The 57,671-nt window shown below is 70.4% G+C and carries 53 protein-coding genes (1 of these 53 cut by a window edge); 47 read left to right on the top strand and 6 right to left on the bottom strand.

Translation table 11 applies throughout. The features are described from left to right. On the top strand, window positions 1–321 hold the 3' portion of the coding sequence (locus QIT00_RS16985) for an HIT family protein (protein WP_282536121.1). It extends 240 nt beyond the left edge of the window; 321 of the gene's 561 nt are visible here — the last part of the coding sequence; its start codon lies beyond the left edge, outside the window; it ends in the stop codon at window positions 319–321. 155 nt (window positions 322–476) lie between these two features. On the opposite strand, the gene QIT00_RS16980 is transcribed toward QIT00_RS16985, so the two are convergent. Both QIT00_RS16980 and QIT00_RS16975 read right to left on the bottom strand, forming a co-directional pair. Next, window positions 477–2,141, bottom strand: coding sequence for a hypothetical protein (locus tag QIT00_RS16980; protein WP_282536120.1), 1,665 nt, complete (start codon window positions 2,139–2,141; stop codon window positions 477–479). A gap of 254 nt (window positions 2,142–2,395) precedes the next feature. After that, complete coding sequence (locus QIT00_RS16975; protein WP_282536119.1) at window positions 2,396–4,600, bottom strand: elongation factor G-like protein EF-G2; 2,205 nt, start codon at window positions 4,598–4,600, stop codon at window positions 2,396–2,398. A gap of 288 nt (window positions 4,601–4,888) precedes the next feature. Between QIT00_RS16975 and pgsA the strand changes: the two genes are divergently transcribed. The 15 genes from pgsA to QIT00_RS16900 all read left to right on the top strand — a co-directional run bounded on the left by pgsA (window position 4,889) and on the right by QIT00_RS16900 (window position 20,856). Then, the gene (gene pgsA / locus QIT00_RS16970; protein ID WP_282536118.1) at window positions 4,889–5,677 is read left to right on the top strand and encodes a phosphatidylinositol phosphate synthase; all 789 of its coding nucleotides are present in this window, start codon (window positions 4,889–4,891) and stop codon (window positions 5,675–5,677) included. Further along, the gene (locus QIT00_RS16965) at window positions 5,674–6,609 is read left to right on the top strand and encodes a phosphatidylinositol mannoside acyltransferase (RefSeq protein WP_282536117.1); all 936 of its coding nucleotides are present in this window, start codon (window positions 5,674–5,676) and stop codon (window positions 6,607–6,609) included. Before pgsA ends, QIT00_RS16965 begins: the two co-directional genes overlap by 4 nt. Continuing rightward, window positions 6,606–7,766 carry a glycosyltransferase family 4 protein gene (locus QIT00_RS16960; protein ID WP_282536116.1) on the top strand — a complete coding sequence of 387 codons (1,161 nt, stop codon included), beginning with the start codon at window positions 6,606–6,608 and terminating at the stop codon, window positions 7,764–7,766. The genes QIT00_RS16965 and QIT00_RS16960 overlap by 4 nt, the downstream gene beginning before the upstream one ends. A 482-nt stretch (window positions 7,767–8,248) precedes the next feature. Further along, entirely contained in the window at window positions 8,249–8,794 is a 546-nt protein-coding gene (locus tag QIT00_RS16955) for a LemA family protein (protein WP_282536115.1), read from the top strand. 172 nt (window positions 8,795–8,966) lie between these two features. Continuing rightward, window positions 8,967–9,893 carry a pyridoxal 5'-phosphate synthase lyase subunit PdxS gene (gene pdxS / locus QIT00_RS16950; protein WP_282536114.1) on the top strand — a complete coding sequence of 309 codons (927 nt, stop codon included), beginning with the start codon at window positions 8,967–8,969 and terminating at the stop codon, window positions 9,891–9,893. Between the two features lie 5 nt (window positions 9,894–9,898). After that, on the top strand, window positions 9,899–10,498 hold the full coding sequence (gene pdxT, locus QIT00_RS16945) for a pyridoxal 5'-phosphate synthase glutaminase subunit PdxT (protein ID WP_282536113.1): 600 nt from the start codon (window positions 9,899–9,901) through the stop codon (window positions 10,496–10,498). A 48-nt stretch (window positions 10,499–10,546) separates the two neighbouring features. Then, a complete protein-coding gene (locus QIT00_RS16940; RefSeq protein ID WP_282536112.1) occupies window positions 10,547–11,299 on the top strand; it encodes a YebC/PmpR family DNA-binding transcriptional regulator in 753 nt (250 codons plus the stop codon). Window positions 11,300–11,439: 140 nt separating this feature from the next. Further along, a complete protein-coding gene (gene ruvC / locus QIT00_RS16935; protein ID WP_282536111.1) occupies window positions 11,440–11,982 on the top strand; it encodes a crossover junction endodeoxyribonuclease RuvC in 543 nt (180 codons plus the stop codon). Further along, entirely contained in the window at window positions 11,979–12,590 is a 612-nt protein-coding gene (gene ruvA, locus QIT00_RS16930; RefSeq protein WP_282536110.1) for a Holliday junction branch migration protein RuvA, read from the top strand. The genes ruvC and ruvA overlap by 4 nt, the downstream gene beginning before the upstream one ends. A gap of 139 nt (window positions 12,591–12,729) precedes the next feature. Continuing rightward, window positions 12,730–13,806: a Holliday junction branch migration DNA helicase RuvB gene (gene ruvB / locus QIT00_RS16925; RefSeq protein WP_282536109.1), complete on the top strand. Its 1,077-nt coding sequence runs from the start codon at window positions 12,730–12,732 to the stop codon at window positions 13,804–13,806. Between the two features lie 165 nt (window positions 13,807–13,971). After that, a complete protein-coding gene (gene yajC / locus QIT00_RS16920) occupies window positions 13,972–14,481 on the top strand; it encodes a preprotein translocase subunit YajC (RefSeq protein WP_282536108.1) in 510 nt (169 codons plus the stop codon). A gap of 144 nt (window positions 14,482–14,625) precedes the next feature. Continuing rightward, on the top strand, window positions 14,626–16,404 hold the full coding sequence (secD, locus tag QIT00_RS16915; protein ID WP_282536107.1) for a protein translocase subunit SecD: 1,779 nt from the start codon (window positions 14,626–14,628) through the stop codon (window positions 16,402–16,404). A gap of 1 nt (window position 16,405) precedes the next feature. Then, the gene (gene secF / locus QIT00_RS16910; RefSeq protein ID WP_282536106.1) at window positions 16,406–17,539 is read left to right on the top strand and encodes a protein translocase subunit SecF; all 1,134 of its coding nucleotides are present in this window, start codon (window positions 16,406–16,408) and stop codon (window positions 17,537–17,539) included. Continuing rightward, a complete protein-coding gene (locus tag QIT00_RS16905) occupies window positions 17,536–18,075 on the top strand; it encodes an adenine phosphoribosyltransferase (protein ID WP_282536105.1) in 540 nt (179 codons plus the stop codon). The genes secF and QIT00_RS16905 overlap by 4 nt, the downstream gene beginning before the upstream one ends. Before the next feature lie 249 nt (window positions 18,076–18,324). Beyond that, entirely contained in the window at window positions 18,325–20,856 is a 2,532-nt protein-coding gene (locus QIT00_RS16900) for a RelA/SpoT family protein (RefSeq protein ID WP_282536104.1), read from the top strand. A gap of 92 nt (window positions 20,857–20,948) precedes the next feature. Here QIT00_RS16900 and QIT00_RS16895 read toward each other — a convergent pair whose 3' ends face one another. Continuing rightward, window positions 20,949–22,181, bottom strand: coding sequence for a DUF349 domain-containing protein (locus QIT00_RS16895; RefSeq protein ID WP_282536103.1), 1,233 nt, complete (start codon window positions 22,179–22,181; stop codon window positions 20,949–20,951). Between the two features lie 154 nt (window positions 22,182–22,335). After that, a complete protein-coding gene (locus QIT00_RS16890) occupies window positions 22,336–23,178 on the bottom strand; it encodes a peptidylprolyl isomerase (RefSeq protein ID WP_282536102.1) in 843 nt (280 codons plus the stop codon). 181 nt (window positions 23,179–23,359) lie between these two features. On the opposite strand from QIT00_RS16890, the gene QIT00_RS16885 reads away from it, so the two are divergent. The 5 genes from QIT00_RS16885 (at window position 23,360) to QIT00_RS16865 (ending at window position 28,677) form a co-directional block, all read left to right on the top strand. After that, complete coding sequence (locus QIT00_RS16885) at window positions 23,360–24,070, top strand: MBL fold metallo-hydrolase (protein ID WP_282536101.1); 711 nt, start codon at window positions 23,360–23,362, stop codon at window positions 24,068–24,070. Window positions 24,071–24,083: 13 nt separating this feature from the next. Next, window positions 24,084–25,346 (top strand): histidine--tRNA ligase, encoded by a 1,263-nt coding sequence (gene hisS / locus QIT00_RS16880; RefSeq protein WP_282536100.1) that lies wholly within the window; start codon window positions 24,084–24,086, stop codon window positions 25,344–25,346. A 340-nt stretch (window positions 25,347–25,686) separates the two neighbouring features. Further along, on the top strand, window positions 25,687–26,316 hold the full coding sequence (locus QIT00_RS16875) for a vitamin K epoxide reductase family protein (protein ID WP_282536099.1): 630 nt from the start codon (window positions 25,687–25,689) through the stop codon (window positions 26,314–26,316). 79 nt (window positions 26,317–26,395) lie between these two features. Continuing rightward, on the top strand, window positions 26,396–27,877 hold the full coding sequence (locus QIT00_RS16870) for a replication-associated recombination protein A (RefSeq protein ID WP_282536098.1): 1,482 nt from the start codon (window positions 26,396–26,398) through the stop codon (window positions 27,875–27,877). A gap of 26 nt (window positions 27,878–27,903) precedes the next feature. Beyond that, window positions 27,904–28,677 carry an HNH endonuclease family protein gene (locus QIT00_RS16865; protein WP_282536097.1) on the top strand — a complete coding sequence of 258 codons (774 nt, stop codon included), beginning with the start codon at window positions 27,904–27,906 and terminating at the stop codon, window positions 28,675–28,677. A gap of 88 nt (window positions 28,678–28,765) precedes the next feature. Here the strand turns inward: QIT00_RS16865 and QIT00_RS16860 are convergent, their stop codons facing one another. Continuing rightward, window positions 28,766–29,455 (bottom strand): DUF2470 domain-containing protein, encoded by a 690-nt coding sequence (locus tag QIT00_RS16860; protein WP_282536096.1) that lies wholly within the window; start codon window positions 29,453–29,455, stop codon window positions 28,766–28,768. Between the two features lie 191 nt (window positions 29,456–29,646). Here QIT00_RS16860 and rpsD point away from each other — a divergent pair, with 191 nt between their 5' ends. The 14 genes from rpsD (at window position 29,647) to nusB (ending at window position 43,647) form a co-directional block, all read left to right on the top strand. Continuing rightward, window positions 29,647–30,261 carry a 30S ribosomal protein S4 gene (gene rpsD / locus QIT00_RS16855; RefSeq protein WP_282536095.1) on the top strand — a complete coding sequence of 205 codons (615 nt, stop codon included), beginning with the start codon at window positions 29,647–29,649 and terminating at the stop codon, window positions 30,259–30,261. Window positions 30,262–30,551: 290 nt separating this feature from the next. After that, window positions 30,552–31,016 (top strand): DUF948 domain-containing protein, encoded by a 465-nt coding sequence (locus QIT00_RS16850; RefSeq protein ID WP_282536094.1) that lies wholly within the window; start codon window positions 30,552–30,554, stop codon window positions 31,014–31,016. Window positions 31,017–31,024: 8 nt separating this feature from the next. Next, entirely contained in the window at window positions 31,025–31,345 is a 321-nt protein-coding gene (locus tag QIT00_RS16845; protein WP_282536093.1) for a DUF6167 family protein, read from the top strand. Next, window positions 31,345–34,014 (top strand): alanine--tRNA ligase, encoded by a 2,670-nt coding sequence (gene alaS / locus QIT00_RS16840; RefSeq protein ID WP_282536092.1) that lies wholly within the window; start codon window positions 31,345–31,347, stop codon window positions 34,012–34,014. Before QIT00_RS16845 ends, alaS begins: the two co-directional genes overlap by 1 nt. Further along, window positions 34,014–34,490 carry a Holliday junction resolvase RuvX gene (gene ruvX / locus QIT00_RS16835; RefSeq protein ID WP_282536091.1) on the top strand — a complete coding sequence of 159 codons (477 nt, stop codon included), beginning with the start codon at window positions 34,014–34,016 and terminating at the stop codon, window positions 34,488–34,490. Before alaS ends, ruvX begins: the two co-directional genes overlap by 1 nt. Window positions 34,491–34,609: 119 nt before the next feature. Next, window positions 34,610–36,253, top strand: a complete 1,644-nt coding sequence (mltG, locus tag QIT00_RS16830; protein WP_282536090.1) for an endolytic transglycosylase MltG — start codon at window positions 34,610–34,612, stop codon at window positions 36,251–36,253. Next, a complete protein-coding gene (locus QIT00_RS16825; protein ID WP_282536089.1) occupies window positions 36,234–37,076 on the top strand; it encodes a shikimate dehydrogenase in 843 nt (280 codons plus the stop codon). Before mltG ends, QIT00_RS16825 begins: the two co-directional genes overlap by 20 nt. Before the next feature lie 382 nt (window positions 37,077–37,458). Further along, entirely contained in the window at window positions 37,459–38,643 is a 1,185-nt protein-coding gene (gene aroC, locus QIT00_RS16820) for a chorismate synthase (protein WP_282536088.1), read from the top strand. After that, on the top strand, window positions 38,640–39,155 hold the full coding sequence (locus QIT00_RS16815) for a shikimate kinase (protein WP_282536087.1): 516 nt from the start codon (window positions 38,640–38,642) through the stop codon (window positions 39,153–39,155). Before aroC ends, QIT00_RS16815 begins: the two co-directional genes overlap by 4 nt. Beyond that, complete coding sequence (gene aroB, locus QIT00_RS16810; RefSeq protein WP_282536086.1) at window positions 39,152–40,237, top strand: 3-dehydroquinate synthase; 1,086 nt, start codon at window positions 39,152–39,154, stop codon at window positions 40,235–40,237. The genes QIT00_RS16815 and aroB overlap by 4 nt, the downstream gene beginning before the upstream one ends. 242 nt (window positions 40,238–40,479) lie before the next feature. Continuing rightward, window positions 40,480–41,415 carry a Pro-rich N-terminal domain-containing protein gene (locus QIT00_RS16805; protein WP_282536085.1) on the top strand — a complete coding sequence of 312 codons (936 nt, stop codon included), beginning with the start codon at window positions 40,480–40,482 and terminating at the stop codon, window positions 41,413–41,415. A gap of 72 nt (window positions 41,416–41,487) precedes the next feature. Beyond that, a complete protein-coding gene (locus QIT00_RS16800; RefSeq protein WP_282536084.1) occupies window positions 41,488–42,594 on the top strand; it encodes an aminopeptidase P family protein in 1,107 nt (368 codons plus the stop codon). Window positions 42,595–42,643: 49 nt separating this feature from the next. Next, on the top strand, window positions 42,644–43,210 hold the full coding sequence (gene efp / locus QIT00_RS16795) for an elongation factor P (RefSeq protein WP_282536083.1): 567 nt from the start codon (window positions 42,644–42,646) through the stop codon (window positions 43,208–43,210). Window positions 43,211–43,212: 2 nt separating this feature from the next. Next, entirely contained in the window at window positions 43,213–43,647 is a 435-nt protein-coding gene (nusB, locus tag QIT00_RS16790; RefSeq protein WP_282536082.1) for a transcription antitermination factor NusB, read from the top strand. Window positions 43,648–43,824: 177 nt separating this feature from the next. Here nusB and bldD read toward each other — a convergent pair whose 3' ends face one another. After that, entirely contained in the window at window positions 43,825–44,325 is a 501-nt protein-coding gene (gene bldD / locus QIT00_RS16785) for a transcriptional regulator BldD (protein ID WP_282512924.1), read from the bottom strand. Window positions 44,326–44,541: 216 nt separating this feature from the next. On the opposite strand from bldD, the gene pyrR reads away from it, so the two are divergent. From pyrR to coaBC, 12 genes are all read left to right on the top strand, one after another. Then, a complete protein-coding gene (gene pyrR, locus QIT00_RS16780; protein ID WP_282536081.1) occupies window positions 44,542–45,120 on the top strand; it encodes a bifunctional pyr operon transcriptional regulator/uracil phosphoribosyltransferase PyrR in 579 nt (192 codons plus the stop codon). Between the two features lie 93 nt (window positions 45,121–45,213). Then, window positions 45,214–46,197, top strand: a complete 984-nt coding sequence (locus tag QIT00_RS16775) for an aspartate carbamoyltransferase catalytic subunit (protein WP_282536080.1) — start codon at window positions 45,214–45,216, stop codon at window positions 46,195–46,197. Window positions 46,198–46,199: 2 nt separating this feature from the next. Next, a complete protein-coding gene (locus tag QIT00_RS16770; RefSeq protein ID WP_282536079.1) occupies window positions 46,200–47,486 on the top strand; it encodes a dihydroorotase in 1,287 nt (428 codons plus the stop codon). Then, on the top strand, window positions 47,483–48,058 hold the full coding sequence (locus QIT00_RS16765; protein ID WP_282536078.1) for a PH-like domain-containing protein: 576 nt from the start codon (window positions 47,483–47,485) through the stop codon (window positions 48,056–48,058). The genes QIT00_RS16770 and QIT00_RS16765 overlap by 4 nt, the downstream gene beginning before the upstream one ends. Further along, entirely contained in the window at window positions 48,055–49,221 is a 1,167-nt protein-coding gene (carA, locus tag QIT00_RS16760) for a glutamine-hydrolyzing carbamoyl-phosphate synthase small subunit (RefSeq protein WP_282536077.1), read from the top strand. The genes QIT00_RS16765 and carA overlap by 4 nt, the downstream gene beginning before the upstream one ends. After that, the gene (gene carB, locus QIT00_RS16755) at window positions 49,214–52,522 is read left to right on the top strand and encodes a carbamoyl-phosphate synthase large subunit (RefSeq protein ID WP_282536076.1); all 3,309 of its coding nucleotides are present in this window, start codon (window positions 49,214–49,216) and stop codon (window positions 52,520–52,522) included. Before carA ends, carB begins: the two co-directional genes overlap by 8 nt. 83 nt (window positions 52,523–52,605) lie before the next feature. Then, window positions 52,606–53,706, top strand: coding sequence for a quinone-dependent dihydroorotate dehydrogenase (locus tag QIT00_RS16750; RefSeq protein WP_282536075.1), 1,101 nt, complete (start codon window positions 52,606–52,608; stop codon window positions 53,704–53,706). Beyond that, on the top strand, window positions 53,703–54,542 hold the full coding sequence (pyrF, locus tag QIT00_RS16745) for an orotidine-5'-phosphate decarboxylase (protein ID WP_282536074.1): 840 nt from the start codon (window positions 53,703–53,705) through the stop codon (window positions 54,540–54,542). Before QIT00_RS16750 ends, pyrF begins: the two co-directional genes overlap by 4 nt. Before the next feature lie 314 nt (window positions 54,543–54,856). Then, a complete protein-coding gene (locus tag QIT00_RS16740) occupies window positions 54,857–55,180 on the top strand; it encodes an integration host factor (protein WP_031515413.1) in 324 nt (107 codons plus the stop codon). A 38-nt stretch (window positions 55,181–55,218) separates the two neighbouring features. Continuing rightward, window positions 55,219–55,812 (top strand): guanylate kinase, encoded by a 594-nt coding sequence (gmk, locus tag QIT00_RS16735; RefSeq protein ID WP_282536073.1) that lies wholly within the window; start codon window positions 55,219–55,221, stop codon window positions 55,810–55,812. A gap of 43 nt (window positions 55,813–55,855) precedes the next feature. Continuing rightward, window positions 55,856–56,128, top strand: coding sequence for a DNA-directed RNA polymerase subunit omega (gene rpoZ, locus QIT00_RS16730; RefSeq protein ID WP_005319902.1), 273 nt, complete (start codon window positions 55,856–55,858; stop codon window positions 56,126–56,128). A 123-nt stretch (window positions 56,129–56,251) separates the two neighbouring features. Next, on the top strand, window positions 56,252–57,469 hold the full coding sequence (coaBC, locus tag QIT00_RS16725) for a bifunctional phosphopantothenoylcysteine decarboxylase/phosphopantothenate--cysteine ligase CoaBC (protein ID WP_282536072.1): 1,218 nt from the start codon (window positions 56,252–56,254) through the stop codon (window positions 57,467–57,469). The last annotated feature ends 202 nt before the right edge of the window (window positions 57,470–57,671 follow it).

Raw genomic sequence — 57,671 nt, 5'->3', positions numbered from 1 at the left:
GGCGGGCACCTGATGGTCGTGCCCTACCGGCACGTCGCGGACTACACCGAGCTCTCGGTCGCCGAGACCGTGGAGCTGGGTGAGCTCACCAAGCAGGCGATGGTCGCGCTGCGCACCGCCTCCGGCGCGCACGGCTTCAACATCGGCATGAACCAGGGCACCGTCGCCGGTGCCGGGATCGCCGCGCATCTGCACCAGCACATCGTGCCCCGCTGGGGCGGCGACACGAACTTCATGCCGGTCGTCGGTCACACCAAGGTGCTGCCCCAACTCCTGGGCGACACCCGCAAGATGCTGGCGGACGCCTGGCCTCGGGTCTGATCCTTTCCGCCTCGCGGTCGCCCGCCTCGACCGCCGCCCGGCCCGCCTCGTGGCGCTCACGTTCTGTCGTACGTGAGCGCCCTCGCGCGTTTTCGGAGCAGGCGGAGCGGCCGAGCAGGCGGAGCGGGCCGCCCGAACGCGGCGGGGCGCGAGCCCTACGCGTCGTACACGTCCGCCTTCGTGGGGGCCGCGTCCTGGACGAGGTTGCTGAGGAAGAGCGAGCGGGTGCCGAAGCGCTCCGTGTCCACGCCGTTCTCCTCCAGGACGCGCATCGCCGAGGCGTGCACGACGCGCAGCACCGGGGTGGCCGCGCGCAGCGCGTCGTCCGCCATGAAGCGGTGCCGCCAGGGCTTGTCCGCCCAGGCGTGCCGCAGTCCGAACGGCTCCGGCAGGGCAAGCTTGCCGCCGAGGAAGTCCAGGATCGGCGGGAACCAGGTGAACGGTGCGCGGGCCGCGAGCCGCACCACGTCATCGGCCTCTATCAGCGGCAGCTTCACCTCGCGCGTCTCCCAGAACTTCACCGTCTTGGAGACTTCCTTGGTCTTCGCCTTGGGCTTCGTCGTGAACAGGGAGTGCACCGGGCCCAGCGCGTGACCCGTGACCTCGATGCGCAGCGTCTCGTGCAGCACGGTGACCGTGATCAGCATCGTGATCACCAACTGGCCGTCCCAGAGCCGGAACTGCACACCGAGATAGTGCCGGTCGCCGCTGCCGAACTGCTGCTCGTTGCAGATCCGCTGTATCTCGTGCGGCTTGACCTGGAAGGCGTCCACGTCCGTGCCGGTGGGGCGCGCGACCTCCGTCGCACCCTCGGCGACCGGGGAGACGATCCAGTGGCGTATCGACGGGGTCGGGAAACCGCCGGTGTGCAGCGGGCCGCGCTCCAGCATGCGCAGCTGGTCGTGGATCGCGCGCACCACGTCCCAGCTGCGGAACGGGTGGATCTCCGACGTGCCCGCGCGCGGGACCAGCTCCTCCGCCAGCTGCCAGCTGCCCCAGCGGGTGCCCATGCCGAGGATGCCCTTGGGGCCCGCGTAGAACACGGAGTTGGACTGCTGCTCGGCGGTGAGCCGGGCCAGGCCCTGGCGCAGCCGCTCCGCCGCCGTCTCACCCGGCGAACCCGGCACCGCCTCAGGGATCTTGGCGCCGATGCCGCCACCCGCGAGCAGGCTCTCCCAGCGGCCGCGCAGGTCCTTCGCCGTCCGCTCACAGATCTGCTTGGCGAGCAGCCAGCCGATCACCGGGGCGATCACCATCGCCCGCAGATACATCCCCAGGAGACCGGTGAACGGCAGCTTGATCAGGAAGAGGACGGCCAGCGCGCAGACGGCGACCAGCACGGCCGTACCGAGCGCGGTCTTCTTCTTGTCCTTGCCCTCGCCGAGGCTCTTCCTGAGCTGGAAGATCAGCAGCCACAGCAGCAGGCCGGGCAGGAACAGCACTCCGAACAGGGCGGTTACCGCGGTGAGTCGGGTGTCCCGCTCCTTGCGGATGCGGGTGGCCGCCAGGCAGTGCTCGACCACGGCCTGCGGCTCTGTGCCGAAGGACTGGATCAGCGGCTTGCGGGCGCCGCCGAGCATCCGGACCTGCACGGCGCGCGCGAAGGCCTCGCCGAGGTCCGGCTTGAAGAGCGACAACTTGCCCTTCTTCACCTCGGACTTGTGCCACTCGCTGTTCGCCTTGAGTATGTCGTCGACATCGCTGTCCCGGTACGCCGCCGAGGCCAGGGCGTGCGTCGCCGCCGTCTCGCCCTCGGCACCGGAGAGCGGCACCTGCGCCCCCGGCCTGAAATCGAAGGCCGAATCGAAGCCGTCCGCCACTGCAAGCCCCCTCGCCGCACCGCCGCTGCTCTGCGGCCCTTCCCGACTTCCTTACCCCGCACGGCCGTTGACCGCACCGCCGAGCAGATCATCAATGTATCGGGGCGCACTGACATCCGTCATCGGGCGGCCGAATGCCGCCCGTCCCAGCACGGGCGGGGACGGGCGGCAGGCCCAACGGCACCCCCTCGCGGCGCGCCGGCGCACCGCCGCCGTGCCCTGCCGGATCGCGGCGGCGGACGGGGCCGGGGCGGTCAGGTGTCCTGGTCGGCCGCCTCGCGCAGCTTCGCCGCCAGCTGGGCCGGCATCGGTTCGTGCCGGACGTAACTACGGCTGAATCGGCCCGTTCCGTGGGCGAGCGAGCGCAGATCCACCGCGTACCGGCCGATCTCGATCTCCGGAACCTCGGCCCGTACGAGCGTGCGACCGCCGGGCGACTGCTCGGTGCCGACGACTCGGCCGCGCCGCCCCGACAGATCGCTCATCACGGAGCCGACGTACCCGTCGCCGACCAGCACCTGCACCTCCGCGACGGGTTCGAGGACATGGATCGGGGCGTCCGCCGCGGCCTCGCGCAGGGCGAGCGCGCCGGCCGTCTGGAACGCGGCGTCGGACGAGTCGACGGAGTGCGCCTTGCCGTCCAGGAGCGTGACGCGTACGTCGACCAGCGGGTTCCCGCCGATGCCGCGCGCCGCCTGGGCACGTACACCCTTCTCGACGGACGGGATGAACTGGCGTGGCACGGCGCCGCCCACGACCTTGTCGACGAACTCCACGCCGCTGCCGACGGGCAGCGGCTCCACCTCGATCTCGCAGATCGCGTACTGCCCGTGCCCGCCGGACTGCTTCACATGGCGGCCGCGGCCGGAGGCGTTCGCGCCGAAGGTCTCGCGCAGGGCGACGCGGTGCGGCACCACGTCGACCTGGACGCCGTAGCGGCTGCGGAGCCGTTCGAGGGCCACGTCCGCGTGCGCCTCACCCAGGCACCACAGGACCACCTGGTGGGTGTCCTGGTTCTGCTCGAGACGCATGGTCGGATCCTCGGCGACCAGACGGGCCAGGCCCTGCGAGAGCTTGTCCTCGTCCGGTTTGCTGTGCGCCCTGATCGCCAGCGGAAGCAGCGGGTCCGGCATGCTCCACGGCTCCATGAGCAGCGGATCGTCCTTGGCCGACAGCGTGTCCCCGGTCTCCGCGCGGTTCAGCTTCGCCACGCACGCCAGGTCGCCCGCGACGCACTGCGACAACGTGCGCTGGTGCTTGCCGAACGGCGAGGTGAGCGCGCCGACGCGCTCGTCCACGTCGTGGTCCTCGTGGCCGCGGTCGGCCAGGCCGTGCCCCGAGACGTGCACCGTTTCGTCCGGGCGCAGAGTGCCGGAGAAGACCCGCACCAGCGAGATCCGCCCCACGTACGGGTCGGACGAGGTCTTCACGACCTCGGCGGCCAGTGGGCCCCGCGGGTCGCAGGAAAGCGTGGCACGCGCGGTGCCGTCCGGCGTCGTGACGGCCGGTGTCTCGCGCTCCAGGGGAGTCGGGAAACCGCCCGTGATCAGCTCCAGGAGCTCGACCGTGCCGAGGCCCTGCCGCGCGCCGTCGACGGCCGGAGCCGCCGCGAGCACCGGGTGGAAGACGCCGCGTGCCACCGCGCGCTCCAGGTCCTCCACCAAGGTCTTGTAGTCGACGGTTTCGCCGCCCAGATAGCGGTCCATGAGGGTCTCGTCCTCGCTCTCCGCGATGATCCCCTCGATGAGCCGGTTGCGGGCCTCCTCGATCCGCGCCCCCTGCTCGCCGTCCGGTTCCAGCTCCTTGCGTTCGCCCGACGCGTAGTCGAAGACCCGCTGCGAGAGCAGCCCGACCAGGCCCGTCACCGGAGCGTGCCCGTCCGGGCCCTCGTCCCCGTACTGCGGCAGGTACAGCGGAATCACCGCGTCCGGGTCGTCCCCGCCGAAGGTCTCCGCGCAGCCGCCGGTCATCGCGTCGAAGTCGGCGCGGGCCGCCTCCAGGTGAGTGACGACGATCGCCCGCGGCATGCCCACCGCCGCGCACTCGTCCCACACCACGCGGGTCGCGCCGGTGATGCCCTCCGTGCCCTCGGCGGCCGAGACGACGAAAAGGGCCGCGTCCGCGGCGCGCAGACCGGCCCTCAACTCGCCGACGAAATCGGCGTATCCGGGGGTGTCGAGCAGATTGATCTTGATGCCGCCCCATTCCAGCGGAACCAGGGACAGCTGGATCGAGCGTTGCTGCCGGTGCTCGATCTCGTCGTAGTCGGAGACGGTGCCGCCGTCCTCCACGCGGCCCGCCCGGTTCACCACCCCCGCGGTCAGCGCGAGGGCCTCCACCAGAGTCGTCTTGCCGGAACCGCTGTGGCCAACCAGCACCACGTTCCGTACGGAACGGGGGTGGTCGGCCGTGGGTGCCCTGCCGGCGGCCCCGGAATGTGCAGCTGCTTTGTCGCCCATGCTGTGCCTCCCGAAGGCTCACGATTTCTTGCACGGTGAGGGGAGAGGGCGCGGACACGCGTGGGACCGCGTCTGCCGGCGGCTCCGACGACGCCCGCGGTGTCTTCGAGCTTTCCACTCCCGTCACGGGGCGTCCATACGTCGTACGAGATCGCGCGCGCCGGGAGACGCGCACGGGGACCGAAGGGGCTCACGAGGTCGAGCGACAGGCTCCGTGGCTACGATGGGGCGGCCGGTGGCCGCAGGGGCCGCGCGGCCCGCCACTCCCCTTGGGAAGGCTTCAAGGCCATGCTGAACAAGTACGCGCGTGCCTTCTTCACGCGTGTCCTCACACCGTTCGCCGCGTTTCTGCTCCGCCGGGGAGTCAGCCCGGACGCGGTCACGCTGATCGGCACCGCCGGTGTCGTGGCGGGTGCGCTGGTCTTCTTCCCCCGGGGCGAGTTCTTCTGGGGCACGATCGTCATCACGCTGTTCGTGTTCTCCGACCTGGTCGACGGGAACATGGCCCGGCAGGCGGGCGTCTCCAGCCGCTGGGGCGCCTTCCTGGACTCCACGCTCGACCGGGTCGCCGACGGCGCGATCTTCGGTGGTTTCGCGCTCTGGTACGCGGGCCGGGGCGACAGCGACATGATGTGCGCGGTGTCCATCTTCTGCCTGGCCAGCGGCCAGGTCGTCTCGTACACGAAGGCGCGCGGTGAGTCGATCGGCCTGCCCGTCGCGGTGAACGGCCTGATCGAGCGGGCCGAGCGGCTCGTGATCTCGCTGGTCGCGGCCGGGCTCGCCGGACTGCACGCCTTCGGGGTGCCCGGTATCGACGTCCTGCTGCCGATCGCCCTGTGGATCGTCGCCGTCGGCAGCGCCGTGACCCTCGGGCAGCGTGTCGTGACCGTACGACGGGAATCCGCGGAGGCGGACGCGGCGGACGCGGCCCCGGCTCCTGGTGGGTCCCCTGCCGAGGAGACGAAAAGCCGCACAGGCGAAACTGGCACCAGCGGGACGAAAACCGCCACAGAAGAAGTAGGGCCGAGCGGCAGCCGAGGCGGCAGCGAGGCACGGGGGAGCGAGGCCACGTCATGAGCAAGGCACAGGAGAGACTCACCGACGCCCTGTACGGGCTCGGCTGGTCCGCGGTCAAGAAACTCCCCGAGCCCGTCGCCGTCCGCCTCGGGCGCAGCATCGCCGACCGCGTGTGGAAGCGCCGCGGCAAGGGCGTCCAGCGGCTGGAGGCCAACTACGCGCGCGTGGTGCCCGACGCGAGCCAGGAGCGGCTCGCCGCCCTGTCCAAGGCGGGCATGCGCTCGTACATGCGCTACTGGATGGAGTCCTTCCGGCTGCCCGCCTGGAGCAAGGACCGCATAAGGAACGGCTTCGTCCCCATGGACGTGCACTATCTGACGGACGGCCTCGCCTCCGACAAGGGCGTGATCCTCGCCCTTCCGCACCTCGCCAACTGGGACCTCGCGGGTGCCTGGGTCACCACCAAGCTGGAGACCCCGTTCACCACCGTCCAGGAGCGGCTCAAGCCCGAGACGCTCTACGACCGCTTCGTGGCCTACCGCCGCAGCCTCGGCATGGAGGTCCTGCCGCACACGGGCGGCTCCGCGTTCGGCACGCTCGCCCGCAGGCTCCGCGCGGGCGGTCTGGTCTGCCTCGTCGCCGACCGGGACCTGTCCGCATCCGGCGTCGAGGTCAAGTTCTTCGGCGAGACCACGCGCATGCCGGCCGGTCCCGCGATGCTCGCCCAGCAGACCGGCGCACTGCTGCTCCCCGTCACCCTCTGGTATGACGAGAGCACCGTCATGCAGGGCCGGGTCCACCCACCCATCGACGTACCGGAGACAGGTACACGGGACGAGAAGACGTCTGTCATGACACAGGCGCTGGCCGATGCCTTCGCCACCGGTATCGCCGAACACCCGGAGGACTGGCACATGCTGCAACGGCTGTGGCTCGCCGACCTGGACCCCGCCAAGGCACCGAACGGGTCCGCGTCCGAGGTGACCGAGTGAAGATCGGCATCGTCTGCCCGTACTCCTGGGACGTGCCCGGCGGCGTCCAGTTCCACATCCGCGATCTCGCCGAGCACCTCATCCGCTGGGGCCACGAGGTCTCCGTCCTGGCACCCGCCGACGACGACACTCCGCTTCCGCCGTACGTGGTCTCCGCGGGGCGTGCGGTTCCGGTCCCGTACAACGGCTCCGTGGCGCGCCTGAACTTCGGCTTCCTGTCGGCCGCGCGCGTGCGGCGCTGGCTGCACGACGGCACCTTCGACGTCATCCACATCCACGAACCGGCCTCGCCCTCGCTCGGCCTGCTCACCTGCTGGGCCGCGCAGGGGCCGATCGTCGCGACGTTCCACACCTCCAACCCCCGCTCGCGCGCGATGATCGCCGCGTACCCGATCCTCCAGCCCGCCCTGGAGAAGATCAGCGCGCGGATCGCGGTCAGCGAGTACGCGCGCCGGACCCTGGTCGAGCACCTGGGTGGCGACGCGGTCGTGATCCCGAACGGTGTCGAGGTCGACTTCTTCGCGAAGGCCGAGCCGAAGCCCGAGTGGCAGGGCGACACCATCGGGTTCATCGGGCGCATCGACGAGCCGCGCAAGGGCCTGCCGGTGCTCATGAAGGCGCTGCCCCGGATCCTCGCGGAGCGCCCGCAGACCCGTCTGCTCGTCGCCGGCCGCGGTGACGAGGAGGAGGCCGTCGCGACGCTGCCGGTCGACATGCGCTCGCGCGTGGAGTTCCTCGGCATGGTCAGCGACGAGGACAAGGCCCGCCTGCTGCGCAGCGTCGACGTGTACGTGGCGCCCAACACCGGCGGCGAGAGCTTCGGCATCATCCTCGTCGAGGCGCTCTCCGCGGGCGCGCCCGTGCTCGCCTCCGACCTCGACGCGTTCGCCCAGGTACTCGACCAGGGCGCGGCCGGCGAGCTGTTCGCCAACGAGGACGCCGACGCGCTCGCGGACGCCGCCCTGCGCCTCCTCGGCGACCCCGCGCGCCGCGAGGGCCTGCGCGAGCGCGGCAGCGCCCACGTCCGCCGCTTCGACTGGTCGACGGTCGGGTCCGACATCCTCGCGGTGTACGAGACGGTGACGGACGGCGCGGCATCGGTCGCCGCCGACGAACGCACCGGACTGCGGGCGCGGTTCGGGCTCGCCCGGGACTGATCCCCGGCCGCCGGACCGGCGTTGTCAGTGGCCCGTCCTAGCCTTCAGGCATGCAGCTGATCCACGGCGGACCGACCGCCTCCGACTCCGCGGTGCCGCGCACCGGCGGCGTCCCGCTCGTGCCGGAGGGCTTCGTCCGGCCCGTGTGCGGGGGAGCGCGCCGGAGCGATGCAGTTCCTGGCCCAACTCCCGTTCCAGGACGGCGTGACAGCGGCGTTCGGGCGAGACGCCCGCCTGCCCCTCCTGGCACGCCCCCATGACGTTCTCGGCATCGCTAGAAGAGGGCCACGACCACCGGACCGCGGCCAATCTCGGTGGCGGCGGCCGGAGTTATGCCTTCGGCTGCGTGCCGTGCGGAGAGGCGCCCTTCCGGTGGCAGCGCAGACGGCAGCGCAGACGGCAGTGCTCGCGGCAGTGCTCGCGGCAGTGCTGACCGCCGCCGCGCAGTGGGGCCGAGCCATGCACGGGTAGCCTTTCCGCCCGTGACCTCCACTTTGATCTGGATCGCGGTGGCCCTCTTCGCGATCGGCCTCTACCTGAGCTGGACGGCGGGCCGTCTCGACCGGCTGCACGCGCGCATCGACGCCGCCCGCGCCGCCCTCGACGCACAGCTGCTGCGCCGGGCGTCGGTCGCGCAGGAGCTGGCCACCTCGGGCGTGCTCGACCCGGCGGCGTCGATCGTGCTCTACGAAGCGGCGCACGCGGCCCGGCAGGCGGAGGAGGAACACCGCGAGGTCGCCGAGAGCGAACTCAGCCAGGCCCTGCGGGCGATCTTCGCGGAGCCCGGCCAGATGGACGTCGTACGGGAGGCTCCCGGGGGCGAGGACGCCGCGAGCGAACTCGCCCAGGCCGTCCGCAGGGTGCCGATGGCCCGCCGCTTCCACAACGACGCCGTACGCGCGGCCCGCGCCCTGCGCAGGCACCGCAAGGTGAGGTGGTTCCGGCTCGCGGGACACGCGCCGTTCCCGATGGCCTTCGAGATGGACGACGAACCGCCGACGGCCCTCGCGGACCGGCCCAACTCGTAAGGACCCCGCGAAGCGGTACGCGGTACAGGCCCCTGGCCTGCGGCTCTGTCCCCTCGCGGGAAAACTCGCGGGGAAAATGAGCCACTGCCTCACCATTGGCCCTTGTAGTGGCCTGAAGCGGACGGTTGGCTGCGGAGCAGCAAGTTTTCCCTTCCCTCCAGTGAGGTCACCCGTGTCCAGCACGCCCACCACCAGCACCCAGCAGGCCACCGACACCCCCGCGACCGGCACCGCGCGCGTGAAGCGCGGCATGGCCGAGCAGCTCAAGGGTGGCGTGATCATGGACGTGGTCACCCCGGAGCAGGCGAAGATCGCCGAGGACGCGGGCGCCGTCGCCGTCATGGCCCTGGAGCGGGTGCCCGCCGACATCCGCAAGGACGGCGGCGTGGCCCGGATGTCCGACCCGGACATGATCGAGGGCATCATCGAGGCCGTCTCCATCCCGGTCATGGCCAAGTCCCGCATCGGCCACTTCGTCGAGGCGCAGATCCTGCAGTCGCTCGGCGTCGACTACATCGACGAGTCCGAGGTCCTGACCCCGGCCGACGAGGTCAACCACAGCGACAAGTTCGCGTTCACGACCCCCTTCGTCTGCGGCGCCACCAACCTGGGCGAGGCCCTGCGCCGCATCGCCGAGGGCGCGGCCATGATCCGCTCGAAGGGTGAGGCCGGCACCGGCAACGTCGTCGAGGCCGTCCGCCACATGCGCCAGATCAAGAACGAGATCGCCCGCCTGCGCGGCTACGACAACAACGAGCTGTACGCCGCCGCCAAGGAGCTGCGCGCCCCGTACGAGCTGGTCAAGGAGGTCTCGGAGCTCGGCAAGCTGCCGGTCGTGCTGTTCTCCGCCGGTGGCGTCGCCACCCCCGCCGACGCCGCCCTGATGCGTCAGCTCGGCGCCGAGGGTGTCTTCGTCGGCTCCGGAATCTTCAAGTCCGGCGACCCGGCCAAGCGCGCCGCCGCCATCGTGAAGGCCACCACTTTCTACGACGACCCGAAGATCATCGCCGACGCGTCCCGCAACCTGGGCGAGGCCATGGTCGGCATCAACTGCGACGAGCTCCCCGAGACCGAGCGTTACGCGAAGCGCGGCTGGTAACACCCATGAACACCCCTGTGATCGGCGTCCTGGCACTCCAGGGCGACGTACGGGAGCACCTCATCGCCCTGGCCGCGGCGGACGCCGTGGCCAGGCCGGTGCGGCGCCCCGAAGAGCTCGCCGAGGTCGACGGACTCGTCATCCCCGGCGGCGAGTCCACCACGATCTCCAAGCTGGCCGACCTCTTCGGCCTCGCGGAGCCGCTGCGCGAGCGGATCAGGAACGGCATGCCGGTCTACGGCAGCTGCGCCGGACTGATCATGCTCGCCGACAAGATCCTCGATCCGCGCTCCGGCCAGGAGACCTTCGGCGGCATCGACATGATCGTGCGCCGTAACGCCTTCGGGCGGCAGAACGAGTCGTTCGAGGCGACCGTCGAGGTGGCCGGCATCGGCGGCGTGGAGGGCGTCTTCATCCGCGCCCCCTGGGTCGAGTCGGTCGGCGCCGCCGCCGAGGTGCTCGCCGAGCACGACGGCCACATCGTCGCCGTGCGCCAGGGCAGCGCCCTCGCCACGTCGTTCCACCCGGAGCTCACCGGTGACCACCGCGTCCACGAGCTGTTCGTGGAGATGGTGCGGGAGAAGCACCCGGCAGGGTCCCGGTAGGATCTCTGTCGTTCGTACGGAGATTGGTTACGCGAAGGAGACAGGCAGATGTCCGGCCACTCTAAATGGGCCACGACTAAGCACAAGAAGGCCGTGATCGATGCCAAGCGCGGCAAGCTCTTCGCGAAGCTGATCAAGAACATCGAGGTCGCTGCGCGCATGGGCGGTGTCGACATCGAGGGCAACCCGACCCTCTTCGACGCCATTCAGAAGGCCAAGAAGCAGTCGGTCCCGAACAAGAACATCGACTCCGCGGTCAAGCGCGGCGGCGGCCTGGAAGCCGGCGGCGCCGACTACGAGACGATCATGTACGAGGGCTACGGGCCCAACGGCGTGGCCGTCTACATCGAGTGCCTCACCGACAACCGCAACCGCGCGGCGTCCGACGTCCGCGTCGCGATGACCCGCAACGGCGGCTCGATGGGCGACCCGGGCTCGGTCGCGTACCTCTTCAACCGCAAGGGCGTCGTGATCGTCAACAAGGGCGAGCTCGACGAGGACGACGTCCTCGTCGCCGTCCTGGAAGCGGGCGCGGAGGAGGTCCACGACCTCGGCGAGAAGTTCGAGGTCGTCAGCGAGGCCACCGACCTGGTCGCGGTCCGCTCCGCCCTGGTCGACGCCGGCATCGACTACGACTCGGCCGAGGCCAGCTTCCTGCCCACCATGCAGATCGAGCTGGACGAGGAGGGCGCGCGCAAGATGTTCAAGCTCATCGACGCCCTCGAGGACAGCGACGACGTCCAGAACGTCTTCGCCAACTTCGACGTCTCCGACGAGATCATGGCGAAGGTCGACGCCTGATCGCGCACTGTGCGCCGCACGGCGAACTCCACTTCACGGCAAGGGCCGACGGGACACACGCCCCGTCGGCCCTTCCCTCTGCACCCGTTGTCAGTGGCAGCCGATAGCCTGCACAAACAGATGAGCGAAGGAGGGGTGGCGTGCGTGTGCTCGGTGTGGACCCAGGTCTGACCCGCTGCGGCGTGGGAGTCGTCGAGGGCGTCGCGGGCAGACCCCTCACGATGCGCGCCGTCGGAGTCGTCCGCACGTCCGCCGACGCCGAGTTGGGACACCGCCTCGTCGCCATCGAGCAGGGCATCGAGCATTGGCTCGACGAGCACCGGCCCGAATTCGTCGCGGTGGAGCGGGTGTTCAGCCAGGACAACGTCCGTACGGTCATGGGCACCGCTCAAGCCAGCGCCGTCGCCATGCTCTGCGCCTCGCGCCGCGGTATCCCCGTCGCCCTGCACACGCCCAGCGAGGTCAAGGCCGCCGTCACCGGCAGCGGCCGCGCGGACAAGGCTCAGGTCGGCGCCATGGTCACCAGACTGCTTCGGCTCGCGGCGCCGCCCAGACCCGCCGACGCGGCGGACGCCCTGGCCCTCGCCATCTGCCACATCTGGCGCGCCCCCGCGCAGAACCGACTCCAGCAGGCCGTTCAGCAACAGGCAGCCCTGCAAGCATCGAAAGGCCGTACGCCATGATCGCCTTCGTCAGCGGACCCGTCGCCGCTCTCGCCCCTGATTCAGCGGTGGTCGAGGTCGGCGGAATCGGCATGGCCGTCCAGTGCACGCCCACCACGCTGTCCGGCCTGCGCATGGGCCAACAGGCGAAACTGGCCACGTCGTTGGTGGTGCGCGAGGACTCCCTCACGCTGTACGGCTTCGCCGACGACGACGAGCGCCAGACCTTCGAGCTGCTGCAGACCGCGAGCGGTGTCGGCCCGCGCCTGGCCCAGGCCATGCTCGCCGTGCACAGCCCGGACGCGCTGCGGATGGCGGTCACCACCGGTGACGAGAAGGCGCTCACCGCTGTCCCCGGCATCGGCAAGAAGGGCGCCCAGAAGCTCCTCCTGGAGCTGAAGGACCGCCTCGGCGAACCCCTCGGCACCGCGGGCCCCGCGATCGGCACGGCCGTCACCGCCGGCTGGCGCGACCAGCTGCACGCGGCCCTGATCGGCCTCGGATACGCCACCCGCGAGGCCGACGAGGCGGTCGCCGCCGTCGCCCCGCAGGCCGAGGCCGCCGAGGGCACCCCGCAGGTCGGCCAGCTCCTGAAGGCCGCCCTGCAGACCCTCAACCGGGCTCGCTGACCGGGCCGGGGGCCACCTGATCCGGTCATCCCCGGCGACCCCGGCCGCGTACCCGCAGACGCACACGCAGACGCACACGCAGACGCACACGCACACGCACACCTCATACGAACGCACCCACAACCCCGAGGCCTCCACCGTGAACTGGGACTCCACACCGACCGACACCGCCGCCGACGGCCGCCTCGTCGGGGCCGCCGCGGACGGCGAGGACCAGGCCGTCGAGGCGGCCCTGCGGCCCAAGTCCCTGGCCGAGTTCGTCGGCCAGGAGCGGGTGCGCGAGCAGCTCGACCTCGTCCTCAAGGCCGCGCGTCAACGCGGCGCCACGGCCGACCACGTCCTGCTCTCGGGCGCCCCCGGCCTCGGCAAGACCACACTCTCCATGATCATCGCGTCCGAGATGGAAGCCCCGATCCGCATCACCAGCGGCCCGGCGATCCAGCACGCGGGCGACCTGGCCGCGATCCTCTCCTCGCTGCAGGAGGGCGAGGTCCTCTTCCTCGACGAGATCCACCGCATGTCCCGCCCCGCCGAAGAGATGCTCTACATGGCGATGGAGGACTTCCGGGTGGACGTCATCGTCGGCAAGGGCCCCGGCGCCACCGCCATCCCCCTCGAACTGCCGCCCTTCACCCTGGTCGGCGCCACCACGCGCGCCGGACTCCTGCCACCGCCCCTGCGCGACCGTTTCGGCTTCACGGCGCACATGGAGTTCTACGGCCCCGCCGAGCTGGAGCGCGTCATCAGCCGCTCCGCCGAGCTGCTCGACGTGACGATCGAGGCCGACGGCGCCGGCGAGATCGCGGGCCGCTCCCGCGGTACGCCCCGTATCGCCAACCGCCTGCTGCGCCGCGTGCGGGACTACGCCCAGGTCAAGGCGGACGGCATCGTCACCCGAGAGATCGCCGCCGCCGCCCTGAAGGTGTACGAAGTGGACGGCCGCGGACTCGACCGCCTGGACCGCGCGGTCCTCGAAGCCCTGCTCAAGCTCTTCGGCGGCGGCCCCGTCGGTCTGTCCACCCTCGCTGTCGCGGTGGGGGAGGAGCGTGAGACCGTGGAAGAGGTCGCCGAGCCCTTCCTCGTAAGAGAGGGACTTCTCGCCCGTACGCCCAGGGGGCGCGTCGCCACCCCCGCGGCCTGGGCCCACCTGGGGCTCACGCCCCCACAGGGCGGAGGAACGGGAGGAACGGGGCAAGGGGACCTGTTCAGCACCTGACGGCGCGGATGGTCGCGGGGCCAGGAACCCCAGTGCCATGCTGAGCGTTGTTCCTTAGGCGCGGGCTCGCTTAGACTCCGCCGATGCCGCCCCTCCCGGGCGGCGTGCCCACCCCCAATACACAGGCCGCTCAACGCGCGGTCGCGCGAAGGAAAATTACGTCCCGTGGATATCGTGACCTTCCTCCCGTTCATCGTGCTCATCGGGGCCATGTTCCTGATGACGCGCTCCGCCAAGAAGAAGCAGCAGGCGGCCGCGAAGATGCGCAATGAGATGCAGCCCGGCACCGGCGTCCGCACGATCGGTGGCATGTACGCCGTCGTCAAGGAGGTCAACGACGACACGGCCACCCTCGAGGTGGCGCCCGGTGTCCACGCGATCTACGCCAAGAACGCGATCGGCGCGGTCCTCGACGACGAGGAGTACAACCGCATCGTCCACGGCGCCGAGCAGGACTTGAAGTCGGACACCCCCGTCGTGCCGGACGACGCCTCCTCCCTGACCCAGGACGGCGAGCCCGCCGCCTCCGACGACGCCCCCGTGGACCTCGGCAAGAAGGACGCCGGTGCCGAGACGGACACCGACGCCGAGAAGGCCGTCGAGGCCGACGCGGACGCGCCGAAGAAGGACGAGGACGCGCCGAAGAAGACCGACGGCGAGGCCGACGCGAAGTAGTCACGGCCGAGGACCGCGGAGCGCCCCGAGCGTCCCGCGGTCCTTCGGGCGTGCTGGCTTCGTCCGGTTTCACCCCCCACCACTTCATGGCCGCCCACGGCGCGTGTTCGGGTTCCGGGCGGTTGGACAGGGAGAAACGACAAGGTGGCAGCACCGAAGAAGGGCCGGAGGCCGAGCGGCCAGGGCAAGCCGGGCAGGGCCCTCGCGCTGATCCTGATCGCCATGGTGGCGCTGACCGGAGGGATGTTCTTCTCCGGTCACACCACTCCGCGCCTGGGCATCGACCTCGCGGGCGGTACGAGCATCACGCTCGAGGCCAAGAACGAGCCCGGCAAGCCGAACGCGATCAACAAGACCAACATGGACACCGCGGTCGGCATCATCGAGCGCCGTGTCAACGGCCTGGGCGTCTCCGAGGCGGAGGTCCAGACCCAGGGCGATCGCAACATCATCGTCAACATCCCCAAGGGGACCAACGAGAAGCAGGCCCGCGAGCAGGTCGGCACGACCGCTCAGCTCTACTTCCGCCCGGTCCTCACGATGAGTGCGGGCAAGCCCACCCCGGACCCCTCGTCCAGCCCGTCCCCCGACGCCTCGAAGTCCCCCGACGCCTCGAAGTCCCCCGAGGACAAGCCGAAGGCGGGCAACGGCGACGAGAAGTCCACGCCCACCGCGAGCCCCACCACGCAGGGCCGTGCCGTGACCGACGGCCTGAAGGCCGACCCCACCCCGTCTCCCTCGGAGAGCGGCAAGGGCGAGGCGGGCAAGGGCGACGAGAAGCCCTCCGCCACCGAGACGCCCAAGCCGGACGCGGCCACGAAGAAGCTGCAGGAGCAGTTCACCGCCCTCGACTGCACCAAGAAGGACCAGCGGGTCCAGACCGCGCAGGGCGTCAAGTCCAGTGAGCCCATGGTCGGTTGCGGCAAGAACGCCGTCGGCCAGTGGGACAAGTACATCCTCGGTCCGGCCGAGGTCGCCGGCAAGGACGTCGACGAAGCCAAGGCGGTCATCAACGACCGCGGCCAGTGGATCGTCACGATGAAGTTCAACAGCAAGGGCGCCGACAAGTTCTCGAAGATCACGACCCAGCTGAAGACGCAGCAGTCGCCGCAGAACCAGTTCGGCATCGTGCTCGACGGCGAGGTCGTCTCCGCCCCCAGCGTCAGCGAGACCCTGAGCAAGAGCGCCGAGATCTCCGGCAGCTTCAACCAGGAGTCCGCGCAGGAGCTGGCGAACATCCTGTCGTACGGTGCGCTCCCGCTGTCCTTCCAGGAGCAGAGCGTCACCTCGGTGACCGCGGCCCTCGGCGGTGAGCAGCTGAAGGCCGGTCTGATCGCCGGTGCCATCGGCCTCGCCCTGGTCGTCGTCTACCTCGTGGTGTACTACCGCGGCCTGTCCCTGATCGCCCTGCTCAGCCTGCTGGCCTCGGGCATCCTCACGTACACGCTGATGTCGCTGCTCGGACCGGCCATCGGGTTCGCGCTGAACCTGCCGGCGGTCTGCGGTGCGATCGTCGCCATCGGTATCACCGCGGACTCGTTCATCGTGTACTTCGAGCGGGTCCGTGACGAGGTCCGTGAGGGACGCAGCCTGCGCCCCGCCGTCGAGCGGGCCTGGCCGCGCGCGCGGCGCACCATCCTGGTCTCCGACTTCGTGTCGTTCCTGGCCGCCGCGGTGCTGTTCATCGTGACCGTCGGCAAGGTGCAGGGCTTCGCGTTCACGCTCGGCCTGACCACGCTGCTCGACGTCGTCGTGGTGTTCCTCTTCACCAAGCCGCTGATGACGCTCTTGGCCCGCCGCAAGTTCTTCGCGAACGGCCACCCGTGGTCCGGACTCGACCCGAAGCGCCTCGGCGCCAAACCCCCGCTGCGCCGCTCGCGCACCCGTCGCGTGCCCGGCTCCCTCGACCCGAAGGAGGCGTGAGATGTCGAAGCTCGGCAACCTCGGCGCCCGGCTCTACCGCGGCGAAGTCGGGTACGACTTCATCGGCAAGCGGAAGGTCTGGTACGGCGTCTCGATCCTCATCACCATCACGGCCGTCGTGGCCCTGGCGGTGCAGGGTCTGAACCTGGGCATCGAGTTCAAGGGCGGCGCCGTCTTCACGACGCCCAAGACCGAGGCCTCCGTCGCGCAGGCCCAGGAAGCGGCCGAAGAGGCCTCCGGACACCAGGTCATCGTCCAGAAGCTGGGCAGCGGTGGCGTCCGCATCCAGGTCAGCGGCGTCGACACCGCCAAGTCCGACCAGATCAAGGCAGAGCTCGCCACGGACCTCAAGGTTCCGGCGAACGACATCAACGCCGAGCTGGTCGGCCCCAGTTGGGGCGCGCAGATCGCCAACAAGGCCTGGATGGGCCTCGGCGTTTTCATGATCCTCTGCGTGATCTACCTGGCGATCGCCTTCGAGTGGCGCATGGCCGTCGCGGCCCTGATCGCCCTGATCCACGACATCACCATCACCGTCGGTATCTACGCCCTGGTGGGCTTCGAAGTCACCCCGGGCACGGTGATCGGTCTGCTGACCATCCTCGGCTACTCGCTGTACGACACGGTCGTCGTCTTCGACTCCCTGAAGGAACAGTCGAAGGGGATCACCAAGCAGACCAAGCAGACCTACAGCGAGGTCGCCAACCTCTCCATCAACAGCACCCTGGTGCGCTCCATCAACACCACGGTGGTCGCGCTCCTGCCGGTGGCGGGCCTGTTGTTCATCGGTGGCGGTGTCCTCGGCGCCGGCATGCTGAACGACATCTCGCTCTCGCTGTTCGTCGGCCTCGCCGCCGGTGCGTACTCCTCGATCTTCATCGCCACGCCGCTCGTCGCCGACCTCAAGGAGCGCGAGCCGCAGATGAAGGCGCTCAAGAAGCGGGTGCTCGCCAAGCGCGCGCAGGCCGCCGCGAAGAGCGAGTCGCAGGCCGCGGGCCAGGACGAGGAGCCGGCCGGCCCGGGCCCGGAGGACGTCGCCCCCGCCGGTGCCGCGTGGGGCGTCGTCGGCCAGCGCCGCACCCAGCCGCAGGCCCGCAACCGCGGTCGCGGCCGTCCCTCCGGGAAGCGCCGATGACCGACATCAAGGAACTGCTGCTCAGCCGGATCCGGGACGTCCCGGACTACCCGCAGGCCGGGGTGATGTTCAAGGACATCACCCCGCTGCTCGCGGACCCGACGGCGTTCTCGGCGCTCACGGGAGCCCTCGCCGACCTCTGCGTCGCGCAGGGCGCGACGAAGATCGTCGGCCTGGAGGCGCGCGGATTCATCCTCGCGGCCCCGGTCGCGGTCCGTGCGGGCGTGGGCTTCATCCCCGTACGCAAGGCGGGCAAGCTCCCCGGAGCGACGCTCGCCCAGCGTTACGAGCTGGAGTACGGCCAGGCCGAGATCGAGGTGCACGCCGAGGACCTGGCCGCGGGCGACCGCGTCCTGGTCATCGACGACGTCCTGGCGACCGGCGGCACCGCCGAGGCCTCGCTGCAGCTCATCCGCCGTGCGGGAGCCGAGGTGGCGGGCCTCGCCGTCCTGATGGAGCTCGGCTTCCTCGGTGGCAGGGCACGCCTTGAGCCCGCGCTCCAGGGAGCCCCGCTGGAGGCGCTGCTCACCGTCTGATCGCCCCCTGACCAGACGCGCTGTCCGATCACCCCTGATCAGGTTCCGGTCGTCCTCCGACCGGCACGATCGAGCCAAGGGCGGGCACCCGGCACAGTCCGGGCGCCCGCCCTTCGCGTGCCCCCGAGGCCCGACCGTCCACGGCCCTGCGGGAGGGTTATCCACAGTGGGGACGAGCCGAAGCGCGAGGATCGATACCATGGCAGTCCGGACCTGATCGGGGGGCCGGACCCTGCATGAGGAGCACTCTTGCCAGACGAGGCCCGTCAGCCACTCGCCGCCGCGCAGCCCGAGCCCGACCAGCCGGCCGAATCGGCCGCGGCGTCCGCTGCCATGCCCGCCGCGAGTGAGAAGAAGCAGGCACCCGAGCCGAAGACCGACCCGGTGGCCGAAAAGCCCCGCCCGGCGCCGAATCCCGCGCCGCCCGCCAAGGGCCCCGCGAGCCAGACCCCGGCGATGCGCCCGGCCGCGGCGAACCAGTCGCGCTCCGCCTCCTCCAACCGCGTACGAGCCCGCCTCGCCCGCCTCGGCGTGCAGCGCTCGAACCCGTACAACCCGGTGCTCGAGCCGCTGCTGCGGATAGTGCGGAGCAACGACCCGAAGATCGAGACGTCGACGCTCCGCCAGATCGAGCGTGCCTACCAGGTCGCCGAGCGCTGGCACCGAGGCCAGAAGCGCAAGAGCGGCGATCCGTACATCACGCACCCCCTCGCCGTCACCACGATCCTCGCCGAGCTCGGCATGGACCCGGCCACGCTGATGGCGGGCCTGCTGCACGACACGGTCGAGGACACCGAGTACGGCCTGGACACCCTCCGCCGGGACTTCGGCGACCAGGTCGCGCTGCTCGTCGACGGCGTCACGAAGCTGGACAAGGTCAAGTTCGGCGAGGCAGCGCAGGCCGAGACCGTCCGCAAGATGGTCGTCGCCATGGCCAAGGACCCGCGCGTCCTGGTCATCAAGCTCGCCGACCGCCTGCACAACATGCGCACGATGCGGTACCTCAAGCGCGAGAAGCAGGAGAAGAAGGCCCGCGAAACCCTGGAGATCTACGCCCCGTTGGCGCACCGACTGGGCATGAACACCATCAAGTGGGAGCTGGAGGACCTCGCCTTCGCGATCCTCTACCCCAAGATGTACGACGAAATCGTCCGCCTCGTCGCCGAGCGGGCCCCCAAGCGCGACGAGTACCTGGCCATAGTGACCGACGAGGTCCAGGCCGACCTGCGCGCCGCCCGCATCAAGGCCACCGTCACCGGCCGCCCGAAGCACTACTACAGCGTCTACCAGAAGATGATCGTCCGCGGCCGTGACTTCGCGGAGATCTACGACCTGGTGGGCATCCGTGTCCTGGTCGACACAGTGCGGGACTGCTACGCCGCACTCGGCACGGTGCACGCGCGATGGAACCCGGTCCCCGGCCGGTTCAAGGACTACATCGCGATGCCCAAGTTCAACATGTACCAGTCGCTGCACACCACGGTGATCGGCCCCAACGGCAAGCCCGTCGAGCTGCAGATCCGCACGTTCGACATGCACCGCCGCGCCGAGTACGGCATCGCGGCGCACTGGAAGTACAAGCAGGAGGCCGTGGCCGGTGCCTCCAAGGTCCGCTCGGACGCCCCCAAGGGCGGCGCCAAGGACGACCACCTCAACGACATGGCGTGGCTGCGCCAGCTCCTCGACTGGCAGAAGGAGACCGAGGACCCCGGCGAGTTCCTGGAGTCCCTGCGCTTCGACCTCTCGCGCAACGAGGTCTTCGTCTTCACGCCGAAGGGCGACGTCATAGCGCTCCCGGCCGGCGCGACCCCCGTGGACTTCGCGTACGCGGTGCACACCGAGGTGGGCCACCGCACCATAGGAGCCCGGGTCAACGGCCGCCTCGTACCGCTCGAATCCACTCTGGACAACGGCGACCTGGTGGAGGTCTTCACCTCCAAGGCGCCCGGCGCCGGCCCGTCCCGTGACTGGCTGGGCTTCGTCAAGTCGCCGCGGGCGCGCAACAAGATCCGTGCCTGGTTCTCCAAGGAGCGGCGCGACGAGGCCATAGAGCAGGGCAAGGACGCCATCGTCCGCGCGATGCGCAAGCAGAACCTGCCGATCCAGCGGATCCTCACGGGCGACTCCCTCGTCACGATGGCGCACGAAATGCGCTACCCGGACATCTCCTCGCTGTACGCGGCGATCGGCGAGAGCCATGTCTCCGCGCAGAACGTCGTGCAGAAGCTCGTCCAGGCCATGGGCGGCGAGGAGGCGGCCGGCGAGGACATCGCCGAGACGGCCACCCCGGTGCGCGGCCGCAGCAAGCGCCGCGCGAACGCCGACCCGGGCGTCATGGTCAAGGGCGTCGAGGACGTGTGGGTCAAGCTCGCCCGCTGCTGCACCCCGGTGCCGGGCGACCCCATCATCGGCTTCGTGACCCGCGGCAGCGGCGTCTCCGTGCACCGCGCGGACTGCGTCAACGTCGACTCGCTGTCGCAGCAGCCCGAGCGGATCCTCGAGGTCGAGTGGGCGCCGACCCAGTCCTCGGTGTTCCTCGTCGCCATACAGGTCGAGGCCCTGGACCGCTCCCGGCTCCTCTCGGACGTCACGCGCGTCCTGTCCGACCAGCACGTGAACATCCTGTCCGCGGCCGTCCAGACCTCCCGCGACCGCGTCGCCACGTCCCGCTTCACCTTCGAGATGGGCGACCCCAAGCACCTGGGCCATGTGCTCAAGGCGGTCAGGGGAGTGGAAGGCGTCTACGACGTGTACCGCGTGACGTCGGCCCGCAGACCGTAAGCACGTAAGCACGTAAGCCAACGAAAAGGGCTCCCGTACGCGAAGTACGGAAGCCCTTTTCGTACGTACCAGAGAGGTCCGCGGAGTCGGCCTCAGCCGCCGAACTCGTGCAGTCCCTTAAGCGCCTGCTCCAGCAGCGCCTGCCGGCCGTCGAGCTCCTTCTGGAGCTTGTCGGCGCGGGAGTTGTTGCCTTGCGAGCGGGCCGTCTCGATCTGGCCCTTGAGCTTGTCGACCGCGGCCTGCAGCTGGCCCGTGAGCCCCTCGGCACGCGCGCGTGCCTCCGGGTTCGTACGCCGCCACTCCGCTTCCTCGGAGTCCTGCATCGCCCGCTCCACGGCGTGCATCCGGCCCTCGACCTTCGGGCGGGCGTCACGCGGGACGTGGCCGATGGCCTCCCAGCGCTCGTTGATCGCGCGGAACGCGGCGCGGGCCGCCTTCAGATCGGTGATCGGGAGAAGCTGCTCGGCCTCGTCGGCGAGCGCCTCCTTGAGCTTGAGGTTCTCCGCCTGCTCCGCGTCCCGCTCGGCGAAGATCTCACTGCGGGCCTTGAAGAACACGTCCTGCGCGCCGCGGAAGCGGTTCCACAGGTCGTCCTCGTGCTCGCGCTGGGCGCGGCCGACGGCCTTCCACTCGGCCATCAGCTCGCGGTACCGCGCGGCCGTCGGGCCCCAGTCCTTGGAGTCGGACAGCGCCTCGGCCTCGGAGACCAGCCGCTCCTTGGCCTTGCGGGCCTCCTCGCGCTGGGCGTCGAGCGCCGCGAAGTGGGCCTTGCGGCGCTTGGAGAAGGCGGAGCGCGCGTGCGAGAAGCGGTGCCACAGCTCGTCGTCCGACTTGCGGTCGAGCCGCGGCAGACCCTTCCAGGTGTCCACAAGGGCGCGCAGCCGCTCGCCGGCCGCCCGCCACTGCTCGCTCTGGGCCAGCTCCTCGGCCTCGGCGACCAGGGCCTCCTTGGCGTGCTTGGCCTCGTCCGCCTGCTTCGCCTTCTGGACCTTGCGCTCCTCGCGCCGGGCCTCGACGCTCTCCACCAGCTTGTCGAGCCGCTTGGCCAGGGAGTCCAGGTCACCCACCGCGTGCGCGTCGGTGATCTGCTCGCGCAGGTGCTCGATGGCGGTCGTCGCGTCCTTGGCCGACAGGTCCGTGGTCTGTACCCGGCGCTCGAGAAGGCCAATCTCCACGACCAGGCCGTCGTACTTGCGCTTGAAGTAGGCAAGGGCCTCGTCGGGCGAGCCTGCCTGCCACGAGCCGACGACTCGCTCGCTTCCGTCGGCCGTACGCACGTACACGGTCCCCGCCTCGTCGACGCGGCCCCACGGGTCGCTGCTCACAGCGCCTCCTCCACATGATGCCTGCGCGGGGGTTGCCCGGGGCATCGTCCACAGTTTCTTCAGAGCAGCCGCACACGGCGCCCTGCACAACGCCAACATAGGCGACGAGCAGGGCGGCTGTCCGCATCCAGCACTACCCAACTTGCCCCGCTGGTCAAGACTTCCTGACGGTCGCCTTGTCGATCACCACCGTGGCGTTCGGGGCGGTATTGCCCGTGGTCGGGTCGGGTGCTGTGGCGCCCGCGTCGGCGATCTTCTTCAGGACCTTCATGCCGGACTTCGAGACCGTCCCGAAGGGCGTGTAGTCGGGCGGCAGCTGGCTGTCCTGGTAGACGAGGAAGAACTGGCTGCCGCCGGTGTCGCGGCCCTTGCCGTCCTGCGGGTTGTACTGGTTCGCCATCGCGACCGTGCCCGCCGGGTACACGTTGCCCTTGAGGCTCTTGTCCTTCAGGTTCTCGTCCGGAATCGTGTAGCCGGGGCCGCCCGTTCCGTCCCCCTTCGGGTCGCCGCACTGCAGGACGTAGATGCCCTGGTTGGTGAGGCGGTGGCACTTCGTGTGGTCCAAGTAGCCCTTGTTCACCAGGAAGTCGAACGAGTTCACCGTGTGCGGCGCGGCCGAGGCCTTCAGGTCGATGTCGATGTCACCGCAGGTCGTGGCCAGACTCATCGTGTAGTCGGCGGACTTGTCGATGCTGAGCTTCGGCTCCTTCTTGTAGCTCAGCTTCTCGACCTTGCCCGGCGCCGGCTTCTCGCACGGGTCCTTGACCGGCGGGCTGGAGGACGGCGCGGCCTCCGCGTCCGTGTTCTCCTTGCCGTCGTCGCCCGTGAAGGCGCCCGCGGCCACCGCACCGCCGCTCGCCGCGAGCACCACCGCGAGCGAGGCGGCGATGATCGCGTTACGGCGCTTCGCCTTGCGCCGCGCTGTCTCCCGCCGCTCCTGCTGACGAGCGAACTTCTCCCGGGCGAGCTGACGCCGCCGCTGATCGTTGCTGACCACCGGGTCTTCTCCTTGTACGCATCGTGAACGGTCTGACCGCCTGAGCTTGCCCCGTACCGTATATGGGTTAGCTGTGTGCCGAGCAGCGCCGGTAGGCTGCGTGTATTGCGATCTGGTGTCGCCGCCGCCTTCGGCCGGTGAACCGCCGCACCTTCCCGTCGGACCACCCTTAAGGACGAACGTGCTGATTGCCGGGTTCCCCGCCGGAGCCTGGGGGACCAACTGCTATCTGGTCGCCCCGGCCGCAGGCGAGGAGTGCGTGATCATCGACCCCGGCCACCAGGCCGCCGAAGGCGTCGAGGAAGCACTCAAGAAGCATCGGCTCAAGCCCGTGGCGGTCGTCCTCACCCATGGCCACATCGACCATGTCGCCTCGGTCGTCCCGGTCTGCGGAGCGCATGACGTTCCCGCCTGGATCCACCCCGAGGACCGGTACATGATGAGCGACCCCGAGAAGGGGATCGGCCGCTCCATCGGCATGCCGCTGATGGGCGAGCTGACCGTGGGGGAGCCGGACGACGTGCAGGAGTTGACCGACGGCGCCCGCCTGCGGCTGGCCGGCCTCGACTTCTCCGTCGCGCACGCGCCGGGGCATACGAAGGGGTCGGTGACCTTCCGGATGCCCGAGGCCGCGGACATCCCGTCCGTCTTCTTCTCGGGCGATCTGCTCTTCGCCGGCTCCATCGGACGCACCGACCTGCCCGGCGGTGACATGGACGACATGCTCGAGTCGCTGGGCCGCGTGTGCCTGCCGCTCGACGACTCGACCGTGGTCCTGTCCGGGCACGGTCCCCAGACGACCATCGGCCAGGAGCGCGCCACCAATCCGTATCTGCGCCAGGTGGCCGCAGGCCAGGGAGCCGCACAGCAGGCTCCTCGACGAGGAATGTGACGAGAGTTTTCCCGTGAGCACTTTTCAGGCCCCCAAGGGCACGTACGACCTGATCCCGCCGGACAGCGCCAAGTACCTCGCCGTGCGCGAGGCCATCTCCGCGCCGCTGAAGAACTCCGGCTACGGCTACATCGAGACGCCCGGCTTCGAGAACGTCGAGCTGTTCGCGCGCGGCGTCGGCGAGTCCACCGACATCGTCACCAAGGAGATGTACGCCTTCGAGACCAAGGGCGGCGACCAGCTCGCGCTGCGCCCGGAGGGCACCGCTTCCGTGCTCCGCGCCGCCCTGGAGGCCAACCTGCACAAGGCGGGCAACCTCCCGGTCAAGCTCTGGTACTCGGGCTCGTACTACCGCTACGAGCGTCCGCAGAAGGGCCGTTACCGCCACTTCTCCCAGGTCGGCGCCGAGGCGATCGGGTCCGAGGACCCGGCCCTGGACGCCGAGTTGATCATCCTGGCCGACCAGGCGTACCGCGCGCTCGGGCTGCGGAACTTCCGCATCCTGCTCAACTCCCTGGGGGACAAGGAGTGCCGTCCCGTCTACCGCGCTGCCCTCCAGGACTTCCTGCGCGGCCTCGACCTCGACGAGGAGACCCTGCGCCGCGCGGAGATCAACCCGCTGCGCGTCCTCGACGACAAGCGGGCCGACGTGCAGAAGAAGCTGGTGGGCGCGCCGGTCCTTCGCGACTACCTGTGCGACGCGTGCAAGACGTACCACGAGGAGGTGCGCGCCCTGATCACCGCGGCGGGCGTCGCCTTCGAGGACGACGAGAAGCTGGTGCGCGGCCTGGACTACTACACGCGCACGACCTTCGAGTTCGTCCACGACGGCCTCGGCTCGCAGTCCGCGGTGGGCGGCGGCGGCCGCTACGACGGCCTGTCCGAGATGATCGGCGGCCCCACGCTGCCGTCCGTCGGCTGGGCCCTGGGCGTGGACCGTACGGTGCTCGCGCTCGAGGCGGAGGGCGTGGAGCTCGAACTGCCCGCCGCCACCAGCGTGTTCGCGGTCCCGCTCGGCGAGGAGGCGCGCCGCGTCCTGTTCGGCGTCGTCACCGAACTCCGCAAGGCGGGCGTCGCGGCCGACTTCTCCTACGGCGGCAAGGGCCTCAAGGGCGCGATGAAGAACGCCAACCGCAGTGGCGCGCGGTACGCGATCGTGGCCGGCGAACGCGACCTCGCGGAGGGCGTCGTCCAGCTCAAGGACATGGAGTCGGGCGAGCAGGAGGCCGTCGCGTCCGATGCGATCGCCGAGGTGCTGAAGGCCAAGCTCGGCTAGGGCGTACGGAGTTGAGGGCCCCGGGTGCGGAACGGCACCCGGGGCCCTCGCCGTTGCCGGGGTGCGTTCCGCTGCCCCCACGGATGGGACTCGGGTGACTTCGACGGCCGCGGATCCGTAGGGCTTCGACGGCCCCGGACGAGGCGGAGGCGCCCTTCTTGCGGAGGCGCCCTTCCTGCGGAGGCGCCCTTCCTTCTGTCCATCTGTCCATCCTTATGTCCATCGAACGGTGGACGCACAGCCTCGTGCGGCACAATGAGCGTGTCTGTGGGCGCCTGTGACTCACCGGTCCTGTAAGCCCCCCACCACTAGCGACGGAAACGGCGTGATGAGCGAAACGATGTCTGCGAAGGACGGCGGCCCGGACGGTCGGGAGCAGGCGGACGCTCCCCGTTCTGTAGGCGGCAGCCGTGGTTTGGCGCTGCTGCTGGTGATCACCGGGGCCGCCGGTGTGCTCGCGGCCTGGGTCATCACGCTCGACAAGTTCAAGCTCCTCGAGGACCCGAACTTCACGCCCGGCTGCAGCCTCAACCCGGTGGTGTCCTGCGGCTCGATCATGGAGAGCGAGCAGGCGTCGGTCTTCGGCTTCCCCAACCCGATGCTGGGTCTCGTGACGTACGGGATCGTGGTGTGCGTCGGCATGAGCCTGCTCGCCCGGGCGCGGTTCCCGCGGTGGTACTGGCTGACGCTGAACGCCGGGATGCTGTTCGGCGTCGCTTTCTGCACCTGGCTGATGTACCAGTCGCTGTACAACATCAACGCGCTGTGCCTGTGGTGCTGCCTCGCGTGGGTCGCCACCATCGTCATGTTCTGGTACGTGACCGGGCACAACGTCCGGCACGGGATGCTGCCGGCGCCGAGCGGGCTGCGGACGTTCTTCGACGAGTTCACCTGGGTCCTGCCGGTGCTGCACGTCGGGATCATCGGCATGCTGATCCTGACCCGCTGGTGGGACTTCTGGACCAGCTGATGGCTGGCTGAACGGGGATCTCCTTCGGCCGACGACTGCGCGGGGAGCGTTGTCAGTGGGGTGACATAGGGTCGTTCACGTGGAGCCAGACCTCTTTACCGCCGCAGCCGAAGAACGCCAGGAGAAGGACCCGGCGAGCAGCCCCCTGGCCGTGCGCATGCGCCCGCGCACGCTCGACGAAGTCGTGGGGCAGCAGCACCTGTTGAAGCCCGGCTCGCCGCTGCGCAGACTCGTCGGCGAGGGCGGTGGAGGCCCGGCCGGACCTTCGTCGGTGATCCTGTGGGGCCCGCCGGGCACGGGCAAGACGACGCTCGCCTACGTCGTCTCGAAAGCGACGAACAAGCGCTTCGTGGAGCTCTCCGCGATCACCGCGGGCGTCAAGGAAGTGCGCGCCGTGATCGACGGCGCCCGCCGTGCCACCGGCGGCTTCGGCAAGGAGACCGTCCTCTTCCTCGACGAGATCCACCGCTTCAGCAAGGCCCAGCAGGACTCCCTGCTGCCCGCCGTGGAGAACCGCTGGGTCACGCTCATCGCGGCGACGACGGAGAACCCGTACTTCTCGGTGATCTCCCCGCTCCTCTCCCGCTCGCTCCTCCTCACGCTCGAACCCCTCACGGACGACGACCTGCGCGCGCTGCAGCACCGCGCCATAGCGGAGGAGCGCGGTCTCGGCGGCGCGGTCACGCTGCCGGCCGACGCCGAGGCGCACCTCCTGCGGATCGCCGGCGGCGACGCCCGCCGCGCCCTGACCGCCCTGGAGGCCGGGGCCGGCTCGGCGCTGTCCAAGGGCGAGCAGGAGATCACGCTGCAGACCCTGGAGGAGTCGGTCGACCGCGCGGCGGTGAAGTACGACCGGGACGGCGACCAGCACTACGACGTGGCGAGCGCCCTGATCAAGTCCATCCGAGGTTCGGACGTGGACGCGGCACTGCACTACCTGGCCCGGATGATCGAGGCGGGCGAGGACCCCCGGTTCATCGCCCGCCGCCTGATGATCTCCGCCTCGGAGGACATCGGCCTCGCCGACCCCACGGCGTTGCCGACCGCGGTCGCCGCCGCCCAGGCCGTAGCCATGATCGGTTTCCCCGAGGCCGCGCTGACCCTGAGCCACGCCACGATCGCCCTGGCCCTCGCCCCGAAGTCCAACGCCGCGACGACCGCGATCGGCGCGGCCCTCGAAGACGTACGCAAGGGACTGGCCGGCCCCGTCCCGCCGCACCTGCGCGACGGCCACTACAAGGGAGCGGCCAAACTCGGTCACGCACAGGGGTACGTGTATCCGCACGACGTCCCGGGCGGCATCGCGGCCCAGCAGTACGCCCCGGACGCCATCCACGGCAGGCGCTACTACCAACCGACGCGGTACGGCGCGGAGGCGCGGTACGCGGATGTGGCCGACCGGGTCCGCGAGCGCCTGCGCGGTGAGACCCGGACCGAGAGACCGGCCCCGAAGAAGGGCCCGAAGAAGGGCCCGGAGGAGTCGCCGGGCAAGGCCGAGCCCCAGGCCGAGCCCCACGCCCAGTCCAAGGCCGGAACCGAGGAATCAGCCGACGCGCAGTAGCCCGGACCCCGGCCTACGCTCGGCCCATGCGAGCACGCGCAACCGGACCGGTCGCCGCCCTGCTCGCCGTGGCCGCGCTGGCCGCGGCCTGCACACCGCTGCAGGTGGAGCGCGCCGACTCCCGGTTCAACGAGCCGTCCGCACAGGCCGGCACCCCGAACGGCACCCGGCCCGCCCCGAGACCCAACAGCCTGCCGCCCACGCCGGAACGGAACGCACAGGGCTTCCCGCCCACCGCCGCCACCGCCCGCGATCAACTGGCCCGGCTCGACGTCGCCCGGGGCAGGAACTGGCAGACGTACCGGCGCGCGGAGTTCGGCGCGACCTGGTCCGACGAGGTGGACGTGCCGGGCGGGCGCAACGGCTGTGACACCCGGGACGACGTGCTCCGCCGCGATCTGAAGGAGCTGCGCGAAGGCGACCGGAACCCGTGCGTGGTGCTCTCCGGCACGCTCGACGATCCGTACACCGGAAAACAGCTGCCGTACCACTACCGCAGGGCGTCGCGGATCGAGACCGACCACGTCGTCGCGCTCGGCGCCGCCTGGCGGGCCGGCGCGTGGGCCTGGACCCCGCGGCAGCGCCTGAACTACGCGAACGACCTCGACGTCCTGCTGGCCGTCGACAAACAGGCCAACGCCGACAAGAGCAGCAAGACCCCCGACAAGTGGCAGCCGCGGCGGGCGTACCGCTGTGAGTACGCGCGACGCTGGACCGCGATCAAGGCCAGATACCGGCTCACGGTCACCGAGCCGGAGAAGCGCTCGCTGCGGAACATGCTGTCCACCTGCCCCGGCTAGGGCCCCGCGGCCTGGTCCGCGAAGATCGGGGAGACGGGCCCTGGCCGCCGGGGAAGGAGATGGGCCCTAACGGCCGGGGAAGGGGAGTTCACTGCGCGGCGGCCTCGAAGAGCCGGTGCATCGCGCGCCGAAGACCGACCACGTCCCGTACCGGCTCGGGAAAGTCGAAGCGCGCGTCGAACGTCGCCGCGTCCCGCTCCCCGACGAACCGCACCCGCAGCCCGCACCGGTCCAGGGCCACCGGCACCGCGCGCCCCGGCAGCGAGGAGCGGTGTCCGAGCAGCGCGGTCAGCAGCTGCACCTGGTCCTCGTGGGCAGCGTGCAGATGCTGCAGCAGCTCCGCCTCGTACGGCGCCAGCGGGTCCGCGACCGCCCGCGCGAAGTCCTCCGGCTCCACGCTCTCGGCGCCCCACAGATCGTCCACCGAGGTCTCGCCGACCTCCAGGCGCAGCGTCATCCGCCCCGGCTCTGCGAGGTCCGGCGCCCGGGTCAGCCAGCCGGAGATCCAGGCGCGGCCCCGGATACGGTGGGGGACGGAGACCGGAGCGACGTCCGTGATCTCAAGCACGGCGGGCAGCTCGTCGTCCTGCGCGTGCGTCGCGGCCCGTACGACGGGGGAGTCGGCCGGGAAGACCAGGTAGACGTCGCCGTCGGGCCCGACCGTGCGCTCGTCCGCGACCAGGTGGTCGGGCAGGGCCCCGTGCACCCCCGGGGAGAGCAGCACTCCGGAGCATGTACTCTGTACGAGAGTTCGTGTGCGTTCGGCTGCTGACGGCATCCGGATGGTTTCAAGCCCGCTGGGACGCGGCTGACCACGATCTGATCGGACCTCCGTCATATCGATGCCCCTTGAGTCGGCGTCGGTTTTCTCTGTGCTGTCCGTGACGTGACTGGTGTTCCCACGGCGAGACATGCGATCTCCCTTAGTAAGGTGAGCCTAACCTAACCTATTTCGGAGGTCTGGAGAACGTGCCTAACCAGTCGCGTCCCAAGGTCAAGAAGTCTCGTGCGCTCGGCATTGCCCTGACGCCGAAGGCCGTCAAGTACTTCGAGGCCCGTCCGTACCCGCCGGGCGAGCACGGCCGTGGCCGCAAGCAGAACTCGGACTACAAGGTCCGTCTGCTCGAGAAGCAGCGTCTGCGCGCGCAGTACGACGTGTCCGAGCGTCAGCTCGTCCGCGCCTACGAGCGTGCCGCCAAGACCCAGGGCAAGACCGGTGAGGCCCTGGTCATCGAGCTCGAGCGTCGCCTCGACGCCCTGGTCCTGCGTTCGGGCATCGCCCGCACCATCTACCAGGCCCGCCAGATGGTCGTCCACGGCCACATCGAGGTCAACGGCAAGAAGGTCGACAAGCCGTCCTTCCGCGTCCGTCCCGACGACGTCGTGACCGTGCGCGAGCGCTCCCGCTCGAAGGTCCCCTTCCAGGTCGCGCGCGAGGGTGGCTACGACACCGAGGGTGAGACCCCGCGCTACCTCCAGGTCAACCTGAAGGCCCTGGCCTTCCGCCTGGACCGCGACCCGAACCGCAAGGAGATCCCGGTCATCTGCGACGAGCAGCTCGTCGTCGAGTACTACGCCCGCTGATCCAGCAGGCGTAGCGACCCAGCGCGCACGGCCCGCCGCATCCCCGCCCTTCCCGGCGGAGGGAGCGGCGGGCCTTCGCACGTACGGCCCGAAGCGGTGTCGACGGCCCCAAGCAACGGCGACGGGCCCAACCAACGGCGACGGCCCCAATCAACGGCGACGGCGCAGTCCCGAAGTGGCTGCGTCCGGAGTTATCCACAGGCGTACGGAGCGTGGGGCCCGGCGCGATAAGGTCGGACGACGACTTTCGAAGACCCCTTAGACCCCAATGATCCAGGGAGCGGTGCGCAGTGACCGGTGGTGAGGTGGCCGGCATCCTGGTGGCGGTGTTCTGGGCGATCCTGGTCTCCTTCCTCGCCGTCGCCCTGGTGAGACTGGCCCAGACGCTCAAGGCGACCACCAAGCTTGTCGCGGATGTGACCGAACAGGCCGTACCGCTGCTCGCGGACGCGTCCGCGACGGTCCGCTCCGCGCAGACCCAGCTCGACCGCGTCGACGCCATCGCCACGGACGTCCAGGAAGTCACCTCCAACGCCTCGGCCCTGTCGACCACCGTCGCGTCGACGTTCGGCGGCCCCTTGGTCAAGGTCGCCGCCTTCGGGTACGGAGTGCGCCGGGCCATCGGCCGCAAGGGAGCCCCCGAGGCAAATGACGTGCCCGCGAAGAGCTCCAGACGTACCGTGATCGTGGGGCGAACGGTGCCTTCCTCCCGCCGGGGCAGGAGTAGCTGGGGCAACCGGAGCAAGAAGGACTGAGGCCGCCGATGTTCCGCCGTACGTTCTGGTTCACCGCAGGCGCAGCCGCCGGTGTGTGGGCCACCACCAAGGTCAACCGCAAGCTCAAGCAGCTGACCCCCGAAAGCCTCGCGGCCCAGGCCGCGAACAAGGCGATCGACGCCGGCTACCGCCTCAAGGACTTCGCGCTCGACGTCCGCGACGGCATGGTCCAGCGCGAGGCCGAACTGGACGACGCCCTGGGCCTGAACGCCCCGGAGCTCCCCCAACTCCCGCCGCAGGCACGGATCGTGGCGATCGAGAACCACAACCACACGAAGTACTCGTACAACCGGAATGAGGACCACTGATGGAGTCGGCTGAAATCCGCCGCCGCTGGCTGCGCTTCTTCGAAGAGCGTGGGCACACCGTCGTGCCGTCGGCGTCGCTGATCGCCGACGACCCGACGCTGCTCCTCGTCCCCGCGGGCATGGTGCCCTTCAAGCCGTACTTCCTCGGCGAGGTCAAGCCGCCCTTCGACCGCGCGACCAGCGTGCAGAAGTGCGTGCGCACGCCCGACATCGAAGAGGTCGGCAAGACCACGCGGCACGGCACCTTCTTCCAGATGTGCGGCAACTTCTCCTTCGGCGACTACTTCAAGGAAGGCGCCATCAAGTTCGCCTGGGAGCTGCTCACCAGCTCCGTGGCGGACGGTGGTTACGGCCTCGACCCCGAGCGCCTGTGGGTGACGGTCTACCTCGACGACGACGAGGCCGAGACCATCTGGCGCGAGAAGGTGGGCGTCCCCGCCGAGCGCATCCAGCGCCTCGGGAAGAAGGACAACTACTGGTCCATGGGCGTCCCCGGCCCCTGCGGCCCCTGCTCCGAGATCAACTACGACCGCGGCCCCGAGTTCGGCGTCGAGGGCGGCCCGGCCGTCAACGACGAGCGGTACGTGGAGATCTGGAACCTGGTCTTCATGCAGTACGAGCGCGGCGAGGGCAGCTCGAAGGACGACTTCGAGATCCTCGGCGACCTGCCCAGCCAGAACATCGACACCGGCCTCGGCCTTGAGCGCCTCGCGATGATCCTGCAGGGCGTGCAGAACATGTACGAGATCGACACCTCCCGTGTCGTGATCGACAAGGCCACCGAGCTGACCGGTGTGGCCTACGGCGCCGCCGCCGACTCCGACGTCTCGCTGCGCGTCGTCTCCGACCACATCCGTACGTCCGTGATGCTCATCGGTGACGGCGTCACGCCCGGCAACGAGGGCCGGGGCTATGTGCTGCGCCGCATCATGCGCCGCGCCATCCGCAACATGCGCCTGCTCGGCGCCACCGGCCCGGTCGTCCAGGACCTCGTCGACGTCGTCATCGAGACCATGGGGCAGCAGTACCCCGAACTGGCCACCGAGGCCCAGCGCATCGAGACCGTCGCCCTCGCCGAAGAGGCCGCCTTCCTCAAGGCCCTCAAGGGCGGCACGAACATCCTCGACACCGCCGTCACCGAGACCAAGGCCGCCGGCCACACGGTCCTCCCCGGCGACAAGGCGTTCCTGCTCCACGACACCTGGGGCTTCCCGATCGACCTCACCCTGGAGATGGCCGCCGAACAGGGCCTCTCCGTGGACGAGTCGGGCTTCCGGCGCCTGATGAAGGAGCAGCGGGAGCGCGCCAAGGCCGACGCCAAGGCCAAGAAGACCGGTCACGCCGACCTCTCCGCGTACCGCGAGATCGCCGACAACGCCGGCGCCACCGACTTCACCGGGTACGCCTCGACGGAGGGCGAGTCGACCGTCGTCGGCCTGCTCGTCGACGGCGTGCCCTCGCCGGCCGCCGTGGAGGGCGACGAGATCGAGGTCGTCCTCGACCGCACCCCGTTCTACGCCGAGGGCGGTGGCCAGCTCGCCGACACCGGCCGCATCAAGCTCGCCACCGGCGCCGTCATCGAGGTCCGCGACGTGCAGCAGCCGGTGCCGGGAGTCTCCGTGCACAAGGGCTCCGTCCAGGTCGGCGAGGTCACCGTCGGCTCCTCCGGTTACGCCACCATCGACGTGAAGCGGCGCCGCGCCATCGCCCGCGCGCACAGCGCCACCCACCTCACGCACCAGGCGCTGCGCGACGCGCTCGGCCCGACCGCCGCCCAGGCCGGTTCGGAGAACTCGCCGGGCCGCTTCCGCTTCGACTTCGGCTCGCCCAACTCCGTGCCCGGCGCGGTTCTGACGGACGTCGAGCAGAAGATCAACGAGGTCCTCTCCCGCGAACTCGACGTGCACGCCGAGGTCATGGGCATCGACGAGGCCAAGAAGCAGGGCGCCATCGCCGAGTTCGGCGAGAAGTACGGCGAGCGGGTCCGCGTCGTCACCATCGGCGACTTCTCCAAGGAGCTGTGCGGCGGTACGCACGTCCACAACACCGCCCAGCTGGGCCTGGTGAAGCTCCTCGGCGAGTCCTCCATCGGCTCGGGTGTGCGCCGCATCGAGGCCCTCGTCGGCGTCGACGCGTACAACTTCCTCGCCAGGGAGCACACGGTCGTCGCCCAGCTCCAGGAGCTGGTCAAGGGACGTCCCGAGGAACTGCCGGAGAAGATCTCCACGATGCTCGGCAAGCTCAAGGACGCCGAGAAGGAGATCGAGAAGTTCCGCGCGGAGAAGGTCCTGCAGGCCGCCGCCGGTCTCGCCCAGGGCGCCAAGGACGTACGCGGTATCGCGCTCGCCACCGGCCAGGTGCCGGACGGCACAGGCGCCGACGACCTGCGCAAGCTGGTCCTCGACGTGCGCGGCCGCATCCCTGGCGACCGCCCGGCCGTCGTCGCGCTGTTCACTACGGCCAACGGCCGCCCGCTGACCGTCATCGCCACCAACGAGGCCGCCCGCGAGCGCGGCCTCAAGGCCGGCGACCTGGTCCGTACTGCCGCGAAGACCCTCGGCGGCGGCGGTGGCGGCAAGCCGGACGTCGCCCAGGGCGGAGGCCAGAACCCGGAGGCCATCGGCGAGGCGATCGCCGCCGTCGAGCGCCTCGTGGCCGAGACCGCGTAATGACCGCGGAGATCCGTCGCGGCCGCCGCATCGCGATCGACGTCGGGGACGCCCGGATCGGGGTCGCCTCGTGCGACCCCGACGGGATCCTCGCCACCCCGGTGGAGACCGTGCCGGGCCGCGATGTCCCGGCCGCCCACCGTCGGCTCAAGGCGATCATCGAGGAGTACGAGCCGATCGAGGTCGTCGTCGGGCTCCCGCGCTCCCTCAGCGGAGGCGAGGGCCCGGCCGCGGCCAAGGTGCGCGGCTTCGCACAGGAGCTCGCCCGCGGCATCGCGCCGGTTCCGGTGCGACTGGTGGACGAGAGGATGACCACAGTGACGGCCAGTCAGGGGCTGCGCGCCTCGGGCGTGAAGTCCAAGAAGGGCCGGTCCGTCATCGACCAGGCGGCCGCCGTGATCATCCTCCAACAGGCACTGGAGTCCGAACGGGCGTCAGGTAAAGCTCCGGGTGAGGGCGTCGAAGTGGTCATCTGATCGCGATACGGTAACGTTCCGCGCGATGCGGCGGCGTTCGAACAACCGCCGCACAGCAAAGAGGCAGTCCGGCCGGGGCAGCGCCCGACGGCTCCCGCCTCGCGGCTCGTAGGGGATCGATGACTGAGTATGGCCGGGGCTCCGGCTCCGAACCGTGGCATCCCAATGACCCGTTGTACGGGGACCAGGGATGGGAAGGACAGCAGGCCGCCGGCCCGAGTCCGTACGGCGGCCAGCCGCAGCACTACCCGCAGCAGTCACCGGAAGCGCACTACGGCGGCCAGCAGCACGGCTACCCGCAGCAGAGCGCTCCGCAGCACGGTTACCCGCAGCAGAGCACTCCGCAGGCCGGCTACCCGCAGCACGACTACAACGGCGGCTGGGACACCGGCCAGCAGACCCCCTACGACCCGTACGCCGAGCCGTACGCGGGCCAGACCGCCGCTTACGGAGCCGAGCGCCCCGACCCGTACGACAGCCCCGAGGCCTATCCGCCGCCGCAGCCGCCGGGCCATCGGCACGAACCCGTCGAGGAGAACACCGACTGGGATCCCGGCCCCAACGACCGCGAGCACGCCTTCTTCGCGGGCGGCGACGATGACGACGACCCGGAAGACGAGCACCCGCGCGCCTCGCGCCGAGGTGGCCGCAAGGACCGGCGCGGCAAGGGCGGGAAGAAGAAACGCAGCGGCTGCGCCTGCCTCGTCCTCACGCTGATCTTCGCGGGCGGCATCGGCGGAGTCGGCTACTTCGGCTACCAGTTCTACCAGGACAATTACGGCAGCGGCGGCGACTACACCGGCAGCGGAACCGGCGAGAAGGTCACCGTCGACATCCCCAAGGGCGCCGGTGGCTACGTCATCGGCAACAAGCTGGAGCAGGCCGGAGTGGTCAAGAGCGCGGACGCGTTCGTCAGCGCCCAGGGCCAGCACCCCAAGGGCCTGACCATCCAGGCCGGCGTCTACTCGCTGAACAAGGAGATGTCGGCGAAGGCCGCCGTCGAGGCGATGCTCGACCCGAAGAGCCGCAACAATCTCATCATCGCCGAGGGCCGCCGCAACGCCTGGGTCTACGAGCAGATCGACAAGCGGCTCGAGGTCGACAAGGGCACCACCGAGAAGTACGCGAAGAAGAACTGGAAGAAACTCGGCCTGCCCAGCTGGGCCGCCCAGAACATCAACGGCGACGTCAAGGACCCGCTCGAGGGCTTCCTCTTCCCGGCGAGCTATCCGGTGGCCAAGGGCCAGAAGCCCGGTGACGTACTCAAGAAGATGGTCGCCACGGCCAGCAAGGAGTACGAGAACTACAACATCGAGGGCAAGGCCGAGGAGCTCAAGCTCGACAACCCGCTGCAGTTGGTCACCGTGGCGAGCCTGACCCAGGCCGAAGGCAAGACCCACGCAGACTTCCGGAAGATGGCCGAGGTCGTCTACAACCGCCTCGACCCGAGCAATACGGAGACGTACCAGCTTCTTCAGTTCGACTCGTCCTTCAACTACTTGAAGGGTCAGAGCGAGATCAACATCGGTGAAGAAGAGATCAAGAGCAACAAGGATCCGTACAACACCTACACGCGGAAGGGGCTTCCCCCCGGCCCCATCGGCAACCCTGGACAGGAAGCACTCGGAGCTGCGCTCAAGCCGACCGAGGACGGCTGGCTGTACTTCGTGGCCACCGACGGTATGAGCAAGACCGAGTTCGCGAAGACGCATGACGAGTTCTTGAAGCTGAAGGAAAAGTTCAATGCAAACAGCCGGGGCTGAGATTCGGCGTCGGGCCGCGGTTCTCGGCTCACCGATCGCCCACTCCCTCTCGCCGGTGCTGCACAGCGCCGCGTACGCGGAACTCGGCCTGGACGACTGGGAGTACGGGCGTTTCGACGTCGACGAGGCCGCGCTGCCCGGGTTCCTCGAAGGGCTCGGCGCCGAGTGGGCCGGGCTCTCCCTGACCATGCCGCTGAAGCGTGCCGTCATCCCGCTGCTCGACGAGATCAGCGAGACGGCCGCGTCCGTGGAAGCCGTGAACACCGTGGTGTTCGGGGCGGACGGGCGGCGGACCGGCGACAACACCGACATCCCCGGCATGGTCTCCGCGCTCCGCGAGCGGGGCATCGAGCAGGTCGGGTCGGCCGCGATCCTGGGCGCAGGGGCCACGGCCTCGTCCGCGCTCGCCGCGCTCTCGCGGATCTGCACGGGCGAGATCGTCGCGTACGTACGCAGCGAGGCGCGGGCCGTGGAGATGAAGCAGTGGGGCGAGCGGCTCGGCGTGGACGTCCGGACGGCCGCCTGGGACGACGCCGCCAAGGCCTTCGAGGCTCCCCTGGTGATCGCCACGACGCCCGCAGGCACCACGGACGAGCTGTCCAAGTCGGTTCCGGAGCGGCCGGGCACACTCTTCGACGTGCTGTACGAGCCGTGGCCGACCGAACTGGCCGCGCGCTGGTCGATGTTCGGCGGCGCGGTGGTCAGCGGGCTCGACCTGCTCGTGCACCAGGCCGTGCTGCAGGTCGAGCAGATGACCGGCCGCTCGCCGGCGCCGTTGGACGCCATGCGTCAGGCGGGGGAGCGGGCGCTCGCGGACGGCTAGGTTCCGCGCCGTCTGCCTTCCCCCGGTCGCTCGTCTCGTCGCCCCGTCGCCCGTCGCCCGTCGCCCGTCGCCCGTCGGCCGCCGGTGGGCGGCGAAGCTGACATTCTTCGTGCTGATTCCGTACGCGCTTTCGGGCCTCGCCGGGTGCCTCGATCGGGCCGGAATCGATACGGAGCAGCGCGCCGCGCGACCGCCTGGGCTGCGACGTTGCGCCACGGGACTCCCCTCCTCGCGCACGGATGCGCGCGCCGAGCGCGCGTCCGCCTGCTGGACCGGCGGCCGGGGATCCTCCCCGGACGTGGGAGGATCTAGGCAGGCGGGCCAGGGCCGCGCACCCGGCCGCGCCGTCGCCAGACACCAGGCGCGAGCATGAGGAGCACCGTTGAGCAGGTTGCGTTGGCTGACCGCGGGGGAGTCCCACGGACCCGCACTCGTCGCGACGCTGGAGGGTCTGCCCGCCGGCGTGCCGATCACCACGGAGATGGTGGCGGACGCGCTGGCCAGGCGGCGCCTCGGCTATGGGCGCGGTGCACGGATGAAGTTCGAGCAGGACGAGGTCACCTTCCTCGGTGGTGTGCGGCACGGCCTGTCGATGGGCTCGCCCGTCGCGGTCATGGTCGGCAACACCGAGTGGCCCAAGTGGGAGAAGGTCATGGCCGCGGATCCGGTGGATCCCGCCGAGCTGGCCGAGCTCGCCCGCAACGCCCCGCTCACGCGACCCCGCCCCGGCCACGCGGACCTCGCGGGCATGCAGAAGTACGGCTTCGACGAGGCCCGGCCGGTCCTGGAGCGGGCCAGCGCCCGTGAGACCGCGGCGCGCGTGGCGCTCGGCACGGTCGCGCGGTCGTACCTCAAGGAGACGACCGGCATCGAGATCGTCAGCCATGTCGTCGAGCTCGCCGCCGCGAAGGCGCCGTACGGCGTCTACCCCAAGCCCTCCGACGTGGAGAAGCTGGACGCCGACCCGGTGCGCTGCCTGGACGCCGACGCGTCGAAGGCGATGGTGGCCGAGATCGACCAGGCCCACAAGGACGGCGACACCCTGGGCGGTGTGGTCGAGGTGCTCGCGTACGGAGTGCCGGTGGGCCTCGGCTCGCATGTGCACTGGGACCGGCGCCTGGACTCACGGCTCGCTGCCGCGCTCATGGGCATCCAGGCGATCAAGGGCGTCGAGGTCGGCGACGGCTTCGACCTGGCGCGAGTCCCGGGTTCGCAGGCGCACGACGAGATCGTCGCGACCGGGGACGGCGTGAAGCGCTCCACCGGTCGTGCCGGTGGCACCGAGGGCGGCCTCACCACGGGTGAACTGCTGCGCGTACGGGCCGCGATGAAGCCGATCGCGACGGTGCCGAAGGCCCTCGCCACCATCGACGTGACGACCGGTGAGGCCGCCAAGGCGCACCACCAGCGCTCCGACGTGTGTGCGGTGCCCGCCGCCGGCATCGTCGCCGAGGCCATGGTCGCGCTCGTCCTCGCGGACGCCGTCGCCGAGAAGTTCGGCGGCGACAGCGTGGCCGAGACCCGGCGCAACGTCGAGTCGTACCTCGACAACCTGCGCATCCGGTGACCGGCCCGCGGATCGTCCTCATCGGTCCGATGGGGGTCGGCAAGACCACCGTGGGCGAGCTGCTCGCCGAGCGGCTCGGCACCACGTTCCGGGACACCGACGCCGACATCGTCGCGGCCCAGGGCCGGGAGATCGCCGAGATCTTCGTCGACGACGGCGAGCCGGCCTTCCGGGAGCTGGAGCGGCAGGCCGTGCACACGGCCGTCGCCGAGCACCCCGGCGTGCTCGCCCTCGGCGGCGGGGCCATCCTCGACGCAGGTACGCGCGAGCTGCTCGCCGGGCACACCGTCGTCTATCTGTCGATGGACGTCGAGGAGGCGGTCAGGCGCACCGGCCTGAACGCCGCCCGCCCGCTGCTCGCGGTCAACCCGCGCAAGCAGTGGCGCGAGCTGATGGAGGCCCGCCGCCACCTGTACACCGACGCCGCGCGCGTCGTCGTACCCACCGACGGCCGCGGGCCCGAAGAGGTCGCCGAGGCGGTCCTCGACGCACTGGAGTGGAAGGAAGCATGAGCGAGCAGCAGGTGACGCGCATCCCCGTCGGCGGAGCCGACCCGTACGAGGTGCTCGTGGGCCGTCAACTCCTCGGTGAGCTGGGCGGGTTGATCGGTTCCCAGGCCAAGCGGGTGGCGGTGATCCACCCCGAAGCCCTGGCCGGGACCGGTGAGGCGCTCCGCGACGACCTGGCCGGGCAGGGCTACGAGGCCGTCGCCATCCAGGTGCCCAACGCCGAGGAGGCGAAGACCGCCGAGGTCGCCGCGTACTGCTGGAAGGCGCTCGGGCAGTCCGGTTTCACGCGCAGTGACGTCGTCGTCGGCGTCGGCGGCGGCGCCACCACCGACCTGGCCGGTTTCGTCGCGGCGACCTGGCTGCGCGGGGTGCGCTGGGTGGCCGTGCCGACCACGGTGCTCGCCATGGTGGACGCGGCGGTCGGCGGCAAGACCGGGATCAACACCGCCGAGGGCAAGAACCTCGTCGGCGCCTTCCACCCGCCCGCCGGGGTGCTCTGCGACCTGGCGGCGCTCGACTCGCTCGGTGTGCACGACTACGTGTCCGGGCTCGCCGAGGTCATCAAGGCCGGCTTCATCTCCGACCCGGTGATCCTCGACCTGATCGAGGCCGACCCGGAGGCCGCGCGGACCCCGGCCGGGCCGCACACCGCCGAGCTGATCGAGCGGTCCATCAAGGTCAAGGCCGAGGTGGTCTCCAGCGACCTCAAGGAGGCCGGCCTCCGCGAGATCCTGAATTACGGGCACACGCTCGGCCACGCCATCGAGAAGAACGAGCGGTACAAGTGGCGGCACGGCGCCGCCGTCTCCGTCGGCATGATGTTCGCCGCCGAACTCGGCCGCCTCGCCGGGCGGTTGGACGACGCGACGGCCGACCGGCACCGCTCCGTCCTGGAGTCGGTGGGGCTGCCGCTGACGTACCGCGGTGACCAGTGGCCCAAGCTCGTCGAGAACATGAAGATCGACAAGAAGTCCCGCGGCGACCTGCTGCGCTTCATCGTCCTCGACGGCCTCGGCAAGCCCACCGTCCTGGAGGGCCCGGACCCGGCGGTGCTCCTCGCCGCGTACGGAGAGGTCTCCGCCTGACCGCGATCCTCGCGTACGGAGAGGTCTCCACCTGACCGCGGTCTCCGCGTACGGCGAAGTGTCCGTCTGACCGCACTCCGTCCGAAATCGCCCGGCCCGTCGGGCACTTGTGGCTCTCCCCGGCCGTTCACACAACGGCGGCCGGGGAAGGTACCGTTCGGTAAGGCCCGGGCGCCGCGACATGTCCGCCCGACGCCCGCCCGACCAGCGCCAGTTGCCTGTACGAGACGGAGTGGCACCGGATGCAGCACGCAGTGGGGAATCCGCTGCCGCCGCCCCATCAGCCGGGGCACGGACCGGCCACCGGCTGGTCCCCGGCCGCACACCACCCGGGACCCGCGGGTCACCCCGGCCCCGCCGGGCCCGCCCCGCAGCAGGGCGCCCCGCCGCAGCCCGCTCCCGGACCCGCCGCGCCCCCGCCCGGCACTCCTCCTGGACCGGCCGCGCCCGCGGCCCCGCCACCGCAGCCCGGCCCCGGCTATCACGCACCGCCGCCCCAGCCCGCCCAGACGCAGCAGCAGCCCGGCGCGGAGAACACCACCGGGCACATCCAACTCCCGCCCGGCGGCCCCGTCGCCGTGCCGAGTCCGCCGCCGGACGCCACGCAGGGCGACACCGGTGCGACCACGCTCGCGGTCCTGCTCATCGGCCCGGCCGGCGCCGGCAAGACCTCCGTGGCCAAGTACTGGGCGGAGCACCGCCGCGTGCCCACCGCCCACATCAGCCTCGACGACGTCCGCGAATGGGTCCGCTCAGGCTTCGCCGACCCGCAGACCGGCTGGAACGACAACTCCGAGGCGCAGTACCGCCTGGCCCGCCGCACCTGCGGCTTCGCCGCCCGCAACTTCCTGGCCAACGGCATCTCCTGCATACTCGACGACGCCGTCTTCCCGGACCGCCCCGTCGTAGGACTCGGCGGCTGGAAGCGGCACGTCGGGCCCGGACTGCTGCCCGTGGTGCTGCTGCCCGGCCTGGAGATCGTCCTGGAGCGCAACGCCCAGCGCAGCGGAAACCGCCGCCTCACCGACGAGGAAGTGGCGCGCATCCACGGCCGCATGGCCGGCTGGTACGGCTCGGGGCTGCCGATCATCGACAACTCCGGTTATGACGTCCCGACCACGGCCCGAGTCCTGGACGACGTCCTGGCCCGCGCCATCGCCAGCCCGCCCCAGTGGTGAGCGCCCCGCACCTTCCTCCCAGTCGGACGAGCTGACCAGGACGGATCGCGCCCGCACTCGTAGGCTCGATTCATGTCCGAGGTGTACGCGGCCCGCAGAGCGCGCCTGAGGGATCAGTGCACGGCCGGCGGCAGCGCGGCCGCCGTCGTCTCCCGCCCCGCCAACGTCCGTTATCTGGCCGGGGCGGCGCCCCGCGGCTCGGCCCTGCTGCTCGGGCCGCGCCTCGACCTCCTGCTCTGCCGCAGCCTGCCGACCGGTGAGCCCGACGAGGGCAGGCCAGATGAGTCGCTGCAGGTCCAGGTGTTGTCGGCGGCCGGGGGAGACGCCGCCGTCGCCGCCGCCGACCTCGCCGCGGGACAGGGCGCCGACTCCCTCGCCGTCGAGGAGCACCATCTGACCGTCGCCCGGCACCGCGCCCTGACCTCCGTGGCGCCCCGGCTGCGCCTGGCCGACCTGAGCTGCGCCGTCGAACAGCTGCGGCTCGTCAAGGACGACGAGGAGATCTCCTGCCTGCGCATCGCCGCCGAGATCGCCGACCAGGCCCTGGGAGAACTCCTCGAATCCATCCTCGTAGGGCGTACGGAGCGCCATCTCGCGCTCGAACTGGAGCGGCGGCTCGTCGACCACGGCGCGGACGGGCCCGCCTTCCCCACCTCGGTCGGCACCGGCGTCAACTCGGGCCGCGGCACGCACCGGCCCACCGACCGGCGCGTGGAGGAGGGCGACTTCCTCTCCGTCTGCCTCGGCGCCGCCTACCGCGGCTACCGCAGCGAGATCGGCCGCACCTTCGTCATCGGCACCACGCCGGCCGACTGGCAGATCGAGCTGTACGACCTGGTCTTCGCCGCGCAACGGGCGGGCCGTGAGGCGCTCGCACCGGGCGCCGAGTACCGCGAAGTCGACCGCGCGGCACGCTCCGTACTCGACGCCGCCGGGTACACGGACGGCCTGGCGCCGCTCACCGGCCACGGGGTGGGGCTCGAAATCGCCGAGGACCCGCAGTTGGCCCCCGGAGCCATGGGTAAACTGGACGCTTGTGTGCCGGTCACCGTCGAACCGGGGGTCCACCTCCCGGGCCGGGGCGGTGTCCGGATCGATGACACGCTCGTCGTGCGCCCCGAGGCGGACGGCGGACCCGAGCTACTCACCATCACGACCAAGGAGCTGCTCGCGCTCTAGCGCGTACGGCCTTCGGTCCCACCAGTCCAGTCCAGGAGATTCCGCAACCGTGGCTTCCACGAACGACCTCAAGAACGGCATGGTGCTCAAGCTCGACGGGGGCCAGCTCTGGTCCGTCGTCGAGTTCCAGCACGTCAAGCCCGGCAAGGGCCCGGCCTTCGTGCGCACCAAGCTCAAGAACGTGCTCTCCGGCAAGGTGGTCGACAAGACCTTCAACGCCGGCGTCAAGGTCGAGACGGCCACTGTCGACAAGCGCGACATGCAGTTCTCGTACATGGACGGCGACTACTTCGTCTTCATGGACATGCAGACGTACGACCAGCTGCACATCGAGCGGAAGGTCGTCGGCGACGCCGCGAACTTCCTCATCGAGGGCTTCGAGGCCACCGTCGCGCAGCACGAGGGCGAGGTGCTCTTCGTCGAGCTGCCCGCCGCTGTCGAGCTCGTCATCCGGGAGACCGAGCCGGGCGTCCAGGGCGACCGCTCCACCGGCGGCACCAAGCCCGCCATCCTGGAGACCGGCCACCAGATCAACGTGCCGCTGTTCATCACCACCGGCGAGAAGATCAAGGTCGACACCCGCGACAGCAGCTACCTCGGCCGGGTGAACAGCTAACCGTGGCCGCCCGTAACACGGCCCGCAAGCGTGCCTTCCAGATCCTCTTCGAGGCAGACCAGCGCGGCACCGACGTCCTCACCGTCCTCGCGGACTGGGTGCGCCACTCGCGCAGCGACACCCGCCAGCCGCCGGTCAGCGAGTTCACCATGCAGCTGGTCGAGGGGTACGCGGAGAACGCCGCCCGGATCGACGAGCTCATCGCGCAGTACGCGGTGGACTGGACCCTCGACCGCATGCCGGTCGTGGACCGGAACCTGCTGCGGCTCGGCGCCTACGAGCTGATCTGGGAGGACGGGACGCCCGATGCCGTCGTCCTCGACGAGGCGGTGCAGCTCGCCAAGGAGTTCTCCACCGACGAGTCGCCGTCGTTCGTCAACGGACTGCTCGGCCGCCTGAAGGACCTCAAGCCGACCCTGCGCAGGGACGAGGCCTGAGCGGACTTCACGGTTCTCTCATCGACGAGGGGCCCACGGCGCACACGCGCGGTGGGCCCCTCGTCGTGCGCCCCCGTGCGCCCCGTGCGTCCCCGATACGAAAAAGCCGCCGGGCCGTCGGGAAGATCGCTCTTCCCGACGGCCCGGCGGCACGTTTCTGCTCAGGCCTGAAGCGGCTCAGGCCTCTTCGTGGGTGACCGCGCGACGCGCGTCCGCGTCCAGGACGCCCCAGCTGATCAGCTGCTCGGTGAGGACCGAGGGGGACTGGTCGTAGATCACCGCGAGGGTGCGCAGGTCGTCCTGGCGGATCGAGAGCACCTTGCCGTTGTAGTCACCGCGCTGGGACTGGATCGTCGCCGCGTAACGCTGCAGCGGGCCGGCCTTCTCCTGCGGGACGTGGGCCAGGCGCTCCAGGTCGAGGACCAGCTTCGGCGGCGGCTCGGCGGCGCCGCCGGGGGTCGTGCCCGGGAGCAGCTCCTGCACGGGCACGCCGTAGAAGTCCGCCAGCTCGGCGAGGCGCTGCACGGTCACGGCGCGGTCGCCGCGCTCGTAGGAGCCCACCACGACGGCCTTCCAGCGGCCCTGGGACTTCTCCTCGACACCGTGGAGGGAAAGGCCCTGCTGGGTGCGGATGGCCCGGAGCTTGGCCCCGAGCTGTTTGGCGTATTCGCTGGACATATAGCTCCCCGGACGCTGCATTCTGCGGCCTCGACCGCGTGCCTGTGACTCACTGTGAGATTACGCAGCGTTACTTGTCTGCGTCAAGCTGAACGGTCCGTACCGGCCTTCGGGCGCCCGTGAACTGCGGTGTTGCCGTTGCTGCTAAGCTGACTGGCGCAATCTCGACGTCCTTTAAGGTCCGTCCCGTGAGGCGGAGAAGGAGGTCCGTTTCGTATGGACACCAATAGCGGTTCCGAAGTCGCGCGGCCGGTTCTCGAAGGCCCCGACATCGCACGGGTGTTGACCCGTATCGCCCACGAAATCGTCGAACGCGCCAAGGGCGCCGACGATGTGGTGCTTCTCGGCATTCCGACCCGCGGCGTATTCCTCGCCCAGCGGCTCGCCGCCAAGCTCGCGGAGATCACCGGCTCCGAGATCCCGGTCGGCTCCCTCGACATCACCATGTACCGCGACGACCTGCGGATGCACCCGCCGCGCGCGCTCGCCCGTACGGAGATCCCCGCCGACGGCATCGACGGCCGCCTCGTCGTCCTCGTCGACGACGTGCTGTTCTCCGGCCGCACCATCCGCGCCGCGCTCGACGCCCTGAACGACATCGGCCGGCCGCGCGCCGTGCAGCTCGCCGTCCTCGTCGACCGCGGCCACCGCGAGCTGCCCATCCGCGCCGACTACGTCGGCAAGAACCTCCCCACGTCGCTGCGGGAGACGGTCAAGGTCCAGCTCGGCGAGGAGGACGGTCGCGACACCGTGCTGCTCGGCGAGAAGCGGACCGCTCCGGTCGGCGAGCAGTAGCCGGCACCCCGGATCCACCCGCGTGCGTCCGGTGTGCGCCGCTGCGCGCCCTCATGCCTGAAAAGTTCTGAACTCCCCTTTGGAGCCTGCCCGATGATGCGTCACCTCATCTCGGCCGCCGACCTCTCCCGCGACGACGCCGTCCTGATCCTCGACACCGCCGAGGAGATGGCCCGCGTCGCGGACCGGCCGATCAAGAAACTGCCCGCCCTGCGCGGACGTACCGTCGTGAACCTCTTCTTCGAGGACTCGACGCGCACCCGGATCTCCTTCGAGGCCGCCGAGAAGCGGCTCTCCGCGGATGTCATCAACTTCGCCGCCAAGGGATCGAGCGTGTCGAAGGGCGAGTCCCTCAAGGACACCGCCCAGACCCTCGAAGCCATGGGCGTCGACGCGGTCGTCATCCGGCACGGTGCCTCCGGCGCCCCGTACAACCTGGCGACCTCCGGCTGGATCGACGCCGCCGTGATCAACGCCGGTGACGGCACCCACCAGCACCCCACGCAGGCGCTGCTCGACGCGTTCACCATGCGCCGCCGACTGATCGGACCCGACGCCGGGCTCGGCCAGGACCTGGGTGGCAAGCGGATCACCATCGTCGGCGACGTCCTGCACAGCCGGGTCGCCCGCTCCAACGTCGACCTGCTGCACACGCTTGGCGCCGAGGTCACCCTCGTCGCGCCGCCCACCCTGGTCCCGGTCGGCGTGGAGAACTGGCCCTGCGAGGTGTCGTACAGCCTCGACCAGGTGCTCGCCAAGTCCGACGCCGTGATGATGCTGCGGGTGCAGCGGGAGCGGATGAACGCCGCGTTCTTCCCGACCGAGCGCGAGTACGCGCGGCGGTACGGGCTCGACGGCGAGCGGATGGCGAAGATGCCGGAGCACGCCATCGTGATGCACCCCGGCCCGATGGTCCGCGGCATGGAGATCACCGCCGAGGTCGCCGACTCCGAGCGCTGCACGGCCATCGAGCAGGTCGCAGGCGGCGTGCACACCCGTATGGCCGTCCTCTATCTGCTGCTCGGCGGCAACGAACCCGCCGGCGCCCCCGCCACCCGTACCGAGGAGAGCAAGTAATCATGAGCAAGATCCTTATCCGTGGTGCCCAGGTCCTCGGTGGCGAAGCGCAGGACGTCCTGATCGACGGCGAGACGATCGCCGCCGTCGGCACCGGCCTGAGCGCCGAGGGCGCGACCGTCGTCGAGGCCGAGGGCCAGGTCCTGCTTCCGGGTCTCGTCGATCTGCACACGCATCTGCGCGAGCCCGGCCGTGAGGACTCCGAGACCGTCCTGACCGGTACGAAGGCCGCCGCCCGCGGTGGCTGGACCGCCGTGCACGCGATGGCCAACACCTTCCCCGTCGCCGACACCGCAGGCGTCGTCGAGCAGGTCTGGCGGCTCGGCCGCGAGTCCGGCTACTGCGATGTGCAGCCGATCGGCGCCGTCACCGTGGGCCTGGAGGGCAAGCAGCTCGCCGAGCTCGGCGCCATGCACGACTCGGCCGCGGGCGTGAAGGTCTTCAGCGACGACGGCAAGTGCGTCGACGACGCCGTGATCATGCGCCGCGCCCTGGAGTACGTGAAGGCCTTCGACGGTGTCGTCGCGCAGCACGCCCAGGAGCCCCGGCTCACCGAGGGCGCCCAGATGAACGAGGGCACCGTCTCCGCCGAGTTGGGCCTCGGCGGCTGGCCCGCCGTCGCCGAGGAGTCGGTCATCGCCCGCGATGTCCTCCTCGCCGAGCACGTCGGCTCCCGCGTGCACATCTGCCACCTGTCGACCGCCGGTTCGGTCGAGATCGTGCGCTGGGCCAAGTCCCGCGGCATCGACGTCACCGCCGAGGTGACCCCGCACCACCTGCTCCTCACCGACGAGCTGGTGCGTACGTACAACCCGGTCTACAAGGTCAACCCGCCGCTGCGTACGGAGAAGGACGTCCTGGCGCTGCGCGAGGCGCTGGCCGACGGCACGATCGACATCGTCGCCACCGACCACGCCCCGCACCCGCGCGAGGACAAGGACTGCGAGTGGGCCGCCGCCGCCATGGGCATGGTCGGCCTGGAGACCGCGCTGTCCGTGGTCCAGCAGACGATGGTCGACACCGGTCTGCTCGACTGGGCGGGCGTCGCCGAGCGGATGTCCGTCAACCCGGCGAGGATCGGCCGCCTGGAGGGCCACGGGCGGCCCGTCTCGGCAGGCGAGCCCGCCAACCTCACCCTGGTCGATCCGGCATACCGTGGAGCGGTGGACCCCGCGGGCTTCGCCTCCCGCAGCCGCAACACCCCCTACGAGGGCCGCGAGCTGCCGGGTCGTGTCACCCACACCTTCCTGCGGGGCCGGGCCACGGTCATCGACGGGAAGCTGGCGTGAGCACACCTTGGATTTTCGCCGCCGAACAGAAATCGGCGGAAGTGACGGACTGGGCCGCGCGCATCGGCTGGCTCGTCGGACTCGCGCTCTTCGTGGCGCTCGTCTACTGGCTGATGCGCCAGGGCTGGAAGTGGCGCGGCACGCTCCAGGGCGATCTGCCCGAGCTCGCGGCCGTGCCGACCGAGCCCGGCCCCGCCAGACTTGAGCTGAGCGGCCGGTACCACGGCTCCACGACCGCCGGGCAGTGGCTCGACCGCATCGTGGCGCACGGACTCGGCACCCGCAGCCGGGTCGAGCTGACCCTGACGGACGCGGGACTGAGCGTCGTACGCCCCGGGGCCACCGACTTCCTCGTCCCGGCCGAGCAGCTGCGCGAGGCCCGGCTCGACAAGGGCATCGCGGGCAAGGTCCTCGCCGAGGGCGGCCTGCTCGTCGTGACCTGGGCGCACGGCGACAAGCTGCTCGACTCCGGCTTCCGCTCCGACCACGCCGCCGAGCACACGGCCTGGGTCGAGGCCATCAACTCCATGACCAGCACCACTACTACCGACACGGAAGGCGCCGCACGATGACGACCTCCACCCGGGGAGTAAAGACTCCCGCCGTACTCGTCCTGGAGGACGGCCGCATCTTCCGCGGCCGTGCCTACGGGGCCGTGGGGGAGACCTTCGGCGAGGCCGTGTTCTCCACCGGCATGACCGGCTACCAGGAGACGCTGACCGACCCCTCGTACCACCGCCAGGTCGTCGTGATGACCGCCCCGCACGTCGGCAACACCGGCGTCAACGACGAGGACCCCGAGTCCGGACGCATCTGGGTCTCCGGGTACGTGGTCCGCGACCCCGCCCGCGTGCACTCCAACTGGCGTGCGCAGCGCTCCCTCGACGAGGAGCTGCGCAGCCAGGGCGTCGTCGGCATCTCCGGCATCGACACCCGCGCGCTGACCCGGCACCTGCGGGAGCGCGGCGCCATGCGCGTCGGCATCTTCTCCGGCAACGCGCTTCCGGACGAGGGCACGATGCTCACCGAGGTCCGCCAGTCCTCGGAGATGAAGGGCGCGAACCTCTCCGCCGAGGTGGCCACCAAGGAGACGTACGTCGTCCCCGCGATCGGCCCCGACGGCGAAGCCGTCCCGGTCGGCACAGCGAAGTTCACCGTCGCCGCCGTGGACCTCGGCATCAAGGGCATGACCCCGCACCGCATGGCCGAGCGCGGCATCGAGGTGCACGTGCTGCCCGCGACCGCGACGGCCGAGGACGTGTACGCCGTGAACCCGGACGGAGTCTTCTTCTCCAACGGCCCCGGCGACCCGGCCACCGCCGACCACCCGGTCTCCGTCATGCAGGCCGTTCTCGAGCGCAAGACCCCGCTCTTCGGCATCTGCTTCGGCAACCAGATCCTGGGCCGCGCGCTCGGCTTCGGCACGTACAAGCTGAAGTACGGCCACCGCGGCATCAACCAGCCGGTGCAGGACCGCACCACCGGCAAGGTCGAGGTCACCGCGCACAACCACGGCTTCGCCGTCGACGCGCCCCTCGACAAGGTCAGCGAGACGCCGTACGGCCGTGCCGAGGTCTCCCACGTCTGCCTGAACGACCAGGTCGTCGAAGGTCTCCAGCTGCTCGACCAGCCGGCCTTCTCCGTCCAGTACCACCCCGAGGCGGCGGCCGGACCGCACGACGCCGCGTACCTCTTCGACCGCTTCGTGAACCTGATGGAGGCCGAGCGTGCCTAAGCGCACCGATATCCAGTCCGTCCTGGTCATCGGCTCTGGCCCGATCGTCATCGGCCAGGCCGCCGAGTTCGACTACTCCGGCACCCAGGCCTGCCGCATCCTCAAGGCCGAGGGCCTGCGGGTCATCCTGGTCAACTCCAACCCGGCGACGATCATGACCGACCCGGAGATCGCCGACGCCACGTACGTCGAGCCGATCACCCCCGAGTTCGTCGAGAAGATCATCGCCAAGGAGCGCCCGGACGCCCTGCTCCCGACCCTCGGCGGCCAGACCGCCCTGAACACCGCGATCTCGATGCACGAGGCCGGTGTCCTGGAGAAGTACGGCGTCGAACTGATCGGCGCCAACGTCGAGGCCATCAACAAGGGCGAGGACCGCGACCTCTTCAAGGGCGTCGTCGAGGAGGTCCGCAAGAAGATCGGGCACGGCGAGTCCGCCCGCTCGTACATCTGCCACTCCATGGACGACGTCCTCAAGGGTGTCGAGGAGCTCGGCGGCTACCCCGTCGTCGTCCGCCCCTCCTTCACCATGGGCGGCGCCGGCTCCGGCTTCGCGCACGACGAGGAGGAGCTGCGCCGCATCGCCGGACAGGGCCTCACGCTCTCCCCGACCACCGAGGTGCTCCTGGAGGAGTCCATCCTCGGCTGGAAGGAGTACGAGCTGGAGCTGATGCGCGACAAGAACGACAACGTCGTGGTCGTCTGCTCCATCGAGAACTTCGACCCGATGGGCGTGCACACCGGTGACTCGATCACCGTCGCGCCCGCGATGACGCTCACCGACCGCGAGTACCAGCGCCTGCGCGACGTCGGCATCGCGATCATCCGCGAGGTCGGCGTCGACACCGGCGGCTGCAACATCCAGTTCGCGATCAACCCCGAGGACGGTCGCGTGATCGTCATCGAGATGAACCCGCGTGTGTCGCGTTCGTCCGCGCTCGCATCCAAGGCCACCGGGTTCCCGATCGCGAAGATCGCGGCCAAGCTGGCCGTCGGCTACACGCTCGACGAGATCCCCAACGACATCACCGAGAAGACCCCGGCCTCCTTCGAGCCGACCCTCGACTACGTCGTCGTGAAGGCCCCGCGGTTCGCCTTCGAGAAGTTCCCGAGCGCCGACTCCACCCTCACCACGACCATGAAGTCGGTCGGCGAGGCCATGGCCATCGGCCGCAACTTCACCGAGGCGTTCCAGAAGGCGCTGCGCTCCCTGGAGAAGAAGGGCTCGCAGTTCACCTTCGTCGGCGAGGTCGGCGACAAGAAGGAGCTGCTCGAGGCTTCGGTCCGCCCGACCGACGGCCGGATCAACCTCGTCATGGACGCGATCCGCGCCGGTGCCACCCCCGAGGAGATCTTCTCGTACACGAAGATCGACCCCTGGTTCGTGGACCAGCTCTTCCTGATCAAGGAGGTCGCGGACGAGCTCGCCGAGGCCCCCGAGCTGACCAAGGACCTCATCGCCGAGGCCAAGCGGCACGGCTTCTCCGACCACCAGATCGGCGAGATCCGCGGCCTGCGCGAGGACGTCGTCCGCGAGGTCCGGCACGCCCTCGGCGTCCGCCCGGTCTACAAGACGGTCGACACCTGCGCCGCCGAGTTCGCCGCCAAGACCCCGTACTTCTACTCCTCGTACGACGAGGAGACCGAGGTCGCCCAGCGCGAGAAGCCCGCCGTGATCATCCTCGGCTCCGGCCCGAACCGCATCGGCCAGGGCATCGAGTTCGACTACTCCTGCGTCCACGCCTCCTTCGCGCTCAGCGAGGCGGGCTACGAGACCGTGATGGTCAACTGCAACCCCGAGACCGTCTCCACCGACTACGACACCTCGGACCGGCTCTACTTCGAGCCGCTCACGCTCGAGGACGTCCTGGAGATCGTGCACGCCGAGCAGCAGGCGGGCCCGCTCGCCGGTGTCGTCGTGCAGCTCGGCGGCCAGACCCCGCTCGGCCTCTCGCAGGCCCTGAAGGACAACGGCGTCCCGGTCGTCGGCACCTCGCCCGAGGCCATCCACGCCGCCGAGGACCGCGGCGCCTTCGGCCGCGTCCTCGCCGAGGCCGGCCTCCCGGCCCCGAAGCACGGCACCGCCACCACGTTCGCGGAGGCGAAGACGATCGCCGACGAGATCGGCTACCCGGTGCTCGTCCGCCCGTCGTACGTCCTCGGCGGCCGCGGCATGGAGATCGTGTACGACGAGGCCCGCCTCTCCGCGTACATCGAGGAGTCGACCGAGATCAGCCCCTCGCGGCCGGTCCTCGTCGACAAGTTCCTCGACGACGCCATCGAGATCGACGTGGACGCCCTGTACGACGGCGAGGAGCTCTACCTCGGCGGCGTCATGGAGCACATCGAGGAGGCCGGCATCCACTCCGGCGACTCGGCGTGCGCGCTGCCCCCGATCACCCTCGGCGGCTTCGACATCAAGCGGCTGCGGGCCTCGACCGAAGGCATCGCCAAGGGAGTCGGCGTACGCGGACTGATCAACATCCAGTTCGCGATGGCCGGGGACATCCTCTACGTCCTGGAGGCCAACCCGCGCGCCTCCCGCACCGTCCCCTTCACCTCGAAGGCGACCGCGGTGCCGCTCGCGAAGGCCGCCGCGCGCATCTCGCTCGGCGCCACCATCGCCGAGCTGCGCGCCGAGGGCCTGCTCCCGGCCGAGGGCGACGGCGGCACGCTCCCGATGGACGCGCCGATCTCCGTCAAGGAGGCCGTCATGCCGTGGTCCCGCTTCCGCGACATCCACGGCCGCGGCGTCGACACGGTCCTCGGCCCGGAGATGCGCTCCACCGGCGAGGTCATGGGCATCGACTCGGTCTTCGGCACGGCATACGCCAAGTCGCAGGCCGGTGCGTACGGGCCGCTGCCCACCAAGGGCCGCGCGTTCATCTCGGTGGCCAACCGCGACAAGCGCTCGATGATCTTCCCGGCGCGTGAACTCGTCGCCCACGGCTTCGAGTTGCTCGCCACGTCGGGTACGGCCGAGGTACTGAAGCGCAACGGCATCAACGCCACCGTCGTACGCAAGCAGTCCGAGGGCGAGGGCCCGAACGGCGAGAAGACCATCGTCCAGCTCATCCACGACGGCGCGGTCGACCTCATCGTCAACACCCCGTACGGCACCGGCGGCCGCCTCGACGGCTACGACATCCGTACGGCGGCCGTGGCCCGCAGCGTGCCGTGCCTGACGACGGTGCAGGCGCTCGCCGCCGCCGTCCAGGGCATCGACGCGCTCAACCACGGTGACGTGGGCGTGCGTTCACTGCAGGAACACGCCGAGCACCTGACCGCGGCCCGCGACTAGCGATCGGGGAGGGGGACACCGGAAACGGTGTCCCCCTCTTCGTGAGCTGGACGAGCTTCATGAGTTCCCCGAGGACACCCTTCATGTACAAGTTCTTCTTCCACCTGGTCTTCCAGCGGATGGACCCGGAGCAGGCGCACCACCTGGCCTTCCGCTGGATCCGCCTCGCCGCCCGCGTCCCGGTGCTCCGTACGTTCGTGGCCGCGGCCCTGGCCCCGCGCTTCAAGGAGCTGCGCACCGAGGCCCTCGGCCTGCGCATGCACGGGCCCTTCGGCCTCGCCGCCGGCTTCGACAAGAACGCCGTCGCGATCGACGGCATGGCGATGCTCGGCTTCGACCACGTCGAGATCGGCACCGTCACCGGCGAGCCGCAGCCCGGCAACCCCAAGAAGCGCCTGTTCCGGCTCGTCCCGGACCGCGCCCTGATCAACCGCATGGGCTTCAACAACGACGGCTCGGCGGCCGTCGCCGACCGCCTCCACGCGCGCGTGCCCGTCTTCAAGCCCGTCGTGGGCGTGAACATCGGCAAGACCAAGGTCGTCCCCGAGGAGGAGGCGGCCGCCGACTACGTGAAGTCCACCGTGCGCCTCGCCCGGCACGCGGACTACTTGGTCGTGAACGTCTCCTCGCCCAACACCCCCGGCCTGCGCAACCTCCAGGCCACCGAGTCCCTGCGCCCGCTCCTGGTGGCCGTACGCGAAGCCGCCGACCGCACGGTCACCGGCCGCCGCGTCCCGCTGCTCGTCAAGATCGCCCCGGACCTGCCGGACGAGGACGTAGACGCGGTCGCCGACCTCGCCGTGGAGCTCGGCCTCGACGGGATCATCGCCACCAACACGACCATCGGGCGCGAGGGCCTCACGTCCGACCCCGCTCTGTGCCAGGAGACCGGCGGCCTCTCGGGGGCGCCGCTGAAGGAACGCTCCCTCGAAGTCCTGCGCCGCCTCTACGCGCGCGTGGGGGACCGGATCACGCTCGTCGGCGTCGGCGGCATCGAGAACGCCGAGGACGCCTGGCAGCGCATCCTCGCCGGAGCCACCCTCGTCCAGGGCTACAGCGCCTTCATCTACGAGGGCCCGTTCTGGATGCGCGCGTTGCACAAGGGCCTCGCCGCCCGCCTGAACACCAGCCCGTACGCCACGCTCGCCGATGCCGTCGGCGCCGACGTGAGGAAGTCCGCATGACGACCTGCGAGCCCTTCGGCGCCCGCCTCCGCCGCGCCATGGACGAGCGCGGCCCGCTCTGCGTCGGCATCGACCCGCACGCCGCGCTGCTCGACTCCTGGGGCCTGCCCGACTCGGTCGACGGCCTGGAGCGGTTCTCCCGCACCGTCGTCGAGGCGCTCGGCGCAAGCGTCGCCGTGTTCAAGCCGCAGTCGGCGTTCTTCGAGCGCTTCGGCTCGCGCGGCGTCGCCGTACTGGAACAGACCGTGGCCGACGTCCGCGCGGCCGGCGGCCTGGTCGTCATGGACGCCAAGCGCGGCGACATCGGCTCCACCATGGCGGCGTACGCGGAGACCTTCCTGCGCAAGGACTCCCCGCTGTTCTCGGACGCCCTGACCGTCTCCCCGTACCTCGGCTACGGCTCCCTCAAGCCCGCCGTGGACCTCGCGCGTATGAGCGGCGCCGGACTCTTCGTGCTCGCGCTCACCTCCAACCCGGAGGGCGCCGAGGTCCAGCACGCGGTACGGGCCGACGGACGGAACGTCGGCGCGACCATCCTCGCGCACCTCGCCGAGGAGAACGCGGGCGCCGAGCCCCTCGGCTCCTTCGGCGCGGTCGTGGGCGCGACGCTCGGCGACCTCTCCTCGTACGACCTCGCGGTGAACGGTCCGCTGCTCGCCCCCGGCATCGGGGCGCAGGGCGCGACCCCGGCGGACCTTCCGGCGGTCTTCGGCGCGGCCGTGCGCAACGTCGTGCCGAACGTCAGCCGCGGCGTGCTGCGGCACGGGCCCGACGCGGGCGCCCTGCGCGAGGCGGCGGAGCGCTTCGCGGACGAGGTGCGGGCGGCCGTCGCGTAGCGGGCTCGGCGGTCGATCACCGGTCGATCACCGGTCGATCACCGGGCGGGCTCCACGGCGGAAGCCCGCCCGATGACTTTTGTCGCGACAACCAGCCGTCTCCGACCTCAATTCCGGTGCAATATGCCGGAAATGTATAGTTCAGCGGAGGCTGACCAGGACTTTTCCGCTGTTCTCGCTGACTCCGGCGGTCCTGGCCGCTAGTCTCCGTCGAGAGTGGACGGGCAAGCGTTGCTCGTTGCTCCCCTGGTGTGGGGCGACTAGGTTCCTCACCGGTCCGTATCCGACAGATCGACAACCGAGGTGACGTAGGCGTGGCTCTTCCGCCCCTTACCCCTGAACAGCGCGCAGCCGCGCTCGAAAAGGCCGCCGCGGCTCGCCGGGAGCGGGCCGAGGTCAAGAATCGACTCAAGCACTCCGGCGCCTCCCTCCACGAGGTCATCAAGCAGGGCCAGGAGAACGACGTCATCGGCAAGATGAAGGTCTCCGCCCTCCTCGAGTCGCTCCCCGGCGTGGGCAAGGTCCGCGCCAAGCAGATCATGGAGCGCCTCGGCATCTCCGAGAGCCGTCGGGTGCGCGGCCTCGGCTCCAACCAGATCGCGTCCCTGGAGCGTGAGTTCGGCGGCACCGCCGCCTGACGGTCTCAGGCACTCCTGAGAACCTGGATAATCGCTGCATGGCTGCAACATCCCGGGGGGCGACCCCCGTACCCCCGGATTCACGTCCGCGACTGACCGTGCTCTCCGGCCCCTCGGGGGTCGGCAAGAGCACGGTCGTCGCTCATATGCGCAAGGAACACCCCGAGGTCTGGCTCTCGGTGTCCGCCACGACCCGCAAGCCGCGCCCCGGGGAGAAGCACGGCGTGCAGTACTTCTTCGTCACCGACGAAGAGATGGACAAGCTGATCGCCAACGGCGAGCTGCTCGAGTGGGCCGAGTTCGCGGGCAACCGCTACGGCACCCCCCGGGCCGCCGTGCTCGAACGCCTGGAGGCGGGCGAGCCCGTACTCCTCGAGATCGACCTGCAGGGCGCCCGCCTGGTCCGCGAGTCGATGTCCGAGGCCCAGCTGGTCTTCCTCGCGCCGCCCAGCTGGGAGGAGCTGGTCCGCCGGCTCACCGGCCGGGGCACGGAGGCACCCGAGGTCATCGAGCGCAGGCTGGAGGCCGCACGCGTGGAGCTCGCGGCCGAGTCCGAGTTCGATACGACCCTTGTCAACACCTCCGTCGAGGACGTGGCCCGTGAGCTGCTAGCCTTGGTGAACGTTGTGTGATCAGGCGTTGTCTGATCTTTTTCCATTCTTCGGAAGGTAGAGCGTGTCCTCTTCCATCACCGCGCCCGAGGGCATCATCAACCCGCCGATCGACGAGCTCCTCGAGGCCACCGACTCGAAGTACAGCCTCGTGATCTACGCGGCCAAGCGCGCGCGCCAGATCAACGCGTACTACTCGCAGCTCGGCGAGGGTCTCCTCGAGTACGTCGGTCCGCTGGTGGACACCCACGTCCACGAGAAGCCGCTCTCGATCGCCCTGCGCGAGATCAACGCGGGTCTGCTGACCTCCGAGGCCATCGAGGGCCCGGCTCAGTAAGCGCGGCTTTCTCACCGGCGCAGAATTCGTAGGCGCAGGTTTTTCACCACAGGCCCGGCAGCGCGACTGCCGGGCCTGTGGTGTGTCATGGATACGAACCGCATCGCGAATGGGGAGTGGGCAGTGGACAAGCCGAAGGTCGTCCTGGGGGTCAGCGGAGGCATCGCCGCGTACAAGGCCTGTGAGCTGCTGCGTCGGCTGACGGAGTCCGGTCATGACGTACGGGTCGTGCCGACCGGGTCCGCCCTGCACTTCGTCGGCGCCGCCACCTGGTCCGCGCTCTCCGGGCACCCGGTCTCCACCGAGGTCTGGTCCGACGTCCACGAGGTCCCGCACGTCCGCATCGGGCAGCAGGCCGACCTCGTGGTCGTCGCGCCCGCCACCGCGGACATGCTCGCCAAGGCGGCCCACGGCCTCGCCGACGACCTGCTGACCAACACGCTCCTCACGGCCCGCTGCCCGGTCGTCTTCGCGCCCGCCATGCACACCGAGATGTGGGAGCACCCGGCCACGCAGGAGAACGTCGCCACGCTGCGCCGCCGCGGCGCCGTCGTCATCGAGCCCGCCGTCGGCCGCCTCACCGGAGTCGACACCGGCAAGGGCCGCCTCCCCGAGCCCGGCGAGATCTACGAGGTCTGCCGACACGTCTTGAAGCGGCACAGCCTGGCCCGGGGCACCGCCGAGGCCGACCTCATCGGACGCCACGTCGTGGTCAGCGCGGGCGGCACGCGTGAACCCCTCGACCCCGTGCGGTACTTGGGCAACCGCTCCTCCGGCAAGCAGGGGTACGCGCTCGCCCGCACCGCGGCCGCGCGGGGTGCGCGGGTCACGCTGATCGCCGCCAACGCCCAGCTGCCCGACCCGGCCGGGGTGGACGTCGTGCACGTGGGCACCGCCGTACAGCTGCGTGAGGCCGTGCTGAAGGCGGCGCCGGAGGCCGATGCCGTGGTCATGGCCGCGGCCGTGGCCGACTTCCGGCCCGCGACGTACGCCGCTGGGAAGATCAAGAAGAGGGACGGGCAGGAGCCCGAGCCGATCGCGCTCGTGCGCAACCCCGACATCCTCGCCGAGATCGCGGGGGACCGGGCGCGGGCGGACCAGGTGATCGTCGGCTTCGCTGCCGAGACCGACGACGTCCTCGCCAACGGCCGCGCCAAGCTCGAACGCAAGGGCTGCGACCTGCTCGTCGTCAACGAGGTCGGCGAGCGCAAGACCTTCGGCGCGGAGGAGAACGAAGCCGTCGTCCTGGGGGCCGACGGCAGCGAGACCCAGGTGCCGCACGGGCCGAAGGAAGCCCTTGCTGACACACTCTGGGATCTTGTCGTGCATCGACTCGGCTGAGCCGCGAAAGTATGTGACGTTCGCTCCACCAGGTGTCCCGAATCCTGAGAATTCGGGCATGGGCCCCCTGGTGGAGACCTATCGTCGTACCGCAGAATGCAGTGCCGCAGGTCACTGGACTCCCACGAAGCGAGACACGTGGTCCAGTGGCCGGAGGCGACCGATAAACTGGTGGCGGACCACCGCCGGGCGCAGCTCCCGG

Origin of the sequence: Streptomyces luteolus (assembly GCF_029968015.1) — a bacterium.
In the GTDB taxonomy this organism is placed as follows: domain Bacteria; phylum Actinomycetota; class Actinomycetes; order Streptomycetales; family Streptomycetaceae; genus Streptomyces; species Streptomyces luteolus.
This window is presented reverse-complemented; position numbering and strand designations above follow the sequence as displayed.

What these genes read in the sequence shown, in the direction of transcription:
- QIT00_RS16975 (WP_282536119.1), bottom strand. Translation starts at nt 4,600, where the DNA reads ATGGGCGACAAAGCAGCTGCACATTCCGGGGCCGCCGGCAGGGCACCC.
- pgsA (WP_282536118.1), top strand. Translation starts at nt 4,889, where the DNA reads ATGCTGAACAAGTACGCGCGTGCCTTCTTCACGCGTGTCCTCACACCG.
- QIT00_RS16965 (WP_282536117.1), top strand. Translation starts at nt 5,674, where the DNA reads ATGAGCAAGGCACAGGAGAGACTCACCGACGCCCTGTACGGGCTCGGC.
- pdxT (WP_282536113.1), top strand. Translation starts at nt 9,899, where the DNA reads ATGAACACCCCTGTGATCGGCGTCCTGGCACTCCAGGGCGACGTACGG.
- QIT00_RS16940 (WP_282536112.1), top strand. Translation starts at nt 10,547, where the DNA reads ATGTCCGGCCACTCTAAATGGGCCACGACTAAGCACAAGAAGGCCGTG.
- ruvA (WP_282536110.1), top strand. Translation starts at nt 11,979, where the DNA reads ATGATCGCCTTCGTCAGCGGACCCGTCGCCGCTCTCGCCCCTGATTCA.
- secF (WP_282536106.1), top strand. Translation starts at nt 16,406, where the DNA reads ATGTCGAAGCTCGGCAACCTCGGCGCCCGGCTCTACCGCGGCGAAGTC.
- QIT00_RS16905 (WP_282536105.1), top strand. Translation starts at nt 17,536, where the DNA reads ATGACCGACATCAAGGAACTGCTGCTCAGCCGGATCCGGGACGTCCCG.
- QIT00_RS16875 (WP_282536099.1), top strand. Translation starts at nt 25,687, where the DNA reads ATGTCTGCGAAGGACGGCGGCCCGGACGGTCGGGAGCAGGCGGACGCT.
- QIT00_RS16865 (WP_282536097.1), top strand. Translation starts at nt 27,904, where the DNA reads ATGCGAGCACGCGCAACCGGACCGGTCGCCGCCCTGCTCGCCGTGGCC.
- QIT00_RS16860 (WP_282536096.1), bottom strand. Translation starts at nt 29,455, where the DNA reads ATGCCGTCAGCAGCCGAACGCACACGAACTCTCGTACAGAGTACATGC.
- QIT00_RS16845 (WP_282536093.1), top strand. Translation starts at nt 31,025, where the DNA reads ATGTTCCGCCGTACGTTCTGGTTCACCGCAGGCGCAGCCGCCGGTGTG.
- alaS (WP_282536092.1), top strand. Translation starts at nt 31,345, where the DNA reads ATGGAGTCGGCTGAAATCCGCCGCCGCTGGCTGCGCTTCTTCGAAGAG.
- ruvX (WP_282536091.1), top strand. Translation starts at nt 34,014, where the DNA reads ATGACCGCGGAGATCCGTCGCGGCCGCCGCATCGCGATCGACGTCGGG.
- mltG (WP_282536090.1), top strand. Translation starts at nt 34,610, where the DNA reads ATGACTGAGTATGGCCGGGGCTCCGGCTCCGAACCGTGGCATCCCAAT.
- QIT00_RS16825 (WP_282536089.1), top strand. Translation starts at nt 36,234, where the DNA reads ATGCAAACAGCCGGGGCTGAGATTCGGCGTCGGGCCGCGGTTCTCGGC.
- aroB (WP_282536086.1), top strand. Translation starts at nt 39,152, where the DNA reads ATGAGCGAGCAGCAGGTGACGCGCATCCCCGTCGGCGGAGCCGACCCG.
- QIT00_RS16805 (WP_282536085.1), top strand. Translation starts at nt 40,480, where the DNA reads ATGCAGCACGCAGTGGGGAATCCGCTGCCGCCGCCCCATCAGCCGGGG.
- QIT00_RS16800 (WP_282536084.1), top strand. Translation starts at nt 41,488, where the DNA reads ATGTCCGAGGTGTACGCGGCCCGCAGAGCGCGCCTGAGGGATCAGTGC.
- bldD (WP_282512924.1), bottom strand. Translation starts at nt 44,325, where the DNA reads ATGTCCAGCGAATACGCCAAACAGCTCGGGGCCAAGCTCCGGGCCATC.
- pyrR (WP_282536081.1), top strand. Translation starts at nt 44,542, where the DNA reads ATGGACACCAATAGCGGTTCCGAAGTCGCGCGGCCGGTTCTCGAAGGC.
- QIT00_RS16775 (WP_282536080.1), top strand. Translation starts at nt 45,214, where the DNA reads ATGATGCGTCACCTCATCTCGGCCGCCGACCTCTCCCGCGACGACGCC.
- QIT00_RS16770 (WP_282536079.1), top strand. Translation starts at nt 46,200, where the DNA reads ATGAGCAAGATCCTTATCCGTGGTGCCCAGGTCCTCGGTGGCGAAGCG.
- carA (WP_282536077.1), top strand. Translation starts at nt 48,055, where the DNA reads ATGACGACCTCCACCCGGGGAGTAAAGACTCCCGCCGTACTCGTCCTG.
- QIT00_RS16750 (WP_282536075.1), top strand. Translation starts at nt 52,606, where the DNA reads ATGTACAAGTTCTTCTTCCACCTGGTCTTCCAGCGGATGGACCCGGAG.
- pyrF (WP_282536074.1), top strand. Translation starts at nt 53,703, where the DNA reads ATGACGACCTGCGAGCCCTTCGGCGCCCGCCTCCGCCGCGCCATGGAC.
- gmk (WP_282536073.1), top strand. Translation starts at nt 55,219, where the DNA reads ATGGCTGCAACATCCCGGGGGGCGACCCCCGTACCCCCGGATTCACGT.